At 47.9% G+C, this 52,381-nt stretch carries 51 protein-coding genes, 3 pseudogenes and 1 riboswitch (1 of these 55 running past the window's edge); of the genes and pseudogenes, 30 read left to right on the top strand and 24 right to left on the bottom strand.

Going from position 1 to position 52,381, the window contains the following annotated elements:
- The first annotated feature begins 252 nt into the window (after window positions 1–252).
- Window positions 253–570, top strand: coding sequence for an alpha/beta hydrolase fold domain-containing protein (locus MKR94_RS11220; RefSeq protein WP_241646977.1), 318 nt, complete (start codon window positions 253–255; stop codon window positions 568–570).
- Window positions 571–756: 186 nt separating this feature from the next.
- Here the strand turns inward: MKR94_RS11220 and MKR94_RS11215 are convergent, their stop codons facing one another.
- The 4 genes from MKR94_RS11215 to MKR94_RS11200 all read right to left on the bottom strand — a co-directional run bounded on the left by MKR94_RS11215 (window position 757) and on the right by MKR94_RS11200 (window position 4,301).
- Window positions 757–1,986, bottom strand: coding sequence for an MFS transporter (locus tag MKR94_RS11215; RefSeq protein WP_241646971.1), 1,230 nt, complete (start codon window positions 1,984–1,986; stop codon window positions 757–759).
- A 145-nt stretch (window positions 1,987–2,131) separates the two neighbouring features.
- Window positions 2,132–2,317: a hypothetical protein gene (locus MKR94_RS11210; protein ID WP_241646970.1), complete on the bottom strand. Its 186-nt coding sequence runs from the start codon at window positions 2,315–2,317 to the stop codon at window positions 2,132–2,134.
- Window positions 2,318–2,461: 144 nt separating this feature from the next.
- Complete coding sequence (locus MKR94_RS11205) at window positions 2,462–2,917, bottom strand: YlaC family protein (RefSeq protein ID WP_241646969.1); 456 nt, start codon at window positions 2,915–2,917, stop codon at window positions 2,462–2,464.
- A 10-nt stretch (window positions 2,918–2,927) separates the two neighbouring features.
- Window positions 2,928–4,301 (bottom strand): aminotransferase-like domain-containing protein, encoded by a 1,374-nt coding sequence (locus tag MKR94_RS11200; RefSeq protein WP_241646968.1) that lies wholly within the window; start codon window positions 4,299–4,301, stop codon window positions 2,928–2,930.
- A 252-nt stretch (window positions 4,302–4,553) separates the two neighbouring features.
- On the opposite strand from MKR94_RS11200, the gene MKR94_RS11195 reads away from it, so the two are divergent.
- Both MKR94_RS11195 and MKR94_RS11190 read left to right on the top strand, forming a co-directional pair.
- Complete coding sequence (locus tag MKR94_RS11195; RefSeq protein ID WP_241646967.1) at window positions 4,554–4,748, top strand: hypothetical protein; 195 nt, start codon at window positions 4,554–4,556, stop codon at window positions 4,746–4,748.
- Between the two features lie 134 nt (window positions 4,749–4,882).
- Window positions 4,883–5,071, top strand: a complete 189-nt coding sequence (locus MKR94_RS11190; RefSeq protein WP_422047521.1) for a DUF1272 domain-containing protein — start codon at window positions 4,883–4,885, stop codon at window positions 5,069–5,071.
- A gap of 58 nt (window positions 5,072–5,129) precedes the next feature.
- On the opposite strand, the gene MKR94_RS11185 is transcribed toward MKR94_RS11190, so the two are convergent.
- The 3 genes and pseudogenes from MKR94_RS11185 to MKR94_RS11175 all read right to left on the bottom strand — a co-directional run.
- On the bottom strand, window positions 5,130–6,359 hold the full coding sequence (locus tag MKR94_RS11185; RefSeq protein WP_241646966.1) for an O-antigen ligase family protein: 1,230 nt from the start codon (window positions 6,357–6,359) through the stop codon (window positions 5,130–5,132).
- Between the two features lie 2 nt (window positions 6,360–6,361).
- The gene (locus MKR94_RS11180; protein ID WP_241646965.1) at window positions 6,362–7,015 is read right to left on the bottom strand and encodes a glycosyltransferase family protein; all 654 of its coding nucleotides are present in this window, start codon (window positions 7,013–7,015) and stop codon (window positions 6,362–6,364) included.
- Between the two features lie 169 nt (window positions 7,016–7,184).
- Window positions 7,185–8,741 (bottom strand): annotated as a pseudogene (locus MKR94_RS11175) (aldehyde dehydrogenase family protein); the annotation flags it as partial.
- Between MKR94_RS11175 and MKR94_RS11170 the strand changes: the two are divergent.
- The 7 genes and pseudogenes from MKR94_RS11170 (at window position 8,718) to MKR94_RS11140 (ending at window position 13,690) form a co-directional block, all read left to right on the top strand.
- Window positions 8,718–9,342: pseudogene (locus MKR94_RS11170) on the top strand (phenylacetic acid degradation protein PaaY). The pseudogenes MKR94_RS11175 and MKR94_RS11170 overlap by 24 nt on opposite strands.
- A 72-nt stretch (window positions 9,343–9,414) precedes the next feature.
- Window positions 9,415–10,026 (top strand): glutathione S-transferase N-terminal domain-containing protein, encoded by a 612-nt coding sequence (locus tag MKR94_RS11165; protein ID WP_241646964.1) that lies wholly within the window; start codon window positions 9,415–9,417, stop codon window positions 10,024–10,026.
- Between the two features lie 88 nt (window positions 10,027–10,114).
- The gene (locus MKR94_RS11160) at window positions 10,115–10,639 is read left to right on the top strand and encodes a cytochrome b/b6 domain-containing protein (protein WP_241646963.1); all 525 of its coding nucleotides are present in this window, start codon (window positions 10,115–10,117) and stop codon (window positions 10,637–10,639) included.
- A 149-nt stretch (window positions 10,640–10,788) separates the two neighbouring features.
- Window positions 10,789–11,301, top strand: a complete 513-nt coding sequence (locus tag MKR94_RS11155) for a peroxiredoxin (protein WP_241646976.1) — start codon at window positions 10,789–10,791, stop codon at window positions 11,299–11,301.
- Window positions 11,302–11,312: 11 nt separating this feature from the next.
- Window positions 11,313–12,533 (top strand): protein-disulfide reductase DsbD family protein, encoded by a 1,221-nt coding sequence (locus MKR94_RS11150; protein WP_241646962.1) that lies wholly within the window; start codon window positions 11,313–11,315, stop codon window positions 12,531–12,533.
- Window positions 12,523–13,071, top strand: a complete 549-nt coding sequence (locus MKR94_RS11145) for a sigma-70 family RNA polymerase sigma factor (protein ID WP_241646961.1) — start codon at window positions 12,523–12,525, stop codon at window positions 13,069–13,071. Before MKR94_RS11150 ends, MKR94_RS11145 begins: the two co-directional genes overlap by 11 nt.
- Window positions 13,064–13,690 carry an NrsF family protein gene (locus MKR94_RS11140; protein WP_241646960.1) on the top strand — a complete coding sequence of 209 codons (627 nt, stop codon included), beginning with the start codon at window positions 13,064–13,066 and terminating at the stop codon, window positions 13,688–13,690. The genes MKR94_RS11145 and MKR94_RS11140 overlap by 8 nt, the downstream gene beginning before the upstream one ends.
- Window positions 13,691–13,724: 34 nt before the next feature.
- Here MKR94_RS11140 and MKR94_RS11135 read toward each other — a convergent pair whose 3' ends face one another.
- The gene (locus tag MKR94_RS11135) at window positions 13,725–13,910 is read right to left on the bottom strand and encodes a YqaE/Pmp3 family membrane protein (protein ID WP_241646959.1); all 186 of its coding nucleotides are present in this window, start codon (window positions 13,908–13,910) and stop codon (window positions 13,725–13,727) included.
- A gap of 93 nt (window positions 13,911–14,003) precedes the next feature.
- Window positions 14,004–14,888 (bottom strand): siderophore-interacting protein, encoded by an 885-nt coding sequence (locus MKR94_RS11130; protein ID WP_241646958.1) that lies wholly within the window; start codon window positions 14,886–14,888, stop codon window positions 14,004–14,006.
- A gap of 244 nt (window positions 14,889–15,132) precedes the next feature.
- Here MKR94_RS11130 and MKR94_RS11125 point away from each other — a divergent pair, with 244 nt between their 5' ends.
- The 4 genes from MKR94_RS11125 (at window position 15,133) to MKR94_RS11110 (ending at window position 21,605) form a co-directional block, all read left to right on the top strand.
- Window positions 15,133–16,662 (top strand): pyridoxal phosphate-dependent decarboxylase family protein, encoded by a 1,530-nt coding sequence (locus MKR94_RS11125; RefSeq protein WP_241646957.1) that lies wholly within the window; start codon window positions 15,133–15,135, stop codon window positions 16,660–16,662.
- Window positions 16,662–17,963 carry a lysine N(6)-hydroxylase/L-ornithine N(5)-oxygenase family protein gene (locus tag MKR94_RS11120; RefSeq protein ID WP_241646956.1) on the top strand — a complete coding sequence of 434 codons (1,302 nt, stop codon included), beginning with the start codon at window positions 16,662–16,664 and terminating at the stop codon, window positions 17,961–17,963. The genes MKR94_RS11125 and MKR94_RS11120 overlap by 1 nt, the downstream gene beginning before the upstream one ends.
- A complete protein-coding gene (locus tag MKR94_RS11115; RefSeq protein ID WP_241646955.1) occupies window positions 17,956–20,298 on the top strand; it encodes a GNAT family N-acetyltransferase in 2,343 nt (780 codons plus the stop codon). The genes MKR94_RS11120 and MKR94_RS11115 overlap by 8 nt, the downstream gene beginning before the upstream one ends.
- Before the next feature lie 71 nt (window positions 20,299–20,369).
- Window positions 20,370–21,605 carry an MFS transporter gene (locus MKR94_RS11110; protein WP_241646954.1) on the top strand — a complete coding sequence of 412 codons (1,236 nt, stop codon included), beginning with the start codon at window positions 20,370–20,372 and terminating at the stop codon, window positions 21,603–21,605.
- A 32-nt stretch (window positions 21,606–21,637) separates the two neighbouring features.
- Here MKR94_RS11110 and MKR94_RS11105 read toward each other — a convergent pair whose 3' ends face one another.
- From MKR94_RS11105 to MKR94_RS11075, 7 genes are all read right to left on the bottom strand, one after another.
- Entirely contained in the window at window positions 21,638–23,755 is a 2,118-nt protein-coding gene (locus MKR94_RS11105) for a TonB-dependent siderophore receptor (protein ID WP_241646953.1), read from the bottom strand.
- 267 nt (window positions 23,756–24,022) lie between these two features.
- Window positions 24,023–25,444, bottom strand: coding sequence for an NAD(P)/FAD-dependent oxidoreductase (locus MKR94_RS11100; RefSeq protein ID WP_241646952.1), 1,422 nt, complete (start codon window positions 25,442–25,444; stop codon window positions 24,023–24,025).
- Between the two features lie 285 nt (window positions 25,445–25,729).
- Entirely contained in the window at window positions 25,730–27,079 is a 1,350-nt protein-coding gene (locus MKR94_RS11095) for a GntP family permease (RefSeq protein WP_241646951.1), read from the bottom strand.
- 58 nt (window positions 27,080–27,137) lie between these two features.
- Window positions 27,138–28,244 carry a major royal jelly family protein gene (locus tag MKR94_RS11090; RefSeq protein ID WP_241646950.1) on the bottom strand — a complete coding sequence of 369 codons (1,107 nt, stop codon included), beginning with the start codon at window positions 28,242–28,244 and terminating at the stop codon, window positions 27,138–27,140.
- Window positions 28,245–28,289: 45 nt separating this feature from the next.
- Window positions 28,290–29,594 carry a cation:dicarboxylate symporter family transporter gene (locus MKR94_RS11085; RefSeq protein WP_241646949.1) on the bottom strand — a complete coding sequence of 435 codons (1,305 nt, stop codon included), beginning with the start codon at window positions 29,592–29,594 and terminating at the stop codon, window positions 28,290–28,292.
- A gap of 132 nt (window positions 29,595–29,726) precedes the next feature.
- Window positions 29,727–30,278 carry a PDC sensor domain-containing protein gene (locus tag MKR94_RS11080; protein ID WP_241646948.1) on the bottom strand — a complete coding sequence of 184 codons (552 nt, stop codon included), beginning with the start codon at window positions 30,276–30,278 and terminating at the stop codon, window positions 29,727–29,729.
- A 196-nt stretch (window positions 30,279–30,474) separates the two neighbouring features.
- The gene (locus MKR94_RS11075) at window positions 30,475–31,194 is read right to left on the bottom strand and encodes a FadR/GntR family transcriptional regulator (protein WP_241646947.1); all 720 of its coding nucleotides are present in this window, start codon (window positions 31,192–31,194) and stop codon (window positions 30,475–30,477) included.
- Window positions 31,195–31,559: 365 nt separating this feature from the next.
- On the opposite strand from MKR94_RS11075, the gene MKR94_RS11070 reads away from it, so the two are divergent.
- The 9 genes from MKR94_RS11070 to MKR94_RS11030 all read left to right on the top strand — a co-directional run bounded on the left by MKR94_RS11070 (window position 31,560) and on the right by MKR94_RS11030 (window position 39,272).
- Window positions 31,560–32,747: an aminotransferase-like domain-containing protein gene (locus MKR94_RS11070; protein WP_241646946.1), complete on the top strand. Its 1,188-nt coding sequence runs from the start codon at window positions 31,560–31,562 to the stop codon at window positions 32,745–32,747.
- Between the two features lie 97 nt (window positions 32,748–32,844).
- Window positions 32,845–33,714 carry a 23S rRNA pseudouridine(2604) synthase RluF gene (gene rluF / locus MKR94_RS11065; protein ID WP_241646945.1) on the top strand — a complete coding sequence of 290 codons (870 nt, stop codon included), beginning with the start codon at window positions 32,845–32,847 and terminating at the stop codon, window positions 33,712–33,714.
- 84 nt (window positions 33,715–33,798) lie between these two features.
- Window positions 33,799–33,918, top strand: a riboswitch (TPP riboswitch).
- A 111-nt stretch (window positions 33,919–34,029) separates the two neighbouring features.
- Entirely contained in the window at window positions 34,030–34,974 is a 945-nt protein-coding gene (locus MKR94_RS11060; protein WP_241646944.1) for an FAD-dependent oxidoreductase, read from the top strand.
- Window positions 34,958–35,155, top strand: a complete 198-nt coding sequence (thiS, locus tag MKR94_RS11055; RefSeq protein WP_241646943.1) for a sulfur carrier protein ThiS — start codon at window positions 34,958–34,960, stop codon at window positions 35,153–35,155. The genes MKR94_RS11060 and thiS overlap by 17 nt, the downstream gene beginning before the upstream one ends.
- A 3-nt stretch (window positions 35,156–35,158) precedes the next feature.
- A complete protein-coding gene (locus MKR94_RS11050) occupies window positions 35,159–35,917 on the top strand; it encodes a thiazole synthase (protein ID WP_241646942.1) in 759 nt (252 codons plus the stop codon).
- Window positions 35,918–35,926: 9 nt separating this feature from the next.
- The gene (locus MKR94_RS11045) at window positions 35,927–36,895 is read left to right on the top strand and encodes a ThiF family adenylyltransferase (protein ID WP_241646941.1); all 969 of its coding nucleotides are present in this window, start codon (window positions 35,927–35,929) and stop codon (window positions 36,893–36,895) included.
- Window positions 36,895–37,605: an ABC transporter ATP-binding protein gene (locus tag MKR94_RS11040; protein ID WP_241646940.1), complete on the top strand. Its 711-nt coding sequence runs from the start codon at window positions 36,895–36,897 to the stop codon at window positions 37,603–37,605. Before MKR94_RS11045 ends, MKR94_RS11040 begins: the two co-directional genes overlap by 1 nt.
- A complete protein-coding gene (locus MKR94_RS11035) occupies window positions 37,586–38,323 on the top strand; it encodes an ABC transporter permease (protein ID WP_241646939.1) in 738 nt (245 codons plus the stop codon). The genes MKR94_RS11040 and MKR94_RS11035 overlap by 20 nt, the downstream gene beginning before the upstream one ends.
- A gap of 10 nt (window positions 38,324–38,333) precedes the next feature.
- Complete coding sequence (locus MKR94_RS11030) at window positions 38,334–39,272, top strand: ABC transporter substrate-binding protein (protein ID WP_241646938.1); 939 nt, start codon at window positions 38,334–38,336, stop codon at window positions 39,270–39,272.
- A gap of 5 nt (window positions 39,273–39,277) precedes the next feature.
- Here MKR94_RS11030 and MKR94_RS11025 read toward each other — a convergent pair whose 3' ends face one another.
- Together MKR94_RS11025 and MKR94_RS11020 are read right to left on the bottom strand one after the other, a co-directional pair.
- A complete protein-coding gene (locus MKR94_RS11025; RefSeq protein ID WP_241646975.1) occupies window positions 39,278–40,915 on the bottom strand; it encodes a tannase/feruloyl esterase family alpha/beta hydrolase in 1,638 nt (545 codons plus the stop codon).
- Window positions 40,916–41,108: 193 nt separating this feature from the next.
- On the bottom strand, window positions 41,109–41,456 hold the full coding sequence (locus MKR94_RS11020) for a hypothetical protein (protein WP_241646937.1): 348 nt from the start codon (window positions 41,454–41,456) through the stop codon (window positions 41,109–41,111).
- Between the two features lie 148 nt (window positions 41,457–41,604).
- Here MKR94_RS11020 and MKR94_RS11015 point away from each other — a divergent pair, with 148 nt between their 5' ends.
- The gene (locus MKR94_RS11015) at window positions 41,605–42,378 is read left to right on the top strand and encodes a MetQ/NlpA family ABC transporter substrate-binding protein (protein ID WP_241646974.1); all 774 of its coding nucleotides are present in this window, start codon (window positions 41,605–41,607) and stop codon (window positions 42,376–42,378) included.
- 57 nt (window positions 42,379–42,435) lie between these two features.
- On the opposite strand, the gene MKR94_RS11010 is transcribed toward MKR94_RS11015, so the two are convergent.
- Window positions 42,436–43,068, bottom strand: coding sequence for a LysE family translocator (locus MKR94_RS11010; RefSeq protein WP_241646936.1), 633 nt, complete (start codon window positions 43,066–43,068; stop codon window positions 42,436–42,438).
- Window positions 43,069–43,228: 160 nt separating this feature from the next.
- Between MKR94_RS11010 and MKR94_RS11005 the strand changes: the two genes are divergently transcribed.
- The 4 genes from MKR94_RS11005 to ssuD all read left to right on the top strand — a co-directional run bounded on the left by MKR94_RS11005 (window position 43,229) and on the right by ssuD (window position 46,848).
- A complete protein-coding gene (locus MKR94_RS11005; RefSeq protein ID WP_241646935.1) occupies window positions 43,229–43,948 on the top strand; it encodes a dienelactone hydrolase family protein in 720 nt (239 codons plus the stop codon).
- A 161-nt stretch (window positions 43,949–44,109) separates the two neighbouring features.
- Window positions 44,110–44,898 carry an aliphatic sulfonate ABC transporter permease SsuC gene (gene ssuC / locus MKR94_RS11000; RefSeq protein ID WP_422047520.1) on the top strand — a complete coding sequence of 263 codons (789 nt, stop codon included), beginning with the start codon at window positions 44,110–44,112 and terminating at the stop codon, window positions 44,896–44,898.
- Window positions 44,895–45,674 (top strand): ATP-binding cassette domain-containing protein, encoded by a 780-nt coding sequence (locus tag MKR94_RS10995; RefSeq protein WP_241646933.1) that lies wholly within the window; start codon window positions 44,895–44,897, stop codon window positions 45,672–45,674. Before ssuC ends, MKR94_RS10995 begins: the two co-directional genes overlap by 4 nt.
- Before the next feature lie 25 nt (window positions 45,675–45,699).
- On the top strand, window positions 45,700–46,848 hold the full coding sequence (gene ssuD, locus MKR94_RS10990; RefSeq protein ID WP_241646932.1) for an FMNH2-dependent alkanesulfonate monooxygenase: 1,149 nt from the start codon (window positions 45,700–45,702) through the stop codon (window positions 46,846–46,848).
- Window positions 46,849–46,918: 70 nt separating this feature from the next.
- Here the strand turns inward: ssuD and MKR94_RS10985 are convergent, their stop codons facing one another.
- The 4 genes from MKR94_RS10985 to MKR94_RS10970 form a co-directional block, all read right to left on the bottom strand.
- Window positions 46,919–47,863, bottom strand: coding sequence for a sulfonate ABC transporter substrate-binding protein (locus tag MKR94_RS10985; RefSeq protein WP_241646931.1), 945 nt, complete (start codon window positions 47,861–47,863; stop codon window positions 46,919–46,921).
- Between the two features lie 144 nt (window positions 47,864–48,007).
- On the bottom strand, window positions 48,008–48,283 hold the full coding sequence (locus MKR94_RS10980; protein ID WP_214217574.1) for a DUF4282 domain-containing protein: 276 nt from the start codon (window positions 48,281–48,283) through the stop codon (window positions 48,008–48,010).
- 102 nt (window positions 48,284–48,385) lie between these two features.
- Entirely contained in the window at window positions 48,386–48,982 is a 597-nt protein-coding gene (locus MKR94_RS10975) for an NUDIX domain-containing protein (RefSeq protein ID WP_241646930.1), read from the bottom strand.
- Window positions 48,983–49,079: 97 nt separating this feature from the next.
- On the bottom strand, window positions 49,080–50,414 hold the full coding sequence (locus MKR94_RS10970; protein ID WP_422047522.1) for a carbohydrate porin: 1,335 nt from the start codon (window positions 50,412–50,414) through the stop codon (window positions 49,080–49,082).
- A 379-nt stretch (window positions 50,415–50,793) separates the two neighbouring features.
- Between MKR94_RS10970 and spfP the strand changes: the two are divergent.
- A pseudogene (spfP, locus tag MKR94_RS17450) lies at window positions 50,794–50,841 on the top strand (small protein SpfP).
- 71 nt (window positions 50,842–50,912) lie between these two features.
- Here the strand turns inward: spfP and yihA are convergent.
- On the bottom strand, window positions 50,913–51,542 hold the full coding sequence (gene yihA / locus MKR94_RS10965; RefSeq protein ID WP_214217571.1) for a ribosome biogenesis GTP-binding protein YihA/YsxC: 630 nt from the start codon (window positions 51,540–51,542) through the stop codon (window positions 50,913–50,915).
- Window positions 51,543–51,986: 444 nt separating this feature from the next.
- On the opposite strand from yihA, the gene yihI reads away from it, so the two are divergent.
- Window positions 51,987–52,381, top strand: the 5' portion of a protein-coding gene (gene yihI / locus MKR94_RS10960) for a Der GTPase-activating protein YihI (RefSeq protein ID WP_241586158.1). The gene runs 109 nt beyond the window's last position; 395 of the gene's 504 nt are visible here — the first part of the coding sequence; it begins with the start codon at window positions 51,987–51,989; the stop codon falls past the right edge of the window.

Below are 52,381 nucleotides of genomic sequence, written 5' to 3'. Positions count from 1 at the left end.
ATGCTAAGGTTTTTATTTGAATAATCTTATCATAGTTTATGTAAACAGTGAGATCTAAGGAAATAGAATATGGAAAAACTTGACCAACTAGATTAAGATCAGAAGCACTCAAGGTTTTAGAAATCATTTAAGCATCAAACTTTCCCCATTCGAATTTTTAAGCTTGGACGACATGCGTAAAGTCTATGCACAAATATCGGACAAATTAGGGGGCGAAATATTACCTGTCGATCATCTTGAAGAGAGGTAACGATAGAAGATAAAGGCAATGGTGGTAGCCTCGCCGCGGTCACGCCCCAGAAACTTAAAGAAAAAGTTAACTTTAAAGCTCAAGTTATTTTTTATCCAAGTACCGATCTTTCGTTTGATGCTGACCATTATTCTTTAAAACATCGCAACGCTGATTATCCACCCTTAACGATTAATGCATATAACTATATGATTGATTTTTTTATCGATAATCACGATAGAAATGATACGTTAGTTTCACCTTTGAGAGCTAACGAATTTATTGGTCTACCTCCTGCTCTGATCTTTACGGGTGAACTTATTAACAAGAAATTTCTTTAAGATGACATATGAATCTCATCGTATTTTATTATTTATAGTGAATGTCACTATTTCGATAATATAATTTAAGAGTCTATTTTCAATAGTGATTGAAGACCTTGTTTACAGTAGCCAATATACAGCACCCCATCGTAAGTGGGATGAGGTGCTGCTAAGCTCTCAGATTATTGCTATCGAGGCAAAAAATTAACCTATAGCGCCCAAGTGGTCTTCAGTCATCGATTGCTGTTTAGGGACAAGGAATAATGTTGCTATCACATCAAGCAAATAGAGAATAGCCAGTAAGCTAATGGCGAGCATAAAGGAGCCATGACTAGCGATTAATCCCATCACCAGAGGGCCAAAGCCACCTACCCCTCGACCAAGGTTAAACAGTACATTTTGAGCTATCGCACGGATTTCCGTAGGATAGGTATCTGAAATCAAGGCTCCATAGCCACCAACCATACCATTAACAAACATTCCCATCACCGCGCCGGCAATCAGCATACTTGTTGGGGTCTGTAGCTGTGCGTAGAGGATCACCATCGCCAGTGCACTCAATTGATAAAGGATAAAGATTTTCCAGCGGGCGTAACGGTCAGCTAATAAACCAAATAGACCAATGCCAAACATCATGCCTACAACGGTAACTGCGGTCCAAAGTCCTGATTTTGTCAGCGAAAAACCGAATTGCTGAGAAAGGTAAGTGGGCATCCAGATCATCAATCCGTAATAACCAAAGTTTTGTACGGAACAGAGGATAAATATCCCAAGACTGGCTTTCGTCGTTATACGGTCGCGACAAAGCATCGCCAGGCTTTTTCTCAGCCCAAGTCGCGGTTTCTGTATTTGAGCTTGGCGATAAGCGGTGGGTTCTTCCAGCCCGTGGCGCAGAAAAAAGGAGAATAATGCAGGGAGCAAGCCAATTAAAAAAATTCCTCGCCATCCGATTACGGGGAGTAAGAGAGGGGCAATGATTGCGGCGAGCAGCACGCCGAGTTGCCATCCCATACCGACCCACGCCGAGGCTCGGTTACGTTGCTGCGCTGGCCATGTCTCGGCGATAAGTGCCATCCCAATACCAAATTCTCCGCCCAAGCCTACACCGGCTAAAGTACGGTAAGTGAGCAAATCCCAATAGCCTTGGGAAAAAGCGCAGAGGCCCGTAAAAACGGCAAACATTAAAATGGTCATGGTCAACATCTTGACACGGCCATAGCGGTCACTGAGAAATCCAAACAGTATTCCTCCTATTACCGCACCAATTAGGGTCCAAGTCACTAAGGCCCCGCCTTGTTCGGGACTGAGCGCGAGATGTTGACTAATTACGGGTAACATAAAGCCCAATATCAGTAGATCAAAACCGTCCATTGCATAACCGCTTATGGCGGCAATCATCGCTTTTAAAGGGGTAATCTGTGTTTTATTTGACATAGTGAATAGCTATTGGCCGAGTGAGATCATTATTTTCGTATTATTTCAGCCAAAAAAACAAATTTACTTAAAAGTTTTCTGCACATCGTCGGCAGAAGAATTTAGACCGGGGCGACTTATCCCTTTCCCCAGTCTCCCTTCGCGATCAGCGCCGTAATTCGCGAAGCGGCGGACGCATAAATTCATCGGGTGATTCTGCCGTATCGGCATAATGATTCTGGTATCGATGTGACCACGGACTAGGATAACCCTTGTGATGTACCTTGGGTTGGGCGAATGAAGCGAAAGAGATCAGTAAGAGTAGCAATGCCGAGTAAGACTGCTTTTTCATAATAAGACTCCGATTCGTTGAGCGGTACAGCTTACGGGAGCTTATCGTCAAACAGTGACTAGCAATTCAAAAGTAATCACTGTCGACGTAACCAAATGCGAGAAGTGTTTCAACGTGGGGGAGAGGTAAGGCCTACTCGCGGAGCTACTGCATTTTCGCCAGATCACGAAAGAAAATTTCAGCACCTAATGCTTGTAAGCGTTTGATCTCATTCTTGCTCTGATCAGAGACCCGGTCTGAATGAAGGATCTGATCGATAACGGCGGATCGCACTGGAACTTCTCGATACCATTCACCGGTATAACAATTTCTCCATGCAATTTTATCGATATCATCGAGGTGATAAGACGGGGTGATATGGAAAAAGAAAAAGCCGTTTAATAAGACAAAAATCGCCACACATATCCATACATCAAGACGACTAAAAATATCCGAATAAATTAGTAGCCCTATCGTCAGAATAAACATTCCGAGCATAATGGCGTAGAGGCCTTTTTTTTCGAACACAAAACGCGGATCGAAAATTAGCTTATCATCGCGTTTCTCCTCAAGATTAATCCGTGTCAGTTCGCGTTGTAAGATCTCTTGTACTGCGCTCATATCGTTCACCTTATACCTGGGTATGCTTTAAATAGAGGGTATTTAACACATCGCGAAATTTCTTTAACGCGCGTTCTAATGCGGCAAGCGAGCTGTAACCGCTCAAACTGATCCGTAAAAAACTCTCTTCATTTTTTTCAAAACTAAACTCGTTGGAGGGGGTTGCAGAAATTCCCGCCTGTTGCAGCAGGAAAGCAATCTCGTAGGCATTTCTCTTGCCCAGGCTAAACCAGACATGAAAGCCATCGTCAGAGATTTGATAGTGATCGTCGGGGAATAAGCGACGAAATAACTTTACTCGCACCCGCGTTGTTTTCTGCGTTTCTTCTGCCGTGCGCTGGGCGACGCCAGACATCACCCACTTATTAACGATCTGATGAGTTAGGGGATTGTCACTCACTTTTAACGCCCCCATTATCTGGCAAAGTTGATGTGTTTCACCCTCTGACGGCCCATAGACCCACGCCATTCTCATCCCCGGCGCAAAACTTTTCGAGAGCCCCTGTAAATACCAGGTATGACTCGGTAGGATCTGACTAAAGGTAGCAATCCCTTGGCTGGCAAGAGCGCCATAGGCATCATCTTCGATGATCGATAGGTGGTAGCGCTTGGCGACTTCCGCTAACGCAAGCCGGCGATTAATCGAAAGCGTGACGGTAGTGGGGTTATTAATATTAGGGTTGATGTAAAGCGCGCTGATCTGTTTTTCTTCACACAGTCCTACTAAGGCACTGGGAAGTGGGCCTTCTTCATCGCAAGGTATGGTGACATACGGGGTTGCGAGTAGCTGGACGATCGATTTTAATCCGGAATAAAAATACAGGGGAAGCGCAATCGTCCCTTTTTTCTGATGCAGAATAAATAGCGCCAATAATCCTTCATGAATCCCCGCGCAAGGTAAAATACGATTCATCGAGGGCTGTAGGATCTTTTTACCTAGCCATTCTAGGCCGGTTTGACGGATATCAGGATTATCGAGTGTCGAGTGATAGCGAAAAATATTCCTAAAATCATAGTCATAGATTGAAGAAATTGCATGCTGCTTTAACTCTAACGACAACTCTTCTGAGTGTTCGCTCAGCGGCGAATTCATCGACGTTAGGTCGTGGCTACTCTGTAGCGCTTCAACGACACCTCGGTGGCTAATAAAACTGCCCTTTCCAGGACGCGAAGTGATAACACCTGCCAGCTTACATTGATGATAGGCTTTTTGCACGGTGGCGTAATTGATGTGCAGTTGAGAAGACAATTCCCGCACAGAGGGGAGTTTATGTCCAGCAGGGAGATGACCTTGTTCAACTTGGGAAATTAAAAAGCGTAAAATATAATCAGGTTGCTCACTCGGGCGAAGAAGTGCTAATTGGGACTTTAAAAGAGTGAACATACGAATAACCTCATTAAGCTCGTGAGATAAATTTTAATTTTATCGAATTTTTTTCGCAATTAATAAAAATCAATAACGATTAAAATAACATTACTTATTGATTATTATGAATTTTATCTAAATTTTAGTTCTCGGTTTTCTGGTGTATCGAAATAAATACCAACCTAATTAATCCGTAAGTATTAGAGTTAATGGGGGGCATGCTCTACAGTTAATAATATAAAAATGTAGAGAGTGCTAGGAGTGATAAATATGGATACTGATACCACTAGTAATGATGGATTACTGGAAGAGATCATCGGTCAGACAGTAATTCAACTCCTTGCCAAGCAACGGCCTATTACTCTACCTAGTTTACTTCAAACCTTACATCACCTCCCGAATACCGAGCAGATCGAACAAGCGGAAGCCTTATTAAGGACTGCCTTCACCATTCGCGCGGCATAGTGTGCCGCAAAGGATAGGGTTCATTTTGGTATATCAGCTATAAAGTTAGTTCGAGATAAACCTTATAGGTGATAAGACCCCTTGAATGAAGACGCTATGTTTAGGTTGATAAATGATACTCAATGGGAGGTTAAATGTTGTCTCTTAGGCCTAATTGCGAATCATGTGATAAGGATTTACCGACAGAATCAAGAGAAACTTATATATGCTCATTCGAGTGTATTTTCTGTCATCGCTGCGTCACTGAAAAACTACGGAGTATTTGCCCGAACTATCCTGCTTTTACTCACCGTAAATCTATCCGAATTGTTGAATTGAGATGACTGTATCCCCCCACAGCCGTGGGGGGAAGAAGAATAGCATTCAGGTACGTTTAATCGACTATTTCTCTTGGAAGTTTTTACGCTGAAAGAAATTGAATAGTAAAAGCTGTGCACCAAAAACGATAATGAATCGTTTGTCTATAAATAAAGTATCCACACTTCCGAAGGAGATGATAGGTAGTATAAATAAAACGAAATACTCTCTAAATCGATTTTCTTTGTATGCAAAATATATGATTGAGGCTAGTAGAAGGATATACGAAATTCCACCTAAAACACCTTGAAGAGATAATCTTTCAATTAAGTCATTGTGTAAATGATATACAGAATTACGTTTCCCTTCAGGGTTACCGTGCTCTTTGCTATCAATATAATGAATTACATCTTGGAATCTTGATGATGGACTTTGACCAAATGGATGTTTGGTAAAAGTATAGATCCCAGATTGCCACATACTCACTCTAGCACCGATAGAGCTATCATTGTTAACACTCATTTCTGAAATTTCAGTATAACTACTAGCTAACCTTTCAATAGTTAATGGAAAAAAGGTTTTGATACAAAGAGATAATAGTATAAAAATAGAGGTATAGTAAGCTATATATTTTTTTTTAACAAATAATTTAGGATTAAAAAAATATATGAAAATTATGATAGGGAAGCATAGAATTGCTGATCGAGTCTCCGTGAGACTTAATGTGATAAACCCAAGAGCAATTACGAGTGATATTAGATATTTTTTAGATTTTACACTGAATAAATTTATTATATATATAGTAAATAGACATTGTAATGTAACAATATAAGCAGAAATAGTTGCAGCACTATCTATTCTTATTCTCGCACTTGGGTGGCTGAGAAAATAAAAAAATCCCACTCCACAGACATAAATAAAACTGCAGGTAGAAATAGTTAATATTAGGACTCGTAAGCTAGGCCCATAGTATATTGGCTTGATACACTGTATAAAAAAAAGAGCGATGCCAATAAATATCATATAGCGAGAAATTATATTATAATTTTGGTTAGCTAAAAAAATAGTATTATCTTGTTGGCAATATAGGTGGTACCAAACCCAGAGTGCAACACCAAAGATCAATGTTGTCAGTGGGACTAGTATTTTTTTTAGACTAAATTCAATATTTTTAATATTAATTAATAACATCATTATGACTGAAAGGAAGAAAGCATTCCTTCCCATTATTCTGTCTGATAATGCTGTGAAGAAACTCAACATTAGTAATATCAGAGATATATTGTTGAATAATCTTTTATTAAAAATAGCCATAATCAAATTTTACCAACTTGATTTTCTAATTCAGGAACCCATTTTTCACCACAGTTCCAAGGCCTAGGTTTGCCATGAAAGAATATAATTCTAGCATCAGCAGGAAGTTGTCCATTACCGCTAGAAAGGTTATATTTCTTAGATTTTTTCACAATATGCTTTTTATAGCTGAAGATCTTGCCTGGAAACCTTTTTTGCCAATTATTGGCGTGGGGCAATATTCTACTAATAAACTCTTGATCCCCCCCTTTTTTGTATCTTCTCATGAACTGTTCAGGAAAACGATTAAAGGTTTCCCAAACTTTATTCTTCTCTGCTTTTGGAATATACATCATGGCAGAGTTGTACATGGTATTTGAGAAAAAATCCTCAAGCATCATTAATTCATTCTGATCCGTTAATTCAGAAATATCGCCTAAAACAACGATATCGAGATCGACATAGAAAATATCATCATCGATAAGATCGGGATTGAATAATTCTATTTTTGACCACCAACCTGGAAAATCAGTCCTTAATTTCACTGTTTTTATATCGGGAATATCCAGATCGGTAAGGCATATTTTTTCGTAAGTGTCAGGAAGTTGCCGATGAAGCCATCTAACATGATTTTCATTGTAGTCTCCACCCGAACGCAAAACAGTTACGATTTTCATATCCAATCCACTTAACTTTTCAAAAGAGCCATAATACCTTAACCTGATACCTAACAACAGTATTTGAGGGGTATATTAGGTAGAGCCTAATAACGGTTTATTGTAAAACGATGAAAAAATACCCTGTTTGGTCTAGTGAACGCGTAGAGGGCTAGGGTCGTTAAGTAACTTAAAAATCACTTTCCCGACGTGCAACTAGGGGCAAAATAGAATAGACCGCGACCACCTCCTGATGTTGATTCATAATATCAACCGCCCACTGTACGATCCCCGTGGCACGTTCTTCGGCGCTACGCTGGTATTTGATGGTTTTTTTTGGCAGGTGAATCGCGCTTGGATAGTATCGCCAGGTTTAACGGGTTGCAGAAAACGCAGGCCTTCTAAGCCATAGTTGGCAATGACTGGACCGACTCCCGTATCCACAAAAAGTCCTGCGGCGGCGGCAACGATAAAATAGCCATGGACGACTCGTTCGCCAAAAAAAGAGGCCTCGGCACCCATTTTATCCATATGGGCATAAAAGTGATCACCATTTAAACAGGCGAAATTGACAATATCGGCTTCGGTGAGAGTTCGACGGTGAGTCAGTAAACTATTTCCTGGTTGAAGTTCTTCAAAGTATTCACGGAAAGGGAGTACGACATCTTCTTGGACTTTTGCGCCGCGTAAACCATCTAGCTCCTCGCCTCCACCCGCCTGACCTGGGCCGCCATGTACCAATTGTGGGAGGGGAGAACCATGACCCGTCGACTCAGTAGCGGATTCGCGATTTACAATTTGTATTCGTCCATGAGCACGGGCGGCTTCAGCGATAAAGTTACGCGCGGCCTTATCATCATTGGCGACAAAAGTTACCGCGAGGCTCCCTCCACCCGCGAGAGCCAGTGTAATAGCATGGTCGTTATCACGATAAGTCATGAGTGTTGCGACGGGTCGAAAGGCTTCAATCGTATGGACGGCTGATGTGGAATCAGGTTGCGAGCAATTAAGGTAAGGTTAACGGGTAAGCGGCGCCAAGGAACTGTGGGTCGATGTGACCGCCGAGTAAGCTCGCGCATCCGGCTTGGCATAGGGTATCGACTTGATGTTGGACATCTTACTGTTGTGCGAGATTCATTAAGGAACCCATTTTGATACCAGTCTGACTTGGGTCTCCTACTGGGATTGTGGCCAATTTTTCAAGTAACGCTGTGCGTTCGTTATCCAGTTGGGCATCTGGCACCATAATCCGACGAATAGCGGTACACTTTTGTCCTGCTTTGGCGCTCATTTCTCGAACAATCTTACGGATAAATAGACCAAACTCAGGATCTTCTGGCGTCACGGACTCTCCAAGCACGCAGTAATTTAGCGAGTCTGCTTCCATAGTAAAAGGAATCGACTGTTTGACGAAGTTAGGGGGCACACGAAGCTGTTGGCTCGTTGTTGCCGATCCGGTAAAGGTCACGACGTCCTGGCTATCGAGTTGATCAAGGAGATCACCGGTGGATCCACAGATCAGGCTGATCGCTCCATCAGGGACTAGCCCGCTCTCAACCATCGATTTAACCATAACCTGCGTGACCTGAGCAGTTGCCGTGCCTGGCTTAATGATGGCAGGCATATCGGCCAGCCAAGTAGGAGCCAATTTTTCTAACATACCCCAGCAAGGAAAATAGAAGACGTTTATATGGACGGCGACCCCTTGTTTTGACGTCAAGACATGGTGGGCGGTAAATCCACCTTCTATCAACTGCCTGACGGCATAACCCCTGTAGTGTCTCTCGAAAGTTATGTTCATCCTACCGCCGTTCTGATTGGCGATGTGATTATCGAGGCGGGGGTTATATCGGCCCTCATGCCAGCTTGAGAGGTGACTTTGGGGTATTGTTGTTAAACGTGGCGCTAATATCCAAGATAACTGTGTCATGCATGGTTTTCCTGAGCAGGACACTGTGGTTGAGGAAGACGGCCATATTGGTCACTGTGCCGTGTTACATGGATGCGTCCTCTGCCGCAATGCGATGGAGGGAATGAATGCCGTGATTATGGATGCTGCAGAGATTGGTGAAAACTGTGTGTCGGGGCAGCCTCCTTCGTGAAAGCGGGGGGCAAGTTACGCCGCTAATCAATTAATTTTAGGCTCTCCCGCCAAAGTGGTGCGAACACTATCGAGTCAGGAGTTGGCATGGAAACGGGCCGGTACCGCGCAGTATCATCAACTGGTCACCCGTTCTCAGCAAACGCTGCGCGAAGTTGAGCCACTGCGTGACCTCGATACCGCGCACCCACGCATTCCTTTTATCGATCCCCATCAATGTCTCGCTAAAGCACGTAAAACGAAATAGTTTCTGCAAAGGTGTCTTGGAACGAAATAACATGTAAAGTCGCTGAAACCTTATCAGCTTGGGAGCCTTGTGATGCAGTTATCGGTGGGTACAGATTCAACGTGGTCGTTACGTGCGATGATCGGCGCAAAAATAGCCGAACTTCCCGTCGATCTTAATGTATTTTCGTTACAGTGCGCGAGTTGTAAAAGCGTACTTCGCTCTCTCAGCCCGACAGGGTTGGTGCCCTTCCTCGAGGACGGCTCATTGCGCCTCCATGACTCGCTAGCGATTCTTGAGTACCTTAATGAGTTGAGTGATGGGAAACTTTACCCCACTGATCAGGGTAAACGTGCACTCTCGCGCAGTCTCTGTGCCGAGATGCACGCGGACTTCAGCGCATTACGTCAAACGATGCCTTTCACCTTGGCCGATGTCAGCCCATTAACCGCATTTTCTCCGGCGCAAACCGCCGATATCGAGCGAGTTACAACACTGTTCGCCAGTGCCGAAGGCCCTTTCTATCAGGGCGAGAAACCGACGGCAGTCGATGCCTTTTACGCCGTGTTGGCCTACCGTTTACAGCATTATGGTGTGAGGTTGCAGGGTGAAGCAGGGCTGTATCAACAGCAGTTGGTGGCTTGGTCATTCCTGCAGGAAGCGCTGGCAAAGCTGACCTCAACTGCCGCCTGTTGCCACCCATAACGCTGCCGCGCAGACGATGCAGGGATAACTTGACCTTAGCGTTTAGGTAAGCGATGTTAAGCAAAATATTTAGATTAGGTCGACAATTGTGATTATCCATTACTCTTTTGCTATTCGTCTGCTTCATTGGTTAACGCTACTCGCTTTATTGGCTGCTTACGGCAGTATTGAGTCGCGAGCGTGGATTGACTTAACACCGGGACAGCGCAAAGTCGTGGCGATAACTCATGTCTATGCGGGGATGAGCGTACTTATCATGATGGTAACGCGCCTTTTTTTACGTGCTAAAGGTACGCGACAGAATACTCAACCCAGCGTGCAATCTCGGTTGGCACAGTGTGGCCATGGGCTGTTATACCTGTTGTTTATGACCTTACCCCTGCTCAGTCTTACCGCCCGTTACTTCCGCGGGCATGAATGGTCATGGTTAGGGATCGCAATGCCCATTACTGATATGCCGAACCTAGCTTTAGCCAAAAGCCTGATGGTATGGCATATGGACCTCGCACAGATCGGTTATTGGCTCATCGCGGCACACACCTTGGCGGCGCTGTATCATCATGTAGTGAAAAAAGACAACACGCTGCGGGCCATGCGGCTGTGGGGAAAATAATCGAAATTTTTTTCATCACCTTGCGCAACTTTTTACTCGGCAGAGCGAATTACTCAATAAGTTAACTAAACTTATTATATTAATTCTACAGGAGTATGGAGATGACTATGTTGAAACGTCGTATTACCCAGATTGTTGCGGGTGCAGGAATGGTTTTTGCGGCCTCAAGCTTTACGGCACACGCTGCATTACCGGTGGGTGCAGCCGCTCCTCAATTCCAATTGCATGCAGCGCTGGGCGGTAAACCTCTCGATTTTTCGCTACAACAAGCCCTTAAAAAAGGCCCCGTCGTGCTCTATTTCTTCCCTGCGGCATTTACTGCAGGCTGTACCTTAGAGGCTCATGAATTCGCCGAAGCCACCGATAAGTTTAGCCAGTTAGGCGCGACCGTCATTGGTGTAACGGCAGGCAATACTGACCAAATTAGCCAGTTCTCTAAACTCGAGTGCCGCGATAAATTTGCGGTGGCCGCTGATCCGGGTGCGAAAGTGGCGGCGCAGTATCAAACAGCGGTACAAGTGAAAGGGAAGGCGATGTCAGAGCGGACCTCTTATGTTATCTCCCCTGAAGGTAAAATTTTAATGAGCTACACCGATAGAAATCCTGATCAGCATATCCAGAAAGCGTTGGATGCTGTGCAACAGTATCGCTCCGTACACTAAGTGGTGACAGGATGCTAACTGCGTTATTCGCCGCCTTTTTGGGCGGCATTATCCTCAATCTAATGCCTTGCGTTTTTCCAGTGATCTCATTGAAAGCGCTGGGTCTCATCAATCATCAATCCGATTCTGGCCACGCGAGACGAGAAGGGATGGGTTTTTTGGTCGGAGTGGTGGTGACCATGCTGCTGTTAGCGGGGATTCTGCTGGCGGCACGTGCCGGTGGCGCGGCGGTGGGCTGGGGATTTCAGCTTCAGTCTCCGCTAGTGATTGCCCTATTGGCACTGGTGATGTTGGCGGCGGCGCTCAATCTACTTGGGCTGTTTGAAGTCGGAATTGCCGTACAAAATGTGGGGTCAGTAAAGACGGCTCGTGGGATCTTCGCACGCTCTGCGCTGACAGGGGCCTTGGCGATTATCGTGGCGACGCCGTGCGCTGCACCGTTTATGGCCAGTGCGATAGGCTATGCGTTAGTACAACCACCCTTTGTCGCGCTATGGGTCTTTTTCTCCTTAGCCCTCGGCTTTGCGGCACCTTTTTCGTTGATCTGTTTCTTTCCCTCACTATCGCGCTGGTTACCGAAACCCGGTGCGTGGATGCAGACGTTAAAGCATGGTTTGGCCTTTCCAATGCTCGGGGCTTACGCCTGGCTAGTCTGGGTGTTTTCCCAACAAACGGATAGCCAAGCCTTAGGCATGCTGCTGGCCGTCTCGGTGCTGTTTGGCTTTACCGCGTGGTTGTACGGTATCGTGCAGCATCGACGCATGATGTCGCGTTCATACCGCGGCTTAGCGGCGTTTACTTTTCTGCTACTGATCGCGGTCATAGCGCCAGTGGTCGGGATTACGCCTAAGCAGAGCCAAGTCTCCGCGGCGGCGTCGGTCAGTGAAGAAACGTGGTCGCCTCACAATGTGGCGCAGTTACGGGGTAAGGGGAAACCGATTTTTGTCGATTTTACGGCGTCTTGGTGTATTACCTGCCAGGTAAATCAACGTACAACGCTATCGACTGAGGCGGTGAAACAGGCTATCTCTGAGACTGGGACGCACTTTATGGTGGCAGACTCGACTAAGTTTAATCCCGATGTTGAGGATGCGTTAGCTGAGTTTGGTCAGGGGGGATTACCGATGTATCTCGTCTATCCGGCTAATGGCGGTAAGCCGGTGGTTCTGCCACAGGTATTGACCCCGCAAATTGTGACGCAAGCCTTACAGAAAGCGGCTAATGGCACTTAACGACAGCGATAAGCAGCAGTGGCCAGCGCTGATGGTGCAGGCTCAACGTGGTTCTCAACAGGCGTATGAACGGTTGTTGAGAGCCTTGTTGCCGGCGATCTGCGCGCAAGTCAGTAAACAGATTTATGATCGTGGCCAGGTCGAGGATGTGGTCCAAGACGTGCTGCTGACGCTGCATCGCGTTCGCCACACCTACGACAGTCATTATCCGTTTATGCCATGGTTACAGGCGATTATCCGGGCGCGTTGTATTGATGCGCTGCGTCGCCAAGGGTATCGACGTTATGAGGTGGTGGACGATGACTATTGTGAAGCATCGAGCACGGCCGAGAGTCAGCCACTTGCTGATGACCATCAGCTAGGACATTACTTGCAGCAGTTACCGGCACGGCAACGGGAAATGGTGGAGTTTGTCCATCTCAATGAAAAGAGTCTCGCGGAAGCCGCCTCACACCATCAATTATCCCTCTCGGCCGTAAAGTCTTTATTACATCGAGCGTTGATCAATTTACGACGTATCGGAGCGAAACATGAGTGATCATCAGCAACTTATCAAGAAACTCTCCAGTGAGATGCGGCCCGTCGACCCTCTCGCCCCAACAAGTATCCGTATTCTAAAGTGGATTGCGCTAGCCCTGCCCTTAGCGATAGTATCGAGTGTTGTGGTACATCGCGGATTAACCGATTGGACGCAACCTGGTGCCGGGCTGGCTTTCGCACAATTATTGCTCGCGGTAATCATCGGTATTGCCGCAGCATGGAATGCGCTTACCTTATTAATTCCCGGGCGCGATACCCTGCCGACTGTGCGGTTTGTGTTAGCGGGTGGACTCTGGTTGTTGCTTAATATTATGAGTATTCCGGTTCATCCCGTCGCACCGACCCATGATCACGGTACCTTTTGCTATCTTTTTCTGATGGTAGTCAGTGCACCGATGGTGATCACCTTGTTGTGGACGTTACGTCAGAGCGGGGGGTTGTACAGTCAGAAGAGTCTATTAATGGCGGGAATTAGCGTGGCGGCATGGTCAGTCAGCCTGTTATCGCTGTGTCATCCGGTGCAACAAGATCGGATAGATTTCGCCCTGCATGTTGCTGCGGTGGCAACCATTATTGGCATAACGATGATTATTGGCCGTCTTACACGAATAAAATAATAACGGGCAGGCTGAAGGCCTGCCCTAACGGCACTCAGCGCATTGAGCGCTGAATTTTTTTATCGGTATTGTATTGGCTTAAGGCATAGACCGCCCAGAGGGTCGCTGGTAGCCACCCGATCAGCGTCAGTTGCAAAATTAAGCAGATAATCCCGGCGATCGGTCGACCAATAGTAAAGAACGTTAGCCAAGGTAAAAGTAGTGCAATAAGTAGTCTCATGATCTCTCCTGTTATCATTCCTTTAATTCAGTGTAGACGAGAAAAACATTAAGTCCTCAGCGTCATTATCCTAATTTTTCGGCCAGAGGATGCTTAACCGGTCACTTTACCTTGCGACCAATAGGCCATAAAGGTGGCCGTTTCACGAGTCAGCATGCATTCCTGAATCAGATAACGGCGTAAGGTCCTGACCACACTGGACTCGGCGGCTACCCAGGCGCGAAAGCGTTCACACGGCTCAGCCCGCTCCCATAAAATATCTTCGCTAAGGATTTTCTCTTCTAACGATTGGTCCGCGCTGCGAGCGTAGTCCGGTAGTGTTAAGCACGATCGTACTGCCTGTAAGAGGGCCTGTTGCGCATCGCCATCACACTCAGTGCTACTCCAATGAATCTTGGCAAAGTCATAGTCAATCGGTTGACTATCCGCGGCTAAAGGCACATGCAGAAAAGCTTGAACGCGGGGTGGATTCGAACGGCGAGCGAGACCTTCTAAAATCCCCATCGCGGCCGGGAGGGCTGTCTCATCGGCAACCAGTAACACCTCCTGCAGTGTTGGATTATCAAACCATTCGAACCCGCCACTGGTCGTTGTTGCTTCGGCATTCGGCACCACGATCTGTAAGGAAGTATTGACTTGCGCGCGCTGCGCCCAGCGAGAGGCAGGCCCAGTATCGCCATGTAGGACGAAATCGACCCACATCTCTTGTTGTGATACATCAAGGTGGCGCAGGGTATAGGTCCGCATGGTCGGACGTTCTGCTTTGGGGATCGCCAGAAAAGTCCCGTACCAATCTTCCGTTACGGGAAGTTTTTGGCAGGACTGATTTTCTGCCAGCAGAATCTTGATGCGTTGGTCCGGTGCTTCATGTTTGATTTTATCGATATCCTCGCCAGTAAAGACGCAGCGCAATAGCGAAGGACTCAACATTTCTCGACGTTTTAACTGAAGATCGACCACTCTGTACCCTGACGCCATACCGACCACTCGCCTATAAATTAATGATAATGATTATCATACACATTCAATATCTTGACGACTAGTTGTGACGGAAAACTGAGGGCGTGTTTTTAAGGGGAATAAAGGCTTTAAGAATATTCCTTATTGTTAATACTAATCATTATCATTTAGATTCTCATGTCTTATGGCCACTCCACAATAATCAGTTTTTCTACTGGAGTGCTTCTTTTTTCAAATGGTGTAAAGAGAAAGGGTGGTGTAAGTGTCTAAAAATAATAGTGAAAAAAATTCTTTCGAGGAGTGGTTGTTCAACGAGAAAACGCTCGATGACTATCAGCGTAATACTCAGTTGGGCGCGAATCTTATCCGTCAACATATGGAGAGGGTCTCTCAACCCTTTAGTGGCATCACGCCTCAAGCACTGGCGGCTGAATTTGCCGGCATCGATTTAACCCAGCCGCTAGCCTCGACAGAGGCTGCGCTGCAGGAACTGTCGCAACTCTGGTTGCGGGATGCCGTGTGGTTCCATCATCCCCGCTATATCGCACACCTGAACTGTCCGATTACGTTGCCCACATTATTGGCCGAGCAGCTGTTAAGTGCGGTAAATACCTCAGTGGATACTTGGGATCAGAGTGCTGGGGCCACCTTGATAGAACAGAAGGTGGTGGATTGGACGTTACAGCAAATAGGCTTACCCCAGGGGAGTGAGGGAATTTTTACCAGCGGCGGCACCCAGTCTAACTTGATGGCGATGTTATTAGCGCGAGACAGTCGCGTGGCTAAAGAGACGCCCGAACGTTTGGTAAAGCATCATGGATTGCCAGCCGAAGCCTCGCGCTGGCGTATTTTCACCTCTGCGTTAAGCCATTTTAGTATTCAGAAGTCTTGCGCCTTACTGGGGCTAGGCTATGAGGCGGTCATCGCCGTGGATTACGATGACGATTACAAGATGGACAGTAGCCAATTGGCACAAGCGATGGCACAGGCGGTCGCAGAAGGCTTAATCCCTATCGCGGTTGTGGCGACAGCAGGAACGACCGATTTCGGGAGCATTGACCCCTTAGCGGAGATCGCCGAATTATGTCACCGTCATCAAGTATGGTTCCACGTTGACGCAGCGTATGGCTGCGGACTGTTGACCTCAACTCAGTTCCGCCCGCGTCTGTCGGGAATCGAGTTAGCCGACTCGGTAACGGTGGATTACCATAAATCTTTCTTCCAAAGCGTCAGTTGCGGTGCCTTTTTTGTCCGTGAGGCCAGCCATCTGCGTCATGTCACCGTCCACGCAGATTACCTCAATCCACTCAGTGCCAAACAGGAAGGCACTCCGAATTTAGTGGATAAAAGCCTACAAACGACTCGCCGTTTCGATGCCTTAAAAATGTGGCTCAGTTTACGCATTTTGGGTCGTGAATCGCTGGGTGACGCGTTTGATCAGGTCATCGCCTTAACGGTGGAGACTCATCGTCGCTTAATGGCTTACCCGCAGCTAGAGGTACTGCATGCGCCAGAGTTAACCACCCAAGTCTTTCGTTTCCACCCGACCACCGAACTAAGCGCCAATGCAGTGGACGAGATTAATCAACAGATCCGTAAAGGTCTCAATCGAAGCGGTGAAGCAATGATTGCGGCCACCAAGGTAAAGGGGAAGCAGTATTTGAAATTTACCTTACTCAATCCTGCGACATCGATAGACGAGATTCAACAAGTGATCGAAGCCTTAATCCATCACGGAGAGGCTTTAGCCGGTCAGCGTATTCAGCGTAAACAAACCGTAGGGGCCCACTAATGTCTGAGAAGATTTATGACTTACTTGGGGTGGGGATAGGTCCATTTAACCTGAGTTTGGCCTGTCTGACTGATGCGATAGACGACATGGATGCGGTGTATCTCGATCAAAAGCCGACCTTTAATTGGCATCCAGGCATGATGCTGGAGTCTGCTCACTTACAGACGCCCTTTATGGCCGATCTGGTGACCTTAGCCGACCCGACGAGTCGTTTTAGTGTTTTAAATTATCTGAAACAGAAGGGTAAGCTTTACGCGTTCTATATTCGCGAAGACTTTTTCCTACTGCGTAAAGAGTACAACCAATATTGTCAGTGGGCGTGCGACCAGCTCGCTTCATTACAGTGGAACACGCGGGTTGAGTGGGTGACGCGAGATGAACAACGAGACTGCTATTGCGTTGACGCGGTAAATACCGTCAGTGGCAAACGCCAGCAATGGCTCGCTCGCCATCTAGTGTTAGGCACCGGACCGACGCCTTGGATGCCAGATTGGATAGATACATCATTAGAACAGGTGGTACATTCTGGGCACTATCTGGCGAAGAAACAGGCTTTGCAGCAGCAATCGGCAATTACGGTGGTGGGAAGTGGCCAAAGTGCGGCAGAGATTTTCTACGATTTACTGCAAGATATTGATCAATATCGCTATCAGTTAAATTGGGTGACTCGCGCCCCGCGTTTTTTCCCGCTGGAATACACCCGGCTAACGTTAGAGATGACTTCGCCAGAGTGGGTCGACTATTTCCATGCGTTACCGGAAGCGCAGCGTGACCGCTTGAATGCCAGCCAGAAAAACCTCTATAAGGGGATTAATGAGAGCCTGATAAACGCTATTTACGAACTGCTTTATCGTAAGGATCTGGAGGGTCCCCTGCCGGTGACCCTGTGTACCGACTCCGGACTTGTTGCCATGGAGGAGAATGAGAATCAGGGACTGACTCTTACCCTGTCTCACCAAGTCTTGCAGGAAGAGTTTAGCCTCGCGACCGATGGCGTCATTATGTCGACGGGTTATACCTATCGTCCGCCTGATTTCTTAACGCCCCTGATGCCATTAATCGAGTTTGATCGCCAGCAACGTTATGCGGTGGGGCGAGACTACAGCATCGATCGTCGCCATAGCCTCTTTGTCCAAAATGCCGAGTTGCACACTCATGGTTTTGTCTCACCCGATTTAGGGATGGCCTGTTATCGCAACTCGGTGATCCTCCGCAGTATTCTGGGGCGAGAGGTGTATCCGGTCGAGAAAAAAATTGCTTTCCAAACCTTTGGACTTCCGAAGGAGGCTGTTCATGGGTGAACGTATATATAGTCTGCAACAACCCTTGGGCCATTTCACTTTACGCCGTTGGCAGGCGGGGGATGAAAGGATGATCCACCATTGGGTGATTCAGCCCCATGCGCAGTTCTGGGGAATGCAAGATCAGAGCGTTGAGCAGGTCAATGACTTCTATATCAACCTGATCGCCCAAGACGTCAACAGTGTGCTAATCGGCTGCCTCGACGGACAGCCTTATTTCTTAATCGAGTGTTATCAGGCGCTACAGGAAGAGGTCGCCGAGCATTACCCTGCGCAATCTGGCGATTATGGTATGCACCTGCTCGTGGCCCCCGTCAGTACGCCCATCAGTGGATTAAGTCGGCAAATTTTCGCCACCGTAATGGAATATATGTTTAGCCGCCCGGAAGTGGCGCGCGTTGTGGTCGAACCCGATGTTAATAACCACAAAATTCATCGACTTAATCAACAGGCGGGTTTCCGCTATCACCAGCAAATCGACCTTGGTCACAAACGCGCATGGTTGGCGTTTTGTACGGCCACAGATTTTTACCGAGAGAAAGCCCTTATGTTAAAGCCAGCGACCGTCTTATCTCCCACCCAGCCTAACGCCAAACACTGGCAGCAGGCAAATGGACAATTGATCCAAAAAGCGATTACTGAATTCAGCCATGAGCGGCTATTAGCCCCCGAAGCGGTCGCCGAAGGGGGGTGGCGTTTAACCGATAGCTCGGGCGAGAATGTGTATCAGTTTGAAGGGAAATGGCGGGCGCTGAACCACCTTTCTATCGACTGGCGGACCCTAAGGAAAACCCATAAGGGACAAGAGAAACCGCTGGACGCGCTGGAATTTATCGTCGAATTTGCCGACCAACTGGCGATACCGGAGTCGATGCTAGCCACTTATTTAGAAGAGGTCTCCAGCACGCTCTGCAGCAGCCAGTTTAAGTTACAGAAAGGCAATCCTAGCAGCGAGCAACTGGCGGTGGCAGATTTCCAGACCATTGAGTCTTCAATGACCGAGGGGCATCCTTGTTTTATTGCCAATAATGGGCGCATTGGGTTTGATGCCGCAGACTACTTGGCGTATGCGCCAGAAGTGGGGGCATCGATCTTTATGCCTTGGGTCGCGGTCCACCGGAGTAATGGGCATTTTGCTGCAGTTGATGGGCTGGATTACGCCACCCTTATCGAGGAGGAGTTAGGCACGGTGCAGGTCAAAGAGTGGGAGGCGACACTGCGATCGCTGGATGTGTTACCGGAGGACTACCTCTTTACGCCCGTACACCCTTGGCAGTGGCAAAATAAAATCGTCACAGTCTTTGCGGCCGATATCGCCCGACAACATATTATTTATCTAGGCGTCGCAGCCGATGCCTACCAGGCGCAACAGTCAATACGGACGTTCTTTAATCGTAGTCAGCCGTCCAAACGTTATGTTAAAACCGCGCTATCGATCCTGAATATGGGCTTTATGCGAGGGTTATCGCCTTACTATATGGCCACGACACCTGCGGTGAATCAATGGCTAGCGAAGATTGTTGCAGAGGATAACTGGCTTAGCCACTGTCACTTCTCAATTCTGCAAGAGGTTGCCACCATTGGTTACCATCATCGTCTCTACGAGAGAGCGATCAAAAAAGAGTCGGCTTACAAGAAGATGTTTGCTGCCTTATGGCGAGAAAACCCGTTAACGGGCTTAACTGATCAGCAGCGTTTAATGACAATGGCCGGATTACTTCACCGCGACGCAGACGGTAAGGCTCTGTTAACAGCACTTATCAAACGTTCAGGTTTAGCGCCCGCCGAGTGGATAGACCGTTATCTACAAGCCTATTTAAGTCCTATTTTGCACTGCTTCTACCAGTACGACTTGGTCTTTATGCCCCATGGCGAAAACCTGATCCTTAAGTTAGAGGACGATGTGCCAGTAGGCTGTTTTATGAAAGATATTGGCGAAGAAATTGCGATTCTAGATACTTCGCGCGAGTTACCGGACAAGATAAAACGTATTAAGGCTGAGGTCCCGGATGAGCTGAAGCTATTATCGATTTTTGTCGATGTCTTTAGCTGCTTCTTCCGGTTTATCAGTGCGATTCTTGACGAAGACGGGGTGATGCAAGAAGGTGCTTTTTGGCAGCGTGTTGCCTTCAATATTGAACATTATCAGCAACATCATCCTCAATTTTCTGACAAGTTTGTGCAGTTCGATCTGTTCAGCCCGACGTATGCACATTCTTGTTTAAACCGGCTGCAGTTGGCGAATAATCAGCAAATGGTGAATTTGGACGATCCGGCCAGCGCCCTGAAACTGGCTGGGGTACTGGTTAACCCTATCGCTCAGTTCAAAAAATGATACGGGTCGTTAATAAAGTCACTACAATGACCGGCAATGCCGGTCTTTTTTTCTTTTTTTAGGTCTTATTCATGATATCGACTTCAATACGCCCTGACGCCCTCGTGACGTCATGGCTGTTTCCTTTCTCTCTCGTTCTGTTTGAGTTCACGACCTATATTGCCCACGATATGGTGCAACCGGGCATGTTACAAGTGACTCAAGATTTACAGGTGGGTCCAGAGTGGGTGCCTTTTTCGCTCACGGCTTATCTTGTGGGGGGGCTTGTTTTACAGTGGTTGCTCGGGCCGCTTTCCGATAAGTGGGGGCGTCGGCCAATATTGATGTCCGGTGCCTTGTTGTTTGCTATCGCGAGCGGATTAACCTTCTTGGTGACATCGATCGAGCAGTTTATGTTGCTACGTTTTGTTCAAGGGATCAGTCTCTGTTTCATTGGTGCCGTTGGCTATACTGCGGTGCAGGAGGCTTTCGAGGAACGAAAGAGTATTCGACTTATGGCATGGATGGCGAATGTGGCGCTGTTGGCCCCCTTGATTGGTCCACTGGCCGGCAGTGCCTTACTGCTGTTCACCACTTGGCGTATGTTATTTATTATTTTCGCTTCAATGTCGCTGATCGCTCTTATAGGGTTGTATTTTAGTATGCCTGAGACAGCAGGCAATCGGCAGCTCAGCTTAACGCCAAAGCGGCTTTTAGGGGGCTATTGGACATTACTCAAACGACCGGCGCTCGTTGCAGGCTGTTTGGCGCTTGGTTTATCTGCCGTGCCTATCCTCAGCTGGGTGGCGCTGTCCCCGGTCTACTTGATCCACGACCATCAGATGACTGAGGTGGATTATGCGCTACTGCAAGTCCCGGTCTTTGTGGCGATGATCCTAGGTAATGTGGTACTGAGCAAATTAACCCATCATGCTGAGATCACTCGCCCGTTAGTCATCGGGGCGTGGCCGCTCGTCGGTGGGCTACTGACTGCGCTTTGCGCCACCTTTAGCGACACCTATCAAATTGCGATTCTAGTCAGTGGCTTGAGTCTTTATGCGTTTGGCGCGGGATTAAGCACGGCGGTCCTGTACCGGCTAACCCTATTTTCGGTGACCGAGTCCAAGGGGCAAGTTGCGGCGATGATGGGGATGCTGAGTATTCTGATGTATTCCATCGGGTTAGAATTCGCGCGCGAAGGCTACTTCCAGCACGGCTTAATGGGTTTCTCTGGAGTTAATCTGGCGAGTGGTGGCTTATGGTTACTGCTGAGTGTGATGTTTGTTCGCTGGGTGAAGCAACATCGACAGGCTCTAACGCTCGAGTAAAAACGGGCGCGGCCGCTAGGCCGCGCCTAGGCTTAGAAGTCGTAACCGACGGTTGCAATCACCGAACGTTCCGCTCCCCAATAGCAATAACCTGTTCCATAGCACGACGCCACGTAATCACGTCCCCCTAAGTTTTTTGCATTAAGTTGCACATAAGCGCCTTTCCACTGCGAACGCCATGCACCGAGGTCCATTCTGACTGAAGCATCGACCAGAGTGGCCGAAGGAATACGCGTCGTATTTTCGTTATCCGCCCACTGTTTACCTATATAACGAACCCCGACACCCGTGGTAATACCATAATCGAACTTGTAGTTTACCCAAGCAGACGCGGTCGCGTTTGGCGTGACATACGGCGTGTTTCCATTATTTCCATCGATAGCATCTTCATAGCGAACATGGTTAACACTGGCGGTAGCGATTGTGCTCAATCGTGAAGTTAACTGATTATGGGCCTCAAGTTCGATACCACGGGAGTGCACTTTTCCGACGGAAGCATAGTAAGTCTCAGGGACTACTCGGTTAGCGACGTCTTTTTGCATAAGGTCGTAGACCGCGATGCTGTACAGATCGGAGGTGCCAACCGGTTGGTATTTTACCCCAGCTTCATATTGTGAGGCGGTGGTCGGCTTTAACAGATTACCGTTAGCATCCGACAGCGCTTGCGGCGTAATCGCTTGGCTGTAGCTAAGGTATGGCGAGATGCCATTATCAAAGGCATAAAGAAGGCCTGCTCGGCCGCTCACATGGTCATCTTGGCGACGCGAATGGGTGCCGAGATCGTGACTCACGCTTTTTGAGACGATACGGTCATAACGTCCCGAGACATCTAGATGCCAGCGGTCCCATTGCATCTCGTCTTGTAAATACGCACCGGTTTGATAATAGCGATTCTTGGTACCATAGAAAGTATAATCACCATTTTCCCCATAGGTTTCACCCGTGAAAGGATTAATTGATGAAGCCACACCGCTCGCATCTTTATGCCGGTTAGTATATTCGTGATATTCCGCACCGATAACGACTTTATGCTGGACTTCCCCAGTTTTAACATTAGCAATCAGTTGGTTATCTGTCGCTACAGCGGACAGAGAGGACCGCGACCCTGAATAATAGCGGTTTAAGATGTCACTATCCGGTTGCCAACCGATCTGATAGACCTGATCAAGGTCGACATTGGAGTGGCTATAACTTCCGGTCGAATGTACCGACCAAGTATCATTGAAGTTATGGGAAAAGTCGTAGCTATAGATTTGCTCGTGGCGTTTGAACTGATCCAGAGAGGAATCGGCATCACTGAAACTGGTACTAAGCCTTTTTCCATTATGGCTGTATAAGCTGCCATCGCCTGGCTCTGAACCGTGGAAGCCACCTGAAGGATCTTTTTGTAGATAAGCTTTCAGTAGGAGTGTGGTGTCGCTATCCGGTTGCCAGAGCAAAGACGGGGAAATGGCATAATGCTCTTCACGCGTATGGTCAAATTGTGTATGACTTTGATGGCCGATACCGGTTAAGCGGAAAGCCCATTGGTCATTGATCGCATTGGTATAGTCTATCGCAACACCACTGGTGCTGTGGTTACCGTAATAGGTTTTAAAGTGACCTTCTTCCGCGAATTGCGGGCGTTTGGAGGTTTCCATCACTAATCCGCCGGGGACGGTTTGGCCGTAAAGGGCGGAGGAAGGGCCTTTAATTACATCGATACGCTCTAGGAACCATGGGTCGACTTGCAACACGTTATAGCTGCTGGAATCGCTCATTAAGCGTATACCGTCGAGGAAGATATTATCGACGTCACCACCATGGAATCCGCGCAGTGACACGGTATCGTAGCGGGTGGCTGCACCACCAAAATTAGTGAACGCTCCCGCGGTATAATTTAAGGCATCATTAACTGTCATTGCGCCTTGGTCAATCATCTGTTGACGGGTAATAACCGAGACAGACTGGGGAGTGGTTATCAGTGGCTGGTCCGTTTTACTCGCGCCAGTACTCGTTTTGGCGGTATAACCGTGCGTTTCTGAAACGGCCGTATCTTCTGGTGCGGCAGTGACAACAACAGTGTTGTCTGCGGCATAACTTAGATGCGGAGCGGTAAGTGCCAACGACACCAGAAAAGCATGACGCTTGAGCGGGAATAACGTCTTCATTATTTTTATCTACCTCAACAGTCAGGGCGCAAGTGACTCGGGGAATCCGAACCTGAATTCCCTCAATTGATAATAAGAACGAGAATTATTATCTTTTATTGGCTTGGTTGCAATACTCTCTGCACGGCTTCAGATGCTAATTATGTGTCTACCCTGAAATCCTTGGGGCATGTGCGATCAGCCTTAACTGATAAGGGAAAGGAGTATTGTTAAAGTGGGGGAGACAAAGCCCATACGCAAGATGGGCTTAGGGGGATTAATGTTGCCTTAGCTAAAGCGATAAAGGCTGAAGGCTTTAGCTTTGAGGAGTGGAGTGTTACCTAACAGTAAATCTGCTGCGATAGAAGCAGAGACTGGGCTTTCGGTCATTCCCCAACTGGTGGCTGTATTAACCACCAGTCCCGGGCATTCATTGACCACAGAAATAATCGGTGATTCATCTGGGGCGACGGCCATTGCACCGCTCCATTGGTCAATAATTTTTGAGTTAGCAAAGGCAGGGAACTCTTTTCTCAAGGCGACTAACGACGCATTCAGGTCTTTAACATCGGCCACGGCAACCATATCGCGATTTCTCTCGAAGGGAGACTGTTTATCGAGAGACCATTTTGTTGTTTGTTTAAAGGAGTTGAGAAGTTGTTCATTGATCGAGAAATGGACAAAGACATCTTCGGGAGCAAGTAACGGTAAATACTTATAGCCATAGATAAAAGAGTCTTTGACGATGGGGATCACTTCTATTCTTGGCGATGTTGCATAGGTCCCATTCGCTTGTTCTCGGAAAAAGATATTCCCGGGTAAGGCGACATTTGCACCCGGTAATCCCGGTCCACCGGTAATCAGTTGTTGAGATTGATAAGCTGGTAGCGTTTGGAGATCGATGTCGAGATTCTGCATAAACAACCGTGACCAGGCACCGCCACAGACTACCGCTCGGGTGGTTCTAATCGCCCCTTTTTCTGTGACAACATCGGATACCGCGCCCCCTTGTTTTTCGATACCTCTCGCGGCGCACTGGGTATAGATTTTTACGCCAATTTTCTTCGCGTACTCGGCCATTCTAAACGCCGCGATTTCTGGGTCTAAGCTTCCTGAGTCTTCCTCAAAGCCTGCAATCGTCCAGTTTGAGGTAGCCCCTTTTAAACGATTTTTCAGCTCTTCTCCCTGAATAATGCGTGTATTTAATGGCACTGAACTGCTGACGAGTTCTTTTTTCTGATCAATCCAACTTCTGACATTTTGTAGGTCTTGCTCACTTAGCGGTACTTCCACACGCCCCTGTGTACGATAACTGGTATCCATACCCACTTTTTTATTCATCCCCCGCCAATGTTCTTTTCCAAGATGGTGGAGCATAAAGGTCTCACCTTCCATCTTATAGGTGATCAATTGGCCATAGAATCGCGAAGATTGTTCACCCGTAATGTTGCCTTTTTCAACGATAACGACGGATAACCCTTTTTCAGTCAGGTCAATAGCCGTCATTATCCCTAAGATCCCCGCGCCAATAATGACGGCATCAGCATGTTGAGGGAGGGGACCTTCGGTGCCGTTAATGAAACCATATCTTGGTTTGCCCGGCACTAGCCGGCCTTCACGTTGAAACATTGGGCCGAGGACACTGGCACCAATTCCCGCCGCGCAAATTGCGCCGCCCCCAAGGATAAGTTTTCTTCTACTAATATTCATTTTTGTTGCCAAATTTCAAAAGGGCGCAATCATAAGGTAATTTTGTTGCTATGTTTATTTATTTGTTTGTTAATTGTATTTGATTGTTTCTTTTTTGTTTAATTTGGCGATGGGGAGGTCAGTTGTAAAGGAGATTCTTCTCTGATGGTTTACTACGGCAGACGAAAATTCGGTAGCCTGTCGTGAAAAAGAGTCTTCATCGAAGACTCATCGTGGTGGGAGAGATAGCTGGGGCCGGATTTTCCTAGCGGTGAGTCGTTATTGGGTCAGCACTATCAATAGGCCTTAGGATGGCACAAGGATCATCCATAAGGCACTGGCCGTAATAAGGCCGACAAGCGATACAATTGTCTGCAGTACCGACCAAATCCATAGTGTTTGCCTAAGGGTTAAACCGAAGAACGATTTGATCATCCAATACGCAGCATCATTGATGTGGCAGAAAAAGACCGACCCTGCACCGATCGCCAAGGCAAGTAGACTGCTTTCTAATGGCGGCAATAGGTGGAAACTTGCGGCCATAATGCCAGCCGTTGTCGTCGTGGCGACGGTCGCTGAACCGGTTGCTTGGCGAATCAATACGGCAACACCCCACGCGAGCAGTAATAGCGGTGCATGGGTTTGTGAGGTGAAGTGGCTGATGCTCTGGCTAATACCAGCCTCAATAAGAACGCCTTTCAGGCCTCCGCCCGCGCCGATGGTCAGTAACAATACGGCGACTGGAGCGATACTTGCTGTGAGCGCCTCTCCAACCTGTTTTTTCTCCATCCCACTTCGCCAGCTTAGGGTCAGAATCGCTAATAATACGGTGAGAGTCAGGGCGACTAAGGGTTCGCCGATAAAATCTAAAAGATGTGCCAGTGAGCTGTCACTTTGTAGCACATAGAGTGAGATGCTGCGTAGTAGCATCAAGATTGCTGGGAGTAAAATAATACTGATGGTTAGGAGGAGCGAGGGAGGACGTAGACCTGTTAGCGGTTCAGGGAGTGTTGTGAGCTGGGTAACATTCGCTAAACTGGCTTTTCGACTTAACCATCTTCCATAAAGTGGCCCGGCTAATACCACTGCGGGCACGGCAATAATCAACCCGAGCAGTAATGTTAGCCCCATATCCGCGTGTAAGGTTGTGATGGCGATAATCGGTCCAGGGTGAGGCGGCACCAAGGCATGTAATGCCGTTAATCCTGCCAAGACGGGGACAGCAACGCGTAATAGCGATTGTCCAGAACGGGCACTTACGGTGGCGATTAGTGGCAACATCAGGACTAACCCCACTTCGAAAAAGAGTGGCAGGCCAATCACCATAGCGGTAAGCGCCATCACCCAAGGTAAATAACGCGTCGAGGTTCGGGAGATAATCAACTCAGCAAGCCGATCGGCCGCGCCTGTTTTAGTCATCACACTGCCCAGCATGGCACCCATAGCGATAACATAGCCACTTTCTCCCAATACCCCGCCGGCACTTTTGGAAAAACTCTTAGCAATTAGATCGACCGGTACGTGGGCAATCAAACCCGCCATCACTGCGCCAATAAAAATGGCTAAGAAGGGCGGTAACTTAGCATAGGCCACAAAAAAAATTATCGCCGCAAGGGCGGCGATACATGCGAGTAAAATTTCAGCATCACTACTCATCACTCTCTCCAAATAATTAAGAAAAACGCATGACTCGTGCGTAACGCTCCGCGTGCTATTACTCCGTTGCCGTGCGGATCACTAAGAAAGGCCGTTGACGGAGGTCGTGGTGGTTGTTTAAGTCTGGAGTACGATTCCATTGGCCTAACGTGGTGTAGAGATAACCATTACGGTATGCCAATCCATCTGGCCAGCCGAAATCGTGAACATTGTGATCAAGTAAAGAAAATTGGCCTTTAGGATCACGCTTTACCAACGATTGTTGCTCAAAGGCACCGAAGTAAAGATTTCCTTTTCCATCTTCCGCCATTCCATCATTAGCGGGGTGTTCGCCTTCGAAATGCACGGCTTTTTCGAGTGTCGTCTCAGAAACAGAAAAATCGCTCAATTGCGCAGTTGGTAAGCTAAATAGCTTTCGTCCACTAAGTGCAGTCCAATAGAACTTACTTTGGTCGGGAGATAACGCAACGCCATCGATACCGCCTTGCGGCAATTGCGGATTGTCGGCGTTAAACACGACGGGTTTATTTTCGATAAAGGCCATAAAGCCGGGGTCGGGGGAGGTCGAGGGGTGATTGATTAAGACTTCTCGCTGTTTGCCGCTGGCGATATCTATCACAATCAGCGAATAGCGCTGTGCAAAGCCTGAGTTAGCAATATAGATCGTACCGGCTTTACCGTGAGAAAGATCGACCCGTAAATCGTTATAGTGCGAGCTGGAGTTGAGTACTGGCGGCGTAATGATAATTGTTTTCAGAATACTGTTCGTCTTGGTATCTATCGCCACCACTTTTGCTGCACCGACAGGAATGGTGGGTTGTCCCTTAATTTTGCCATCGTCTAATACCCATAGCGTATCATTTTTATCCACAAAGAGACCGTGGGGAGACACTAGCCAATCTGCCAAATTTTTCTGAGGTAAGCCAAAAGCCTTATTCGGATAAGGTGTCAGTTTTCCCTGCTTCAGTTCCATCAGCGCTGGCGAATGATGATCGCCGGCGTGACGTGGAAAACCTAAAAATATACGGTTCTGCTGATTCACCGCAATACCAGAGAGATCAGGGTAGGGTGCGTTTATTTTAGCGATAACCTCGGAAGCGGCATTACTCTGAGATGAAAAAACCGCTGTCATCAATACAGCGGTTAGTAGGTATAAAGGTTTCACTGGCACTCCTTAAACAGATGATTGTTTAAAAAGTGTAATTAACTTTTACTGTTCGGCGGCTAAAGGGCGCTTTTTTGTTACGTTGTTATAGGGGATATCCTGATTTAAAACCTGACGAGCGCGGGTTAAATCCAAATCATTTTCCCATTTCGCGATGACCAAGGTTGCCACGCAGTTACCCAAAACATTTGTCAGCGCACGGGGAATACCAATCAACCAATCGATCGGGAGTAAGAAAGCTAGGGCAGCTAGCGGTAATGATGGGATTGCAGAAAGCGTGGCGGCCAAGATCACAATGGCAGCGCCGGGTACGCCATGGGCGCCTTTTGAGGTAAACACGGCAACGCCCAGGATCAGGGCAATTTCGCTCCATCCCAAGTGAATCCCTGTAGCATTAGCGATAAAAACGACCGCGAGGGTGAGGTAAATGGAAAATCCATCAAGGTTAAAGGAGTATCCGGTTGGGATCACCAAGCCAACCGTGGATTTACTGATCCCCAACCACTCTAATTTTTTCATCAGCTGAGGTAACACGACATCTGACGCAGTGGTACCTAAGACGATGGTAAGCTCTTCGCGTAAATAGCGCAGTAGCGCGACAAAGCTAATGCCGGTCAATTGAGTAATCCCCCCCAAAACGATGATAACAAATAGGGCGCAGATTGCGGTGTAAAGGAAAAGGAATCCAATCAGACTGGTCAACGAATGAACGCCATAGTGTCCGACCATATAGGCAACGGCACCCAGTACTCCGAGTGGAGCTACTTTGACCAGCATCGCCATCAACCGGAAGAGAATATGGCTCAGGCTATTAATCACGGCGATCACTGGCTTACCTGCTTCACCGCTAATATTAAGCGAAACACCAAATAGAATAGAGATTAGCAATACTTGTAAGGTGTCCCCGCGTGCAAACGCGCCAATAAAGGTATCTGGAATCAGGTTCAAGAAGAAATCACCAAAGCTCTGGAGTGATGAGAGGTGACTCAGTTTATCCGTTGCGGGCATCGCCATATTTGAAAGATGGATGCCTTGCCCGATATGGGTGATCTGTGCCCCGACTAACCCTAGGACTAGAGCCAGTAAGGTGATGATTTCGAAGTAAAGTAAGGTCTTACCGACAATACGTCCGACCTGTTTCAGTTCGCTATGGGAGGAGATGCCTTGGACGATGATCACAAACACTAAGGGAGCGGTCACCATTTTAATCAGTTTGATAAAGCTATCGCCCAAGGGTTTTAGCGAATCGGCAATTGCTGGATAAAGGCATCCCAGTGCGGTACCAATGACCAGCGCGATAAGTACTTGGATAAAGATAGAATGGCGTATCTTGGAGAGTGTGTGTGTCATAGCCGCAGCCCTTTTCAACGTAACTGAAAAACTTATGTTTCAGTTAAGCAATTATTGGGCCAAAAGTTACATACCGGCAGCGACGGCTTTTCACGCGATCGCTACCGCTGGGTCATGGTTTACTGCCCCGATTTAGGGCGGCATTGCACCACACTCACTGCCCTCTCCCCATAACGTGAAATATTGGCTTTTAAGGTGGACGGTTAAGGCATCATTGGGCTTAAGCTCCCCGACTCGGTAGTGCGGTAGATTTGAAAAGAGAATACGTCCTGAGGGCGTCGTCATCAGAATAGGTAGGTAATCGTCGCCGAGTGAGTCCCGCAGTATCTGTTCTAATTGACCCACCATTACGTCGGTCGCTGCCACTCCAATCAATTGCTTCTCGAAATAAACCGGATAGAGATAGGTTAGGGTATAGGTAGAATTACAGATATAGTCGACGTAAGGACCATGTAAATACCCCTTTTCTGTTTCCTGAACGATGGAAAACCAAGAAAATGTCTGATAGTCCACGAAATGTTGTGAGGCTTTATTAAGGCAAAGTTTATTTATAAGTCGTTGAGGGTGATGTAGCGATCGATATAACCATGCGAGTTGCCATGATTTATTTTTCGATTCACTATACAGAGCGAATCCTGCACCAGATAATAACATTTGTTGATTTAAAATTTTATCAGCAAGCAATAATATATTCTCTCTTATTTTGCTCTCTAATTTAAAATTGTTATCAACTACCTTTTTGGATTCACAAATCATTTTTTCAATAATTATTGAAAACTCCTGGGTGGTTTTTTCAATTAATAAAAATGATTCTTCAGATATGCGTTTAATTTTCCCTAATGGCATTTTCTCTCACTTCATCCTGAAATTGAGCTAATTTTTAGACGAGATTAATTTTATATTCTATTAAAGATGAAACGAAAAATTCAATCAAAGCATAGGCTTGAGCCACGGCTAGCGTTTCGTCTCTATTCTGTAGCGCATTAAAGAGTTCGTGGTAGCAAAGCGTACTTCGAGCATGAAATGTTTCATCTCGATAAAGGATCGAGATCAGCGGCGCCCATTCAGTCAGTACCGTCAACTCTTGAGCCGCTAACCTTGCAGAGTGAGAGTTGGCGGCAAGTGTGAGCAAGCATCGCATATCGGATTGGGTTTTCTGTTGAGGTGTCTCGGAATTCTCAAGCGTTAATATAAGGTTGTTTAACGTCGTTAAATCATGGTCAGTCATTCGCCGTACCGAAAGGCGGGTACTGTGTATCACCAGCGAACTTTGCATCTCACCGAGATCGGATAAATAATCTGAGCTAATTTTATTGAAAGGATGGAAATATTTAACGTAATTGTCGACGTTATCGCTAATGAAACTTCCACCATTACGGCCACGGATAGTATGTATCAATGATTTACTTCGCAGAGTATTGAGTGCGTCCCTAATAGTAATATGTGAAACACCCATCATCCGTGCTAATTCTGATTCGTTAGGTAATTGTTCACCTTTTTCTAATAAACCAGAAATAATAGCATTGGAAAGTCTTTGGGTGATTTGTTCTGTTCTACTCGCTTCTCCAATTGGAGCAAAAATAACAGTATGGGTAATCATAGAAATCTCTATGTAAATAATCCGTTACGAAATTTATTTATAACATAAATCCGAAAATATTTAAAGAAAACTAGCGGTAAGTAAAGTGTGTTTTTTAAATAATTAAATTTGATCTTTTATTTTTAATAATTTACTGATGACTAATTAATAGGTTATTAATAATAGCTTTCGGTTTTTTAAATATAATCTAATGGTGTGATGTTTGGATTATTCTGAGTAACATCCCACGCCGATGATCGGGATGAAAGGCCGCTATTTTTTTTATCTTATCGTGCCACGAGTTGTTCATGACTCCACGCGGTTATTTTGCTAAGGTTGAGAAAATCTTATCAACGTTTATCACGTAAAGGGCGACAGGTTAACGCATGCTTTCCAAGAAATCCGCAGCGATACATTCTTCACCGGTTAGAGAATTGCTTAAATTTAGTAAAGAACCTGGTTTTATTTCCTTAGCGGGTGGTATCCCTGCCACGGATATGATCGACGTTGAGGGTATCGATGGTGTACTCCAGCAATTACTCGCTGAAGATCATCGTGATGTTTTCCAGTATTCGGTGACCGAAGGTGAATGGCCATTGCGTAAAAGTCTGGCCGATTGGACGCGTAATGTTGGTCTGACGCTTGATCCACAGCAGATACTGATCACTAATGGCTCCCAGCAAGGTATTGACCTACTTAACCGTGTGTTCTTAGAGAAAGACGATGTGGTCTTAGTGGAGCGCCCGACTTATTTAGCCGCCTTACAATTATTCGATTATACCGAGGCTGTTATTGAAGAGCTGGCGTATCAAGGTGAGCAGATCGATCTCGGCGCACTGGAAACCCGTTTAGCAGCGGGGGGCGTCAAGATGCTTTATCTTATCCCAACCTTTGCTAACCCTACCGGACGCATTATTGACAACGAACAGCGCATCGATATCGTGAAATTGGCGCACCGTTATCAGGTGGTGATTGTCGAAGATGACCCTTATGGGCACTTAGCTTTTACCGAACAACGCCGTGAAACCTTCTTCACGTTAGCACAACAGTTATACGGTGCCGACCATAACGTCTGTTATATGTCGAGTTTCTCGAAAATTTTCTCCCCAGGTTTGCGTCTAGGCTGGCTCGCGCTGCCAGAAAAATTCCTTATGGCGGTTATCGTATCGAAACAGGCATTGGATCTGCATACCTCAACGTTGAACCAGCATATTGCTGCGCGTTATGTGGCTTCCGGGCAGATTGATCAGCGTATTGCCTTATTAAAAGAGACGTATCGCCAACGTCGTGATTGGTTGATCGAGGCGTTGCAGCGCCACCTCGGTGACGCGATTACCTTCAACCGTCCTGAAGGCGGCATGTTCTTATGGTGCCACCTGAAAGAAGGAATGGACGCGAGCAGTTTACTGAAAGCCTGTATTGCGGAGAAAGTTGTGTTTGTCCCAGGCGATGTCTTTTTTGCCGATAATCCGGAAAAGAATGCGTTGCGCCTCTCTTACTCCATGTTAACGCAACAGACTGCCGATGAGGCAGCGATACGAATCGCACGCGCGCTGCAGACGCTTTCCGTCTAATCTCCGGTCGGGGAAGGGAATCTCTTCCCCTGATATTCACACTCTTCTTTCGAAACCATCGAAAAAATCAGGTATAGTCCGTTTTTTCGGAGGAACCATGCTGACCAACACATCTGTACGTCTCAACAAGTATATTAGTGAGAGCGGTATTTGCTCTCGTCGCGATGCCGATCGTTATATCGAACAGGGTAACGTCTCAATTAATGGACGACGCGCCGCCGTTGGGGCCCAGGTTTATCCTGGCGATACTGTGATGGTTAATGGTCAGCTGATTGAACCGCGTAATGACGACGATCTGGTGTTAATCGCATTAAATAAGCCGGTGGGTATTGTTACCACTATGGAAGAGACAGAGCGCGATAATATCGGTGACTTCGTCAATCACAGTAAGCGTGTCTTTCCTATTGGTCGACTCGATAAAGATTCCCAAGGCCTGATCTTTTTAACCAATCACGGCGACTTGGTAAATAAAATCTTACGTGCCGGGAATAATCACGAAAAAGAGTATATCGTGACGGTCGATAAACCGATCACCGACGATTTTATTCGTGGTATGGGTGCCGGTGTCCCCATGCTGGGGACTGTAACGAAGAAGTGTAAAGTCAAAAAGCTCGATAGCCATGTGTTTCGTATCATCTTGGTTCAAGGGTTGAACCGACAGATTCGTCGGATGTGTACCCACTTCGGTTTTGAAGTGACTAAACTTGAACGGACACGCATTATGAATGTGAATCTATCGGGCATTCCGTTAGGTGAGTGGCGTGATCTAACCGATGACGAGCTAATCGAACTGTTTAAACTGATCGAAGACTCTTCATCAGAAGATAAACCGGTGGAAAAAAAGCCGGCTAAAAAAGCCTTAAAAAGACCGGATATTGCCCCGCCAGTGATGCCGAGTCGTTCGACCAAGAAACCGCCTGCTCGCCAAAAATTCACCAAACCGGGGCGTCAAAAGAAAGGGCGTTAATTAACCTGCTGTGCTGTGTGTTAAGGCGGGTAGAGGGGATCTCCCTACTGGCACTTGACGCCTAAGCTTGGCTCGATTACAACTAGATGATGTCGGGGGAGTCTCGCGTAAGAGACTGAGAGGCTGTGTGCGTATGACGCCGTGCAGCGACCCTTTGAACCTGACCCAGTTAATACTGGCGTAGGAAGACGGGTCGCCTGTGAGCGACTTGGCATAGCCCATTAAGGGCAAGTGCCTCATTTCCTCTGCCTTACCTGGGTCTCACACTAAGAGGCCATCCATGTTAATTCTTTTCTCTATCAGCCAGGTCAGACGATGAGTCGCTGGAGCATTCTCGGCCGCGGTGTAAGCGGACTCTGCGTAGCAAAACTCCTCGTCGAGCAGGGTGAGCAGGTCGAGGTGATTGAACAGCCAGATTCGCCCACCGCGTCATGGTACGCCGGGGGCATGTTGGCACCCTATTGTGAAGCAGAAAGCGCCCCGCAAGAAGTGGTAACCCTCGGGCAGCATGCGCTCGCGTGGTGGCGACAACGAGTACCGAATGTGCAACAACAGGGTACTTTAGTTATCGCTCCGCCCAGAGATCAGCAAGAGCTCAAGGTCTTTGCCAGCAAAACGACGCACCACCAGTGGGTGAAGCCGGAAGATCTTGAAGCCGACCTTGGCTCGCGTTTCGAAAACGGTCTTTTTTTTGCTGAAGAAGGGCATCTTAATCCTCGTCAGGCTTTGGCTTCCCTCGCACAGCAACTGCTGCAACAAGGGGTCGTCTTTCACTCTTCTCAGCCCAACGGCAATATTATCGATTGTCGAGGGATTGAGGCGCGATCCGACCTGCCACCCCTGCGTGCAGTACGTGGCGAAATGCTACGTTTACGCAGCCACGAGGTCGATTTTTCACGACCTATTCGGTTATTACATCCTCGCTTTCCTTGCTATTTGGTACCACGCGGCGGCGGGGAATTTATGTTGGGCGCGACGATGGTTGAAAGCGATGACTCTCGCGGGATGAGTGCACGGGCGGCAGTAGAATTATTGAGTGCGGCTTACACGATACATCCGGCGTTGGCGGAGGCGGAAATTATCGAAACCGCAAGTGGCTTACGCCCGGCTTATCCCAATAATCTCCCCAGTTTCCACTATCAGAATAACCGTTTTTATCTGAACGGTATGTACCGTCACGGCTTTCTATTAGCCCCAATTGTCGCGCAGCAACTTGTTGAACAGTTAGCGAAGGAAAAGAGCAATGCAAATCTTACTTAATGGTCAGCCAGTCGAGACAGAAGCCACCGAACTGGCAGGCCTATTACGTGAACAACAGATCGATATGACGGTGGTGGCATGTGCCGTTAATGGCCAATTTATCGCGAAAAGCGGTTATACCACGCTGGATCTTCAAGAGGGCATGCGTATTGAAGCCCTTTCTCCGATGCAGGGGGGATAAGCGATGTTTTACGGTACTTCCTTAACCTCACGTTGTTTATTGGGCACCGCGGGCTATCCATCGCCCGCTGTTTTGAGTGCGGCGATTGAGGCGTCGGGCACCGAGGTGATTACGGTCAGTTTACGGCGTGAAGGAGCAGGTGGTCAGGCCTTTCGCGAACTGCTTAGCCAACATTCTCGGCATATCTTACCAAATACCGCAGGTTGCCATAGCGTGAAAGAGGCGGTGACTACCGCTTATATGGCGCGTGAACTCTTCAATACAAGGTGGATTAAGTTAGAGGTGATTGGTCATGCCGATAGCTTACAACCAGACCCTTTCGCCTTAGTCGAGGCCGCCAAAATCTTATGCGCCGACGGTTTTCAGGTCTTCCCCTACACCACCGAGGATCGCATCGTCGGGGAAAAGCTATTAGCGGTAGGGTGTGAAGTCCTTATGCCGTGGGGCGCACCGATTGGATCGGGACAAGGACTGAATAATTTACGCGGATTAGAGGCGTTACGATCCGCCTTTCCTGAGATCCCGATGATCATCGATGCTGGGATCGGCGCGCCATCCCATGCTACGCAAGCCATGGAAATGGGGTTTGACGGGATCTTACTCAATACCGCCGTTGCAAAAGCGCGCGACCCGGTGGCGATGGCGATGGCGTTCGGCCAAGCCATCACGGCCGGGCATACTGCTTACCAAGCTGGCCTGATGGCACCACGGGATATGGCAGAGCCTTCTACGCCCTTATTGGGGCTGGCGAATCTGATGTAGGGGAGAGGAATGCAACGCTATCAACGACAAATGCAGTTACCGCAAATCGGTGAGCAGGGGCAGCAGCGACTGCAACAGGCTAGAGTGCTGGTGGTCGGTGCCGGAGGCTTGAGTGCGACGCTGCTTCCGCAGTTAGTGGGAGCCGGTGTCGGTCGGATTCGACTTTATGATGCTGACCGCGTGGCACTGCATAACCTGCATCGCCAAACATTATTTAAACAACAAGATATCGGTAAAGCCAAAGCACTATGCGCCCAAGCGCATTTAAGCCAATGTAATAGTGATGTACTGATCGAGCCGGAAGTGACGCATATTACGGCTAGTACTCTCCGTCAGGCATTACAGGATATCGATATTGTCGTCGATGCCGCCGATAATTTTGCCACGACCTATTTATTGTCGGATGCCTGCCTAACCCATGGCTTACCGTTGATCAGTGCGTCAGCCTTGGGGACTCAAGGCTATGTCGGCGGATTTTGCGGGGGCGCGCCGAGTTATAAAGCCTTATTTCCCCACTTACCCGAAACGGCGGGGAACTGTCACAGTGCTGGGGTGATGGGCCCCGTTGTCGCCTGTATCGCTGCAATTCAGGCACAGATGGTCCTGAGTTGGGTCTTACAGAGCACGCCTTCTCCATTAGGATCGCTGGTAAGGTGTAATTTTACTGATTGGCAATTCAGTCAGTTTCGCTTTGACACGGCCGTAGAACCGCTCGAAAAGACGCTACAGTTCATCGATCGGGGACAACTGTTACCCAACGATCTGATCCTAGAGTTACGGGATCGCGATGAAGCGCCAACTAGCGTAACGGATACGGCCATACGGGTCCCGTTACAGAAGCTTGAGCACTGGACGGCCCCCGCTTATCAACGACTAGTCCTGGTATGCCGTACGGGATTGCGCTCTGCCCGCGCCGAACACCTTTTACGCCAGCGCGGGCTTGAGAACATCGTTCTGCTTGCGGCAGGAGAACCTTAATGTTGGGTTTTGACGGCGTGAGTTTTTCTTGGCCCGCACAACGGTTACTGCATAATTTTTCACTGACTTTTGCAGAGGGGAAAACCACTGCCCTTTTGGGTGCCAGCGGGATTGGGAAAAGCAGTCTCTTACAACTGTTAGCGGGGCTGCGCCCGATCGAGCAGGGCAAGATCCTGGTAGACCGATCACAGATAGCGTGGATGGGGCAGCAAGATCAGCTCTATCCTTGGCTCTCTGTGATCGATAACGTGCTACTGCCATCAACACTCACCGGTCAGCCACCCGACCGCCATCGTGCCGAATATTTACTGGAAAGAGTGGGTTTGGCCCACCGTATCTCGGCAAAGCCTCACCAGCTTTCGGGCGGAATGCGTCAGCGCGTCGCGTTGGCTCGAACCCTCTATACCGACCGATCGGTTATCTTGATGGATGAGCCTTTTGCCATGCTGGATGTCATCACTAAGCTACGACTGCAGACCTTGACCGGGGAGCTAGTAAAAGGGAAAACGGTGATTATGGTGACGCATGATCCTGCTGAAGCTTGCCGTCTGGCGGAGGAGATTGTCTTGCTCCACCACTCGCCTCTAGAGGTGACTGCGCTAGCCGCCCCTACAGGGGCACCCCCTCGCCCAGCCGACGACCTAGGGCTGCTTACTGCACAGGCCGCATTACTGACTCGATTGGAGGCGTATGACATCTCGTCTGAGTAACCTGTTCTATTTCTTAGGCTGTGTGATGGCGCTATGGGTTATCTTAACGCACCAAGGTATACCCGACTATTTACTGCCGACACCGCAACAGGTCGGTGCAGCTTTCGTTCAGCAGCCTGCTTTGTTGCTATCGCAGGCGGCGATTACCTTGAGTGAGATGGGCTTAGCATTGTTATTTGGCGTAGGGTGTGGGGTGATTATTGCTGTGGCCATGGCCAGCCATACGTGGATACGTCGTTTGTTTTATCCGTTGGTGATGGCAAGCCAAGTTATACCGGTTTTCACCTTGGCGCCACTACTGGTGCTTTGGCTAGGGTTTGGTATCGGCTCCAAGGTAGTGGTGGCTGCCCTCATCCTCTTTTTTCCGGTCTGTTTGACCTTATTCGATGGCCTGTCTCGAGTCCCACAACAGTGGCTTGACCTAGCGGCTACGCTACAAGCGTCGCGTTGGCGCTGCTTTTGGCAAGTGCGCTGGCCTGCGGCATTACCTTTCTTTTTTTCAGGCTTACAGATGGCAGTGATCTTGGCGCCGATAGGCGTTGTCTTGGGCGAGTGGGTAGGTGCCAGCCAAGGGCTTGGGTACTTAATGATGCAATCCACTGCTCGCATGGAGACGGCCACCAGTTTTGCGGCGCTGATCTGCTTAATGGGCTTAGCGGTAATACTTTCCGGTGTCGTACAAGGGTTACGGCGCTATTTTTTATGGCCGACAGGTTAAGGATAAAAGTGTGAAAACATTACTCATTGGTTGTGTTGCGATGTGTTGGTGGGTCAACGCAGGCGCTGCGTCGCAAAAAGTACGGGTACTGCTCGACTGGTTTGTTAACCCCAATCATGCTTCGCTATTCGCTGCCCAATATAGCGGGGCGTTTGCGCGCCAGGGGCTTAGCGTTGACCTGATTGCACCCGCTGACTCGGCTTCCGTACCCTTACTCTTAGCCGCCGGTAAAGCAGATATCGCAATCAGTTATCAACCTCAGCTCTATACCCTAGTTGAGAAAAAGGTTCCGGTCATACGGGTCGGGAGCTTAATTGATCAACCGTTAAATACCTTAACCACCTTATCTCCCGCAATACATAGCTTAGCCGATTTTAAAGGTAAAACCATTGGGTATGCGATCCCCGGTTTCGAGGATATCGCCATTAAGCAAATGCTGGCTCACGCTGGCGTTGACCCGAGTACTGTCACCTTAGTTAATTTAAATATGGCCGCTACCACGGCACTCCTTACACACCGTATTGATGGCGCGATGACGATTTATCGTAATTATGAACTGTTAAGTTTGCTGGATAAGGGCGTACGTCCGACCGTCTTCCGTCCAGAGCAGGCTGGTATTCCAGCTTACGATGAATTAATCCTATTGGCTCAGCAGGGCGAGGCGAAAAAACCATGGGTTAATGCTTTCCTAAATGCTTTGGACCAAGGAACGGCATGGCTAAAAGAGCATCCACAACAAGCGTGGCAAGCCTTTATTCAACGCTATCCGGAGATGAACACGCCTTTGAATCACCAAGCTTGGCAGGCTACTCTTCCGGTATTTGCCCAAAAGAGTGCGGCCTTTAGTGCTGGGCGTTATCAGAAAATGGGATTTTTTCTACTGCAAAATCATGTGATTAGCCAAGTTGCTCCCCTTTCACGCTATGTGCAGCACGTTGGGGAGCCATAAAACAGTTAAGGCGTTACGCGTGGAGTATTATTCGGTGCAATAAGCTGGCGAATCGGTTCTCCTAGTAAAACAGAGGGATAGTTACCTTGAACGGCATGGTAATTTATTGCCTGCAGGGGATCCCCCTTACCGTTGTAGACCGCGATATAGGGATAAGCATATACCGGGCGGGTGGCACGCATCGCCTCTGCAGCGGGGGCAACCGGAGAACTGGGGCGTTGCATACCGTGCATTTGAACGGAAGCAGCATCCTCAGCGTTTTTCGGTTTCTTCGCTGGGGGTAAAGCTTGAGGTACCGCTGTCGCTTTGGCTTTCCCGGTTAACAATTGCTGAGGAGCCTGCTGATGCTCAACCCATGCCATTAACGGCGTAAGAAGGTCGATTTTATCATTCCCTTCACCTCCGCCACAGTGACCGACTCCCGGCAGTAAAAAGAGTTTGACCATTTTCGCTGCCTGCTGGGCTCCCAGTTGTTGTTCGACCCCACGATAATAAGCAAGTGTTCCAGTTGGGTTGATGGAGTCGTCCGCCAGCCCATGCCAGAGGATCAGCTTACCGCCAGCGTCCGCATAAGGCTTAAGATTGGTATCTGTCGCGTTATAGAGTGGAGCCAGTTTAGCTAATTGCTGGAAATTACGTTGGTCGAAGCCAAATTGCGTTAACGTGATATCGTTTTTCTTACCGTCGGCAGTTAAGACATATTGCAGTGCTGGCAATGCCATCATGGCGGAAGGGAAAGTGCCTTGTGCAGTGCTTGGTAATGGCCAGCGTAATTCAGACCCAATAATCAATCCGCCGACAGCGAACTGGTGCCCTGATGCGTCTTTCGCACCTTGGTAAAGTTTCTCGATAACGCCAATCTCTTCTTTGGTAAAACAGGCGCTTTTATCGGTGGCAGAGGCCGAGCAGGTGTTCAGCCAATTTTTTGAGAAGTGACAAGCAAAGGGATTCGCCAAGACGCCGTCGTTGACCCCTGACGCAGTTGGACAATGTGCCAACACGGTTTGGTGCAGTAACGCGAGACGATTTTTAAGTAAAATAGCGCTACCGTCAGCGCGTTGGTTCGCGACAACATTCCAGCCGTGATAAAACGAATTCTGCATCGTGAAATAGGCTGCGGGTGCGCCAGCGGAGATACCATTGAAATCGTCTGGGTAGCGCTGTGCTTCCATCAACGCTTCGCGACCTCCATCAGAACAACCCATAAAATAAGCATATTTCTGTGGCTGACCGTAGTAGGCCCGCGTTAATGCTTTGGTAAATTGTGCAGTAAGGTGATTCGCGCGATACGCAAAATCAATCCGTTTTTGCGGATCCAATGCCCATGAAGCATCCATCATACTGCCCGAGTGACCCATATTGGTGGCCGCGACCACAAATTGACCCTGTGTCGCCGGTAAGCAGCCATTTGCGTTGGATAACGAGAGATTGATTGACCCACACAAGCCGCCACAGCCAACCTGTAAAATTCGCTGTGTCCACTGTTGTTGGGGAAGAGCGACCTCTACACCGATCTCCGGCGAAAGCATCGCCTTCACTTGGCAGAAAGTTTTATTACCACTGGTGATGACTTTTGCGCTAGTGAGCGAAACCTTAGCCTCTACACCGGGCAGTGTTTGACTAGTCAACTGGCCGCAGGCCATGACTGGTTTAATAATCGGCAGCGATGATACGCTGTGCGCGTAACCATTGTGGCTGATAACCACAAGAGAAAAGAAAGCGAAGAGAGTCGAGAGCAGTCGCACGTTATTTCCTTATCAAACAGAGTGAACAGTAAACAGTATAGGTGACTGCTTACTGCCTGACTGTTACTGCACTGTAAGCAGCGCGAAAAGATTAGCGGGGAAGCGGCGCTGGTAGGTTGAGTTTTTCTGAGAGCAGTTGTGCGCAGTGATCACGCTGCTGACCTTGCTGCTGCTGATCGGGGGTAAGACGATCCCAAGCATCTTGAATACGCTTGGCAAGCAAAGGCGAAAAATGGCGTTTTTTTAACGCATAATCTTCATTATTGTTTTCAACGGTCTGTTCCATTCTTGCTTGGATTTGCTGATCCGAGCCCGTCGGTTGTAAACAATAAAGCGAAACGTAGTAGGCTTTATCTTGATCGGTAAAATGAGGCATCAACCACCAGATAGCCGTACACAAAACAATCATCACTGGAATAATAACTTTTAGCTTTAACATGACATTTTCCAAAAATCTCTTAATCGGGCTAGGGTACCCGAATTAATCTAAACTACTAGATGTACAGACGTCTAAATGTCTAATATACTCAATCGAAATTAGACATATTGAGGTAGATACGGTGAAAAAATTTTTAGTCTCTTCTCTTTTGGCAGTTTGTGCATTAGGCCTTGTGGGTTGTAAACAGGAAGATGCTCATACTGTTAAAGTCGCTATAAACTCTGGGCCTGACCAAGCGATATGGGACACAGTAAAACAAGTGGCCAAAGATAAATATCAGCTAAATGTTGAGGTCGTGAGCTTTAATGATTATGTTCAGCCGAACGAAGCCTTAGCAAATAAAGACGTTGATGCCAACGCTTTCCAAAGCGTACCCTATCTTGAGATGCAAGCTAAAGAGCGTGGTTACAAATTTGCTATCTTAGGCAAAAGTTTTATTTTCCCGATTGCCGCCTACTCTTCTAAGATCAAGAAGATAGACCAATTACCTAATGGCGCGACGGTGACGATTTCTAACGAAGCAACCACCTTAGGTCGCAGTCTGCTGTTATTGCAGGCTCAAGGCTTGATCACTGTCGACCCAAGTAAGGGGCTACTGCCAACCGTATTGGATATCAAGGCGAACCCTAAAAATCTGAAGTTTGTCTTAGTCGACACTCCACAGCTCACTCGTTCTTTAGATGACCCGAAAGTCTGGTTATCAGTGATTAACAATAACTTTGCTTCGCAAGCCGGATTATCGGCCGCGCGGGATGGACTCTTTATGGAAGGGAAAGCCTCGCCTTATTTGAATGTCTTAGTTGTGCGTGAAGGCGATAAAGATGAGACGAAACTGCAGCAGCTGAAGCAGGCTTTCCAATCGCCAGAGGTTGAAGCGAAAGCGAACGCGGTCTATCACGGTGATGTGATACGCGCTTGGTAAACTGAGCTATCACTATTAACCCATGCTCTAAGCATGGGTTTTTTTTGCCTAACCCGGTTAGCCAATCGACAGTAGAAAGCCGATAGCGACCAAGCTATAGAATCCGGCACAGAAAATCGTCATGGCACGATGGTAACGCACCAGGTTCTGTTGGGCGGCTGGAGTGGAGAAGCAGAAAGCATAGAGACTAAAAATCGTTATACCGATCAGTGCGCAGAGGGCGACCAGCAGAAGAGTTGCCAAAGGGGGCGAATGCGGAGAAAGACCGATACTGGTGACAGTTAGCCACGTTAGGATCGCTTTTGGGTTGGTCAAGTGTAGACTGACCCCTTGCCAGTAGTAGCGATATGCTTTGCGTTCGGAGGATAGCGCGGCGGTGGAGCAGAGTGGTCTGGCTAAGGACTTTATTGTTTTATAGGCTAACCAAAAAAGGTAGGCCGCACCGAGACACTTTAAGACGATTAAGAAACGGGGTTCAGAAAGTAACAAAGTTGATACGCCTAAGGCGGCCATAATCCCCCAACAAAGCGAACCGGTTATGACACCTGCCGCGAGAATAAAGCCGGCTTGGCGTCCCTGAGACATCGCCACGTTAGCAATCGAAAGATTGGCAGGACCGGGGGTGAGCGTCCCTAAACTGTAGACTAAAAGCGCGGGTACCAGTAACGAGCCTTCTACGATAGTTGCCATCCGAAATATCCCCAAGTAAAACGCAGAATAAGTGAGTGTTCCTAGGTTATTTAAATCATTTTATCCGCTCGACATACCGGCTTACAGGACCGATATAGTCAATACCGGTGAATATTGGCTATAGTAGCATGACGAGATTAATCAGAAATATCGAGGAATTATGAGTCAGATTACTACACAAACAGTACGCTACCAAGCAGGTGAGACGGCATTGGCCGGAACATTAGTTTTCCCGAGCGAAACGACTCAACCTTTACCTGGGTTAGTCATGGCACCGAACTGGTTTGGTGTAACCGATAATGCCGCTAAGTTGGCGAAAAAAGTCGCCGAGCAAGGGTATGTTGTGTTGATGGCCGACCTTTACGGTGAATCCTCTCGCCCCACCAATGCCGACGAAGCGGGTGCGGCGATGATGGCCGTGAAAAATACCCCTGAAGAAGTGGGCCGGATGAAGGCTGCGATCGACGCGCTAAAACGTCAGACAACCGCTTCGGTCGATGCTCAGAAAATTTCTGCTTTCGGTTTCTGCTTTGGCGGCCATTGCGCACTAGAGTTAGCGCGTAGTGGCGCCGATATTCGTGCAGCCATCTCTTTCCACGGTGGGTTAGACACTTGTGGTGCCTACGACGCCACACAGATTAAGGCCGCTATTTTAGTTCTTGACGGTGCTAAAGATCCGTTAGTCCCTCGCGAGCAACTGCCCGCTTTTGTCAATGAGATGACCACTGTCAATGTCGACTGGCAATTGGTTAGCTACCATGATGCCGTGCACTCATTCACTGACGAAACCGCCAATAACCCAGGGGTAGCCGAATTTAACCCTCAAGTTACCGAGCGTGCTTTCACCAGCATGTTTGAGTTACTGAATCGCGTAAACTAATTTACGTCTTCCCTTAGCCAGCCACTCTGTGCTGGCTAAAGCTAAATTTCTGCTTAGATTAGTACTTATCCTTATTTTTCATCGCGCCGTAATTCCGGTTAACTGATTTCTATGGTCGGCATTGTGCCCTCATGATTTCTTGTCGGATTAGGGAGTGGAAGATGAAACAACCCACGCGTATTACGCGCACCGTATTGCCTTGGCTGTTACCTAGCGCATTGCTGATTATCTGGCAGCTAGGGTCTGTCAGTGGCTGGATTTCTGATCGCTTATTACCGGCTCCTATCCATGTTCTGACCGCCGCGTGGGCGTTAATGAAAAGTGGTGAGTTATGGAGCAACCTATCGATTAGTACATGGCGGGCCGTTGTTGGGTTTGCTATCGGAGCCGGTGCCGGCCTGATTATGGGGTTAATTACCGGTTTATCCCGGGTCGGCGAACTGTTACTGGATAGTACGTTACAGATGCTCCGCAATATTCCGCATCTCGCCCTGATCCCGCTGGTTATTTTATGGTTTGGTATTGATGAGCGAGCCAAAATTTTCCTAGTGGCCTTAGGGACTTTCTTTCCGCTCTATCTTAATACTGCCCATGGCATTCGCCATATTGATAAACAGTTAATTGAGATGTCACGCAGTTATGGTCTAGGTGGCATTGCGCTGTTTTGGCAGGTGATCTTGCCCGGCGCGATGCCCTCTATTCTGGTGGGAGTTCGATTTTCGTTAGGACTGATGTGGCTAACCCTCATTGTGGCGGAAACCATCTCGGCAAACGCGGGAATTGGCTACTTGGCTATGAATGCCCGTGAGTTCTTACAAACCGATATTGTCGTCTTCGCCATCCTGCTTTATGCGTTACTCGGCAAGCTCTCCGATTTACTGACTGTGGCGTTAGAAAAGCGCTTATTACGCTGGCACATCCAATGGCGTAAAGAGGAACTCCCCGTATGAAAAATATTCGTCTTATTACTCCTACCACTGCTCTGGCCTTGCAGCTCAATGCGGTCAGTAAAAACTTTAGTCAGCAGCCGGTATTAAATGGCTTAACTCTGGCAATTCCCGCCGGTCAGTTTGTGGCGGTTGTCGGGCGAAGCGGCTGTGGAAAAAGCACCTTACTCCGTTTATTAGCAGGGTTAGAACAGAGTAGCCACGGAGATCTTGCCGCTAACCATCAGCCACTAGTCAAGTCTGCACCCGCCATCCGCTTAATGTTTCAAGAACCGCGGTTGTTACCGTGGAAGACAGTGATTGAGAATGTCGGGTTGGGCTTATCGGGGCAGTGGCGTGACGAGGCAAAGTCGGTATTAGCTGCCGTCGGCTTGGCGGATAAGGCTAACCAGTGGCCTGAAACCCTGTCCGGCGGGCAAAAACAGCGGGTCGCGCTTGCCCGCGCCCTTATCCATCGCCCGGGATTATTGTTACTTGATGAGCCTTTAGGGGCGCTAGATGCTCTCACGCGCTTAGCGATGCAGCAGTTACTGATTGAGTTATGGCAAACCTGGAAATTTACGGTGGTGCTGGTGACTCACGATGTGAGCGAAGCAGTGACTACCGCTCAGCGTGTGGTGATGCTCGATAAGGGTCAGGTCAAACTTGATGTCGAAGTGGGAATGCCCTATCCGCGCTCAAGCACGCAAGCCAATGTCGCTGCCCTCGAACGGCAGATTTTGGCCGCTATTATGCAGCCGGATCAGCCGGTTGTGACCCCCACACGGCAAGCAATTTAAGTCTGAACAGAATAAGGTGATATTGATGACTCAAACCACGAAGGCTCCCGATTTCTTTTGGTTCTTACCGACCCACGGCGATGGGCGGTTTCTTGGAACTCAACATGGGGGGCGTACGGTCGACCTTCCCTACTTACAACAAATCGCGCTTGCAGCCGATAATTTGGGCTATAGCGGCGTCTTGATCCCTACAGGAAAGAGCTGTGAAGACTCGTGGTTAGTGGCCGCCGCCTTAGCGCCTATTACCCGTAAATTAAAATTTCTGGTAGCGGTTCGCCCCGGCCTACAGCCACCTTCACTCGCGGCACGGATGACCAGTACTTTGGACAGACTTTCGCAAGGGCGTTTACTGATCAATGTGGTGACAGGGGGCGATCCGGAAGAAAATAAAGGAGATGGAATTTTTTTAAGTCACGATCAGCGTTACCAAGTCACGCGCGAATTCTTGCATGTCTACCGTCGTTTACTGGCCGGTGAAAAAGTCAGTTATCACGGCGAGCAGTTGCGGGTTGAAAATGCCGAGCTACTCTTTCCTAGCCATCAAGACCAAGGTCCTCCTATTTATTTCGGTGGCTCTTCCGAGTCAGCGGTCGACGTTGCCGCCGAGCATGTCGACACTTATCTGACTTGGGGAGAACCCCCTGCACAGGTCGCGGAAAAGGTGGCAAAGGTTCGGGCGAAAGCGGTGGAAAAGGGGCGTGAAGTCGAATTCGGTATTCGTCTCCATGTCATTGTTCGTGATACTGAGCAAGAAGCTTGGCAGGCGGCTGAGCAACTGATTGCCCATTTAGATGATGACACCATCGCTCGCGCACAAGCGATATTCTCGCGGATGGACTCGACAGGCCAAGCCAGAATGCGGGAACTGCATGGTGGATCTCGCGATAATTTAGAGATTTCCCCCAATCTCTGGGCAGGGATTGGCTTAGTTAGAGGGGGGGCTGGCACCGCATTAGTGGGAAATCCTCAGCAAGTTGCGGCCAGAATCCGGGAGTATCAGGCAATAGGGATCGATAAATTTATTCTGTCAGGCTATCCACATCTTGAAGAAGCGTGGTCGTTTGCCGAGCGGGTCATGCCTCTCTTTTCAACGGTGGAAGCAGCGGTGCGGCAGGGGCCTCACGGCGAAACTATTGGTAACACTGAGCTACCGCGTCAGGTCAGTGCCAGTTAACTAAAAGGGTCTATCAAAACGCCGCTCAGCTTTCTTAGCTTGAGCGGCGTTTTTATTTTGCAGTGAACCGCTAGTGGCTCGCGTCTTGTGACCAGGTTGCACGGTTGACCTGAACTTGGCCGGGAATAAGATGAATAGCGCTGAACGCATCGGCCAGTGTCTGCTGCTGGGCAAATACTGCCGGCGTCATACGCTCGGTTGTGTAGTCGAGGCGGGCTAAAGTGGTGTGCCAGTAATCGATGCTCAAGCCTGTGGCCGTTGAAAGTAGCTGTGCAGTCTCTTCTTTATGGCGATTTGCCCATTGCCCGCTCTCTTTCAATGTGTTGACCACTTCGAGCGCTAACTTAGGTGAACCTTCGGCAAATTTACGGCTAGAGAGAAAAAAGGAATAGTGAGGCACCAAGCCTTCGGCAGTCGTCAGGGTACGTGCATGCGTAACTTGGCTAACCTCGGCATAGTAGGGATCCCAAATAGCCCAGGCATCAACGGCGCCTTTTTGGAACGCCGCTCGCGCATCGGCAGGAGGTAAATAGACGGGTTGAATGTCTTTATAACTTAGCCCGGCATGTTGCAGTGCTGCGACCAATAAATAGTTAACATCTGACCCTTTATTCAGCGCCACACGCTTACCTTTTAACTCCGCCACACTGTGGAGAGGAGAATTTGCGGGGACCACAATCGCTTCATTTTTTGGGTTAGCCACCGAGTGAGCTAAATAAATTAAATCGGCTTTAGCCGCTTGCGCGAATATCGGCGGAGCATCACCGGTTGCACCAATATCGATGCTACCAATATTTAACCCTTCTAGTAATTGTGGACCGGCTGGAAATTCAACCCAGCGAACGGTAACACCTTGCGAGGCGAATTTTTTTTCGAGGGTATGTTGCGATTTAATAATAGTAAAGAGGCTGGCTTTTTGATAACCAATGGTGACGACGGATTGCTCAGCAAAGCTGAGGGTCGGTAGTAATAATAAGCTTGTTACGACAAGGCTTGTGGTCAATTTTTTCTTCATCAGTACTCCGGCTAGACGCATAGGAAAGACTGCTATCTATAGCAACTTTACTGCAGCAGGGTAACTATGAAAAAAGACAAAGGATATCCATTATTGTGATTAGCCGCTAACCCTGAGGCTACCAAATGGTTAGCGGTAAGTGTCTTATTTTACCGCGGTGTTCTCTGCAATTTCTCTTAATTTACCGTAAATATTAAAAGAGAGAATGATGAGTTCACAAGAAATACGTACCCCAATTACCCCGAAGATAATCGTGCAGAGACCGGAAAATAATCCACCGAGCACGCTCCCGCCAAAAGATAAGCTAGTGATAATTGCCGCAAGCCCACCGAATACCACACCAATAATACCCAGCCAATAAATAACAGTAATAATTTTCGGGGTAATCATTTGGTCGAAGTTTAATAAGGATTTAAACATTTTATTCTCTCCATAATAAATGTATAAACTTAACTTTTATTTAATATTACAGCAATCATTTATTCTTTAACCTTAGGGTAAGAAGAGAATGAAAATAACCCGCTATTTTACGGTATCAAGTAATTTATTAATGATTGCATACTGCAATAACATAATCGTTTTTGCATCATTAATATCGCCCCGTTGCATCATTGCTACAGCGTCTTGAAACGGGAGTTCGAGCACTTCAATATCTTCGCCTTCCTCAAAGATCCCGCCGCCAGCGTTGATACGGTCATGATGGCTATATTCGGCGATAAAGAAATGCAGCTTTTCGGTCACGGCTCCTGGGCTCATCCAAGCGTCAAATATTTTGGATACTTGCTGTATACGATAACCGGTCTCTTCCTCTATTTCAGCGCGGATCCGGGTGATCGGATCTTCCCCTTCGAGTAAGCCCGCAGCAGTTTCGATCAGTACGCCAGAATCACCTTGGATCTTGAGGGGTAAACGAAATTGACGCGTTAAAATAATCGATTGTTGTGCGCGGTTATAAAGAAAGACGGTTACGCCATCCCCTTTATTGTACACTTCGCGGCTGAAAGTCTGGTGAGTCCCGTCTGTCCGCTGGTAATCAACCGTATACTTTTTCAGGGAATACCAATCATCGGAAAGAATCTGTTCATGAATAATGGTGATTGAACGGGGGGTGCTAGACATGGTGCCTCCTTGGTCGAGGAAAAAAGGTAACGCTTCAAGGAGTGGCTGGCAAGAGAAGAATCTCCGTACCCGATGAGCTCGGATACGGAGAGGGGTCTTAGAAGCTTAAGTTGGCACTGATACCACCGACTAGGGCATTTTTCACGCCATTCTCGGCACCTGGTGCGACAACGTACTGCAGGTTAGGACGAACTTGCAGCCAGTTGGTTGCATGAATATTGTAATACACTTCATAGTCATACTCTGAACCGTGCTGAATCGGGATCCAAGCTGGGTTGCTATCGTAGTAAGCACCGTTCGAACGATTTTCACGACGCTGCATGGTGGAATAGCTTGAGTTGACGTGGATACGGGAAGCACCAATACCGATTTCATCTTCTGGACGCGCATCGGCTAGGCCTTTCCACACCAGAGTCAGCGATTGATAATTGTCGATTTTTGCCGTCTTATGGTCATTCATTACCGCCTGAGCCGTTAAGGTTAGGCCGCGATCGCTACCGCCTGGTTGAGCAAAAAGCTGTTGTTGGGCAAGGAGATAGCCACCGTAAGCATGCGCGGTATCGGTATTACCATTGCGCCATGATCCATAGACTTGGTCACGCACAGATGAGTAATAACCGCCTAAACGGTAGTTACCTTTTAAGTTATCCGGACCGAAGGTTGGGTGCCAAACGACTTCGGCTGGAACCAAGTTGCCTTCTGTGTGACTCACTTCGAAACGGAAACCATCGCCACGGTCATAGTTGTAAGGGGTTTGGTTGTAGAAACCGACTTGGAAGAAAACCTCTGGCGTAAGGTTGACAGCAACACGGCCACCCCATTGAGAGACTGGCCAGTTGTACCAGTGATCGCCACGCCAGTTACCTGCCTGGCCGCCACCGAAGGCTAAGTTTTGGAACTTACTGTCGATGGTATCAAAGTCTTCACCCACGGTGACTCGACCGGCTTTTACATCCACTAAGTTGTCGAAGAAATGCTTACGTAACCAGAATTGCGTTAAACGCCATGTCTGACCACGGCCGTACACTTCCTGAACGGAAGAGAGGGTACCATTACGGCTGACGGCATCGTCGGATAAGTTACGGCCATTACGGTCGGTAATGGTCATTTGGAATTCGGTATCGTTCCAACCTAAGAGTTTCTCAAGATCTAAATCAACGCCAAACGCCCATTGGTCAGAGTAGCGCATAGTGGTTGAAGAGTGGTAGCCGCCTGCTAAGTTAGACGCGCTTTCCATGGTGTAATTGACTTGAAAATCGACGCCTTCTTCTTTTAATTGGCTGCGCGTGCCATTCCAGTCACCCAGCATCCACGCCGAATCGTAACTGAACGGTTCTGCTGCGTGCGCAGCCGGTAATGCGCTCGCGCAGCTCACCGCGACGAGGGACAGCGCAAATAAGGAAGGTGAACGTAAGAAAAATTTATTTTTTATTTTCATTATTTTTATCCCGAAATAAGGTGTTAACACTCAGAAGAGGTTACCGCAGAATAACGTGTAAATTGGTGCCAATTTTATTAAATATTTGTACTTTTAGACTTCGATCACGAAAAAGATCCTCGCTCCGCAAAGTCAGCCATACTGCACTCCTTAGGCTGATTTGATGCAGAAAAGAAGTCTTAAAAATCGGGGGCAGAGCATACGCCCTTTTTTATATTTGAGAAACATATTTTTAACATTGTTGCGAGGGGTAAGGGGTATTTATGTGATCTATCCAGCGTAAATCGCCTAAAAAGGCTATTTTTGAATCAAAAAAGCGCTTTCCCGCTCCTAAAAATTGGGGTACATTTTCTCTGTAGGGTACAGAGGTAAGATGTTCTATCTTTAAGACCTTTTACTTCACGTAATCGGATTAGGCTAGAAATTAGCCGCCCCAGCGTTCTTGTTTATCGCTGGGGCGTTTTTTCGTTTAGGGGGAGGGAAATAGAGGGCTTATTCTTCGGCAGCGTCCTGCTGTTCACTGTACTCGGTAAACCAATCATCTAACTTCTGGCTTAACTTATCGATTCCCATCTTCTTCAGGGAAGAGAACAGCTCCACTTGTACATCACCCATAAAGGCTAGGCTGGCTTCACGTACCATCGCGAGTTGCTTTTTACGCGCGCCAGAAGCTAATTTATCGGCTTTCGTCAGCAGTACGAGTACTGGGATATCGCTTGCGACCGCCCAAGTCACCATTTGTTGATCAAGTTCTTTCATGGGGTGACGGATATCCATCAAGACCACCAGCCCTTTAAGCGCTTGACGCACTTCTAAATACTCACCCAGCGATTTTTGCCATTTACGTTTTACTTCCTCTGGTACCTCGGCATAACCATAACCGGGTAAATCCACTAAGCGAACACCGTCTGCTACTTCAAATAAGTTAATGAGTTGCGTACGTCCCGGCGTCTTACTGGTCCGTGCAAGACTTTTTTGTTGGGTTAAGGCATTCAACGCACTCGACTTTCCGGCATTAGAGCGGCCAGCAAAGGCGACTTCCGCACCGGTATCGTCCGGTAGATGACGAACATCTGGGGCACTAGTTACAAAATGAGTGACGTGATAATTCCAGCTCGGCACAGCAAACTCCACATAATTTTAGCAGCATAAACCGCGAGTATACCTGCCTTTTGCCTAGATTTCGCGCATTGTTATCGTATCGAGGCTGATGTTATGCGTGGCAGAGGGGGTTAATAACCCTCTCAAGAATGTCCTTTTAGGCTCAAGTCTTGCGATTTATGGCCGATAATCGGTAAAAACCAATAAAAACAAATGGATGATTAAATAGTGAAATTTATTCTTAATGTTGCCTTGTCTTATTGGTTTCTTGAACTACAGTTAACTCGCTAATGGAAGGCTTCAGGGAACGTTGTTCAAGGACCGGGATGTGAACATCAACGTAACGGATTTACGAAAAAAGGACGAAAGGGCGGTAACCTTAGTGTTACCGCTTTTTTATTGTCCAAGTTTCTGCTAGATTCGCGCCCAGAACCTATCGAAGTAATCCTCCTTGAGACTGACATTATGAAGCAACCTTCCAGACCGACCAAAAGCAAGTCTACGGAGCGCCGTAAAACGCGTGCCGAACTGAATCTTGAAGGCCGAGAGCGTAAACGCAAAAGTAAGCTTAAAGGCAATGTCGCCGGTAACCGTAGCCACCCCAAGGTGACTCAGCAACAAGGCAATGCCGCGCCGAAGAAAAGCGACCCACGTATTGGTAGCAAAACGCCGGTTCCTTTGGTTGCTGAAGGTAAAGTCGCTGCTGCACCGGTAACGAACGTTCACGCCGAACCCGAAAAAATGACCCGCCAACAAGAATTACGGATGTTGGAAAATGACCCACGTTTAGATCAACTCTTAGACCGCCTTGAAGCGGGCGATACCCTAAGCGGCGAAGACCAAACTTGGCTCGAGGCGCG

Source organism: Rosenbergiella metrosideri (assembly GCF_022602565.1).
Classification (GTDB): domain Bacteria; phylum Pseudomonadota; class Gammaproteobacteria; order Enterobacterales; family Enterobacteriaceae; genus Rosenbergiella; species Rosenbergiella metrosideri.
The sequence above is the reverse complement of the archived record's forward strand: the minus strand, read 5'-3'. Positions and strand labels throughout refer to the sequence as shown.

What these genes read in the sequence shown, in the direction of transcription:
- MKR94_RS11215 (WP_241646971.1), bottom strand. Translation starts at nt 1,986, where the DNA reads ATGTCAAATAAAACACAGATTACCCCTTTAAAAGCGATGATTGCCGCC.
- MKR94_RS11210 (WP_241646970.1), bottom strand. Translation starts at nt 2,317, where the DNA reads ATGAAAAAGCAGTCTTACTCGGCATTGCTACTCTTACTGATCTCTTTC.
- MKR94_RS11205 (WP_241646969.1), bottom strand. Translation starts at nt 2,917, where the DNA reads ATGAGCGCAGTACAAGAGATCTTACAACGCGAACTGACACGGATTAAT.
- MKR94_RS11200 (WP_241646968.1), bottom strand. Translation starts at nt 4,301, where the DNA reads ATGTTCACTCTTTTAAAGTCCCAATTAGCACTTCTTCGCCCGAGTGAG.
- MKR94_RS11195 (WP_241646967.1), top strand. Translation starts at nt 4,554, where the DNA reads ATGGATACTGATACCACTAGTAATGATGGATTACTGGAAGAGATCATC.
- MKR94_RS11190 (WP_422047521.1), top strand. Translation starts at nt 4,883, where the DNA reads ATGTTGTCTCTTAGGCCTAATTGCGAATCATGTGATAAGGATTTACCG.
- MKR94_RS11185 (WP_241646966.1), bottom strand. Translation starts at nt 6,359, where the DNA reads ATGGCTATTTTTAATAAAAGATTATTCAACAATATATCTCTGATATTA.
- MKR94_RS11180 (WP_241646965.1), bottom strand. Translation starts at nt 7,015, where the DNA reads ATGAAAATCGTAACTGTTTTGCGTTCGGGTGGAGACTACAATGAAAAT.
- MKR94_RS11165 (WP_241646964.1), top strand. Translation starts at nt 9,415, where the DNA reads ATGCAGTTATCGGTGGGTACAGATTCAACGTGGTCGTTACGTGCGATG.
- MKR94_RS11155 (WP_241646976.1), top strand. Translation starts at nt 10,789, where the DNA reads ATGGTTTTTGCGGCCTCAAGCTTTACGGCACACGCTGCATTACCGGTG.
- MKR94_RS11150 (WP_241646962.1), top strand. Translation starts at nt 11,313, where the DNA reads ATGCTAACTGCGTTATTCGCCGCCTTTTTGGGCGGCATTATCCTCAAT.
- MKR94_RS11145 (WP_241646961.1), top strand. Translation starts at nt 12,523, where the DNA reads ATGGCACTTAACGACAGCGATAAGCAGCAGTGGCCAGCGCTGATGGTG.
- MKR94_RS11140 (WP_241646960.1), top strand. Translation starts at nt 13,064, where the DNA reads ATGAGTGATCATCAGCAACTTATCAAGAAACTCTCCAGTGAGATGCGG.
- MKR94_RS11135 (WP_241646959.1), bottom strand. Translation starts at nt 13,910, where the DNA reads ATGAGACTACTTATTGCACTACTTTTACCTTGGCTAACGTTCTTTACT.
- MKR94_RS11130 (WP_241646958.1), bottom strand. Translation starts at nt 14,888, where the DNA reads ATGGCGTCAGGGTACAGAGTGGTCGATCTTCAGTTAAAACGTCGAGAA.
- MKR94_RS11120 (WP_241646956.1), top strand. Translation starts at nt 16,662, where the DNA reads ATGTCTGAGAAGATTTATGACTTACTTGGGGTGGGGATAGGTCCATTT.
- MKR94_RS11115 (WP_241646955.1), top strand. Translation starts at nt 17,956, where the DNA reads ATGGGTGAACGTATATATAGTCTGCAACAACCCTTGGGCCATTTCACT.
- MKR94_RS11110 (WP_241646954.1), top strand. Translation starts at nt 20,370, where the DNA reads ATGATATCGACTTCAATACGCCCTGACGCCCTCGTGACGTCATGGCTG.
- MKR94_RS11105 (WP_241646953.1), bottom strand. Translation starts at nt 23,755, where the DNA reads ATGAAGACGTTATTCCCGCTCAAGCGTCATGCTTTTCTGGTGTCGTTG.
- MKR94_RS11100 (WP_241646952.1), bottom strand. Translation starts at nt 25,444, where the DNA reads ATGAATATTAGTAGAAGAAAACTTATCCTTGGGGGCGGCGCAATTTGC.
- MKR94_RS11095 (WP_241646951.1), bottom strand. Translation starts at nt 27,079, where the DNA reads ATGAGTAGTGATGCTGAAATTTTACTCGCATGTATCGCCGCCCTTGCG.
- MKR94_RS11085 (WP_241646949.1), bottom strand. Translation starts at nt 29,594, where the DNA reads ATGACACACACACTCTCCAAGATACGCCATTCTATCTTTATCCAAGTA.
- MKR94_RS11075 (WP_241646947.1), bottom strand. Translation starts at nt 31,194, where the DNA reads ATGATTACCCATACTGTTATTTTTGCTCCAATTGGAGAAGCGAGTAGA.
- MKR94_RS11070 (WP_241646946.1), top strand. Translation starts at nt 31,560, where the DNA reads ATGCTTTCCAAGAAATCCGCAGCGATACATTCTTCACCGGTTAGAGAA.
- rluF (WP_241646945.1), top strand. Translation starts at nt 32,845, where the DNA reads ATGCTGACCAACACATCTGTACGTCTCAACAAGTATATTAGTGAGAGC.
- MKR94_RS11060 (WP_241646944.1), top strand. Translation starts at nt 34,030, where the DNA reads ATGAGTCGCTGGAGCATTCTCGGCCGCGGTGTAAGCGGACTCTGCGTA.
- thiS (WP_241646943.1), top strand. Translation starts at nt 34,958, where the DNA reads ATGCAAATCTTACTTAATGGTCAGCCAGTCGAGACAGAAGCCACCGAA.
- MKR94_RS11050 (WP_241646942.1), top strand. Translation starts at nt 35,159, where the DNA reads ATGTTTTACGGTACTTCCTTAACCTCACGTTGTTTATTGGGCACCGCG.
- MKR94_RS11045 (WP_241646941.1), top strand. Translation starts at nt 35,927, where the DNA reads ATGCAACGCTATCAACGACAAATGCAGTTACCGCAAATCGGTGAGCAG.
- MKR94_RS11040 (WP_241646940.1), top strand. Translation starts at nt 36,895, where the DNA reads ATGTTGGGTTTTGACGGCGTGAGTTTTTCTTGGCCCGCACAACGGTTA.
- MKR94_RS11035 (WP_241646939.1), top strand. Translation starts at nt 37,586, where the DNA reads ATGACATCTCGTCTGAGTAACCTGTTCTATTTCTTAGGCTGTGTGATG.
- MKR94_RS11025 (WP_241646975.1), bottom strand. Translation starts at nt 40,915, where the DNA reads ATGGCCTGCGGCCAGTTGACTAGTCAAACACTGCCCGGTGTAGAGGCT.
- MKR94_RS11020 (WP_241646937.1), bottom strand. Translation starts at nt 41,456, where the DNA reads ATGTTAAAGCTAAAAGTTATTATTCCAGTGATGATTGTTTTGTGTACG.
- MKR94_RS11010 (WP_241646936.1), bottom strand. Translation starts at nt 43,068, where the DNA reads ATGGCAACTATCGTAGAAGGCTCGTTACTGGTACCCGCGCTTTTAGTC.
- MKR94_RS11005 (WP_241646935.1), top strand. Translation starts at nt 43,229, where the DNA reads ATGAGTCAGATTACTACACAAACAGTACGCTACCAAGCAGGTGAGACG.
- ssuC (WP_422047520.1), top strand. Translation starts at nt 44,110, where the DNA reads ATGAAACAACCCACGCGTATTACGCGCACCGTATTGCCTTGGCTGTTA.
- MKR94_RS10995 (WP_241646933.1), top strand. Translation starts at nt 44,895, where the DNA reads ATGAAAAATATTCGTCTTATTACTCCTACCACTGCTCTGGCCTTGCAG.
- ssuD (WP_241646932.1), top strand. Translation starts at nt 45,700, where the DNA reads ATGACTCAAACCACGAAGGCTCCCGATTTCTTTTGGTTCTTACCGACC.
- MKR94_RS10985 (WP_241646931.1), bottom strand. Translation starts at nt 47,863, where the DNA reads ATGAAGAAAAAATTGACCACAAGCCTTGTCGTAACAAGCTTATTATTA.
- MKR94_RS10980 (WP_214217574.1), bottom strand. Translation starts at nt 48,283, where the DNA reads ATGTTTAAATCCTTATTAAACTTCGACCAAATGATTACCCCGAAAATT.
- MKR94_RS10975 (WP_241646930.1), bottom strand. Translation starts at nt 48,982, where the DNA reads ATGTCTAGCACCCCCCGTTCAATCACCATTATTCATGAACAGATTCTT.